Genomic DNA, 55402 nt, shown 5'->3' with positions numbered 1-55402 from the left:
ACCGTGAACAAACGCTCCGGCCTCCCCTCTTTCAACAGGCGGGGGTACCCCATAGATTGACGTCGGCTTAAGCCGTGACGGAACATTGTGCGGTGGAAATCATCAAAACTTCATGGCCACTGCGCAGGATTGCCATGGAGATTCGCGTCAGTCTTGCCGCCGAAAGCGCCAAACCGTGCTTCAGGAGCCCGCAACCCTGCCTAAAATATTGAAGGCACGAGTTTTTGTTCGAATTGCCGAATTCCACTCCGCCCGGAAACGCGCTAGTGGAGGGATAGCGGGTATGCGCGATGCCGGGACCGGCAGCGAGGGTTCGTCGCGTGCCCGTGCGTCGTCCGCCTGTTCGCCGGCCACCCCGGCCGCTGAAGCGTTGTTCGAGGTCTAGATGCTGGAAGCCATACGCAGGGCGATGTCGTTTCTGCGCCAGAAGCAAATCCTGCATAAGCTTGGAGTTGTGATCAGCGTCGCGGTCATCGGTATCGCTTGCTATGTGCTCTACCACATGCTGCGCGGCATCGATGTCAACGAAGTCCTCGAGGCGATCAAGAGCACCGAGCCGAGCCAGATTGCACTGGCGGCTTTGTTCGTCGCCGCGGGCTATTTCACGCTGACCTTCTATGACCTGTTCGCCGTGCGCGCGATCGGCCACGCCCACGTGCCTTATCGGATCAACGCGCTCGCCGCTTTCACCAGCTATTCGATCGGCCACAATGTCGGCGCCAGCGTCTTCACCGGCGGCGCGGTGCGCTACCGCATCTATTCCGCCCACGGCCTGAACGCGATCGACGTCGCAAAGATCTGCTTCCTCGCCGGCCTGACCTTCTGGCTCGGCAATGCCGCGGTGCTGGGCCTCGGCATCTCCTATCATCCGGAGGCCGCGGCCTCGATCGACCAGCTTCCGCCCTGGCTGAACCGGACTCTGGCGATGATGATCATCGTCGGGCTGGTCGCTTACGTGGTCTGGGTCTGGACCCAGCCGCGGATGGTCGGCCGCGGGCCCTGGACCGTGATGCTGCCGGGCGGTCCGCTGACGCTGCTCCAGATCGCGATTGGCATCATCGATCTCGGCTTCTGCGCGCTGGCGATGTACGTGCTGGTCCCCGACGAGCCCAATCTCGGCTTCGTGGTGGTCGCGGTGATCTTCGTCTCGGCCACGCTGCTCGGCTTTGCCAGCCATTCGCCCGGAGGCCTTGGCGTTTTCGACGCGGCCATGCTGGTCGGGCTCTGGCAGATGGACCGGGAGGAGCTGCTGGGCGGGATGCTGCTGTTCCGCGTCCTCTATTATCTGTCCCCTTTCGTCATTTCTGTAATCTTGCTGACGTTTCGCGAAGTTATCATCGGCGCACGATCGAAACGCCTGCAGCAGGCGGCGCTCAAGCTCGACCCCGGCCCCGCACCTGAAGCCGCTTACGTGAGAAAGCGCAGCGACAGCGGCGCCTGACCGGCGCAAGGTCCTTTGGAGAAGCCCGCCCCGATGGCGATCGACGCCCCATCTTCTCCCTCCTCCCAGCCCTGGTCCGACCGGCTGCGGCACTCGACCGTCATCCTGATCGCCGCGGCGCTGGCGCTGTCGGTGGTGGTCTCGCTGGGCGAATTGTCGGCACTGCATGCGATTGCGGTGTTCCTCTGCATCGCCGCCGCAGCGCTGATCCCGTGGCGCCTGCACGATACCGCCGCCTCGCGCGAGGAGACCCGCCGCGTCAATCCGGTCGAGAGCGCGGCGGTGGCCGCGGTGGTCGCCGGCATGCCCGATCCCGCGGTGCTGCTCGACCGCGCCGGCCGCGTCATCCATCTCAACGCCGCGGCCGCCCAGCTCGCGCCGGCGCTGCGCCGGAATGAGCTCGCCCAGTTCGCGCTGCGCTCGCCCGAGATCATCACGGCGCTGCGCGAGTCGATCGCGACCACCGAGCCGCGGCGCGCGACCTATCTCGACCATGTCCCGGTCGATCGCTGGATGGAGTTGACCATCACGCCGGTGCCGGTGCCGACGAGCTTCGGTGGCGCCGACAAATGCATGCTGATGACCTTCCACGACCAGACGCCGCTGCGCCGGGTCGAGGAGATGCGGGCCGATTTCGTCGCCAACGCCAGCCACGAGCTGCGCACGCCGCTGGCCGCGCTGTCGGGCTTCATCGACACGCTCCAGGGCCAGGCCAAGGACGATCCCAAGGCGCGCGAGCGCTTCCTCGGCATCATGCACAATCAGGCCACCCGGATGGCGCGCCTGATCGACGATCTCTTGTCGCTATCGCGGGTGGAGCTGTCGGCCCATGTGCGGCCCGACACCCTGGTCGACCTGCTGCCGATCATCTTGCAGGTCGCCGATGGGCTTGAGCCGCTGGCGCGGGAACGCCAGGTCGAGGTCGAGACCGAGCTGCCTGAGACCCCGGTGCTGATCGCGGGGGACCGCGAGGAGCTGCTCCGCCTGTTCGAGAATTTGATCGAGAACGCGCTCAAATACGGCGCCTCCGGCGGTCGCATCATCGTGTCGCTGATATCAGGCGCCGCCCCTGATGGAACTCAGGAAATCCGGGTCCTGGTCCGGGATTTCGGCCCCGGCATCGCGCCGGAACATTTGCCGCGGTTGACCGAACGCTTCTACCGGGTCGATGTCGGCGACAGCCGCTCGCAGGGCGGCACGGGCCTCGGATTATCGCTGGTGAAACATATTCTTAACCGTCATCGCGGGCGGCTTTTGATTGAAAGCGTGCCCAGACAGGGCGCCACTTTCACCGCCTGTTTTCCCCAGGGCAAGCCTGCGGCTCTGAGCTAAATTCCAGCAATTTCAGCCACTTAACACTGTCATCCGACTGTCACCAAACCTTCGTAAAAGCTCAGCTGTCCGCTCCTAAAGGGACGGCACGGGGAGCGCGATCGGGCGCTGATGGCGCTTCGCTCCCCTGTATGGAGACCAGCATGAATTTCCTCAAAACGATCGTTGCTGCTGGCTTGGTTGCCGCATCGACGACGGCGGCCTTTGCTGCCGACATCACGGGTGCCGGTGCGACGTTCCCGTTCCCGATCTATTCCAAATGGGCTGACGCCTACAAGAAGGAGACCGGCAACGGTCTGAACTATCAGTCGATCGGCTCCGGCGGCGGCATCAAGCAGATCCAGGCCAAGACCGTGACCTTCGGCGCCAGCGACGCGCCGCTCAAGGCAGAGCAGCTCGAGAAGGACGGCCTCGTCCAGTGGCCGATGGTGATGGGCGCCATTGTTCCCGTCGTCAACATCGAGGGCGTGAAGCCCGGTGAGATGGTGTTCGACGGCGAGACGCTGGCCAGCATCTATCTCGGCAAGATCACCAAATGGGACGACGCCGCGATCAAGAAGCTGAACCCGAACGTGAAGCTGCCCTCGGAGGCCATCACCGTGGTCCGCCGTTCGGACGGTTCGGGCACCACCTTCAACTTCACCAACTACCTCGCCAAGGCCAGCGCGGACTGGAAGAGCAAGGTCGGTGAGGGTACCGCGGTCGAGTGGCCGGTCGGCGTCGGCGCCAAGGGCAACGAAGGCGTGTCCGGCAACATCAGCCAGACCAAGAACTCGATCGGCTACGTCGAGTACGCCTATGCCAAGCAGAACAAGCTGACCTACACCGGTCTCGTCAACAAGGCCGGCAAGCCGGTGCAGCCCACCGTCGAAGCCTTCCAGGCGGCCGCCTCCAACGCCGACTGGGCCAAGGCTCCCGGCTACTACGTCATCCTGACCGACCAGCCCGGCGAGAAGTCCTGGCCGATCACGGCGGCGACCTTCATCCTCATGCACAAGGACGCCACCGACAAGGCGGCCTCGCAGGAAGCCATCAAGTTCTTCCGCTGGGCCTTCAAGAACGGCGACAAGGCGGCTGAAGAGCTCGACTACATCCCGATGCCGGACCCGGTCGTTCAGCTGATCGAGAAGACCTGGGCTGCCGAAATCAAGAGCTAGGTTCGCGACGCTCGTGCCCCGGATGCGCTGCGCCGCATCCGGGGCACGGACCAACAAAAAACGTATAATATTTTAGTACAGGGGACCGGCGTGGCAGAGATGGCCGTTCAGAGCGATGTAATCGACGACGCCGGACCGTACGATCGCGCCAAGGCATTGAGCGCGTTCAAGCTCGGCGACGTCACCTTCTACTGGATCACGCGGCTCTCCGCGATCTCGGTGCTTCTGATCCTCGGCGGCATCATCATTTCGCTGATCGTCGGCGCCTTCCCGGCGATGAAGGAATTCGGGGTCTCGTTCCTGTGGACGCAGCGCTGGGCGCCCTCCGCCGATCCGCCGGTGCTCGGCGCGCTCGGCCCGATGTACGGCACGCTCGTCACGTCCTTCATCGCGATGCTGATCGCCATTCCCGTGGGTCTCGGCATTGCGATCTTCCTCACCGAGCTCTGCCCGCAATGGCTGCGCCGCCCGATCGGCATGGCGATCGAGCTGCTCGCCGGCATCCCTTCGATCATCTACGGCATGTGGGGCTTCTTCGTGTTGGGTCCGTTCCTCGCCAACACGTTCCAGCCCTTCATGATCAAGATCTTCGACGGCGTGCCCGTGCTGGGCGCGATCTTCGCGGGTCCCCCGTCCTATCTCAGCCTGTTCAATGCCGCGCTGATCCTCGCCATCATGGTGCTGCCCTTCATCACCTCGATCTCGGTCGACGTGTTCAAGACGGTGCCGCCGGTGCTGAAGGAAGCCGCCTATGGCGTCGGCTGCACCACCTGGGAAGTGGTCCGCAGCGTGGTGATCCCCTACACCCGCGTCGGCGTCATCGGCGGCGTCATGCTGGCGCTGGGCCGTGCGCTCGGCGAGACCATGGCAGTGACCTTCATCATCGGTAACTCGTTCCGGATCTCCTCGTCGATCTTCGCCCCCGGCACCACGATCTCGGCGGCGATCGCATCCGAGTTCGCCGAGAGCGACGGCCTGCACCAGTCCGGCCTGATCCTGCTCGGCCTGCTGCTGTTCGTGCTGACGTTCTTCGTGCTCGCGGCGGCGCGGCTGATGCTGATGCGGCTGGAAAAGAAGGCGGGGAACTAGCGCCATGAACCCGATTTATTCACGCCGCCGCCGCAAGGACATCGTGGTTCGCGGACTCTGCATCGCCGCAACTGCCTTCGGCGTCACCTGGCTCGCGCTGATCCTGATCACGCTGCTCTACAACGGATTGGCGGGACTCAATGTCCAGCTGTTCACCGAGAACACGCCGCCACCGGGATCGAACGAGGGCGGCCTGCTCAACGCCATCGTCGGCTCGCTGATCATGACCGTGATCGGCGTCGGCATCGGCGCGCCGCTCGGCATGTTTGCCGGCACCTACCTCGCCGAATACGGCCGCAACGACAAGCTGACCTCGGTGATCCGCTTCATCAACGACATCCTGCTCTCGGCGCCCTCGATCATCATCGGCCTGTTCATCTACGGCGCGGTGGTGGTGCCGATGCGCGGCTTCTCCGCGATCGCGGGCTCACTCGCGCTCGCGGTCATCGTGATCCCGGTGGTGCTGCGCACGACCGAGGACATGCTGCTGCTGGTGCCGAACGCATTGCGCGAGGCGGCCTCGGCGCTCGGCCTGCCGCGTTCGCTGGTGATCAAGCGGATCGCTTATCGCGCCGCGCGCTCCGGCCTCATCACCGGCGTGCTGCTCGCGACCGCCCGCGTCGCCGGTGAAACCGCGCCGTTGCTGTTCACCGCGCTGTCGAACCAGTTCTTCAGCCTCGGCCTGAACAAGACGATGGCGAACCTGCCTGTCACCATCAACAACTTCGTGCAGAGCCCCTATGCCTACTGGAAGCAGCTGGCCTGGAGCGGTGCGCTGCTCATCACCCTGACCGTTCTTGCCCTGAATATTGGCGCGCGCATCCTTGGCGCCGAGAGGACCGCAAAATGAGTGATCTTTCATTATCGTCGATGAGCGCGGCCGGGGGTCTGCCGCAGACGGCGGCGCTGCCGGAGGCGCCTCCGAAGGTGACGGTGCGCAACCTGAACTTCTATTACGGCGAGCACCACGCGCTGAAGAACATCAACCTGACGCTCGGCGCCAATCGCGTCACGGCGTTCATCGGTCCGTCGGGCTGCGGCAAGTCGACCCTGCTGCGCATCTTCAACCGGATGTACGACCTTTATCCAGGCCAGCGCGCCACCGGTCAGCTCATGCTCGACCAGACCAATATCCTCGACGGCAAGCTGGACCTCAATCTGCTGCGCGCCCGCGTCGGCATGGTGTTCCAGAAGCCGACGCCGTTCCCGATGACGATCTACGAGAACATCGCGTTCGGCATCCGTCTCTATGAGAAGATATCGAAGTCCGAGATGGACGGCCGCGTCGAGAAGGCGCTGCGCGGCGGCGCACTGTGGAACGAGGTCAAGGACAAGCTCAACGCCTCCGGTCTGTCGCTCTCCGGCGGCCAGCAGCAGCGCCTCTGCATCGCCCGCACCGTCGCGGTGCGGCCCGAGGTGATCCTGTTCGACGAACCCTGTTCGGCGCTCGACCCGATCTCGACCGCCAAGGTCGAGGAGCTGATCCAGGAGCTGTCCGAGGACTACACGATCGCGATCGTCACCCATAACATGCAGCAGGCGGCGCGCGTCTCCGACAAGACCGCCTTCATGTATCTCGGCGAGCTGATCGAGTTCGACGATACCAGCAAGATCTTCACGTCGCCGACCGACCGGCGCACGCAGGATTACATCACCGGCCGGTTCGGCTAGGAGACGCGACATGGCTTCCGAACATACCGCAAAGGCTTTCGACACCGACCTCCAGGAACTCACCCGCCTGGTTGCGGAGATGGGCGGGATCGCCGAACGCATGATCGTCGAGTCCGTCGACGCACTGATCCGCCGCGACGTCCCGCTCGGGCAGCGCGTCGTCGCCACCGACACCGAGCTCGACGCGCTGCAGAAGCGCATCGAGGAGCGCGCGGTGCTCACCATCGCCCGCCGCCAGCCGATGGCGGTCGATCTGCGCGAGATCGTCGGCGCCATGCGCGTCGCGACCGATCTCGAGCGCATCGGCGACCTCGCCAAGAACATGGGCAAGCGCGTCGCGGCGCTGGAGACGGACTTCCATCCGCTCAAGCTGTTCCGCGGCCTCGAGCACATGACCGACCTCGTGCAGCAGCAGGTCAAGTCGGTGCTGGACGCCTATGCCGCGCATGATCTGCCGGCGGCGATGGCGGTGTGGAAGGGCGACGAGGAAGTCGACGCCATCTGCACCTCGCTGTTCCGCGAGCTCCTCACCTACATGATGGAGGATCCGCGCAACATCTCGTTCTGTATTCACCTGATGTTCTGCGCCAAGAACATCGAGCGGATCGGCGACCACGCCACCAACATCGCCGAGACCGTGTTCTACATGATCGAGGGCCAGGCGATCACCGACAAGCGGCCGAAGGGCGACATGACGACCTTCGCCAACACGGTACCGAACACTTAAGGAGCGACGACCCGATGGGCGCACGCATTATGGTGGTTGAGGACGAGGAAGCCCTGACCGAGCTTCTCCGCTACAACCTCGAAGGCGACGGCTATGACGTCGAGACGGTGATGCGCGGCGACGACGCCGACACCCGTCTCAAGGAGCACATTCCCGATCTGATCGTGCTCGACTGGATGCTGCCGGGCCTGTCAGGCATCGAATTGTGCCGGCGGCTTCGCACCCGTCCCGAGACCAAGCAGCTCCCGATCATCATGCTCACCGCGCGCGGCGAGGAGAGCGAGCGGGTGCGGGGTCTTGCGACCGGCGCCGACGATTACATCGTCAAGCCGTTCTCGGTGCCGGAGCTGCTGGCGCGCGTGAAGGGCCTGCTGCGGCGCGCAAGCCCCGAGCGGCTCGCCACCGTCCTTGCTTTTGGCGACATCGAGCTCGACCGCGACAAGCGCCGCGTGGCGCGCTCGGGCCGGCCGATCGATCTCGGTCCGACCGAATATCGCCTGCTGGAGTTCTTCCTGGAGCACCCGGGGCGGGTGTTCTCGCGCGAGCAGCTGCTCGACAGCGTCTGGGGCCGCGACATCTATATCGACGAGCGGACCGTCGACGTGCATATCGGCCGCCTGCGCAAGCTGCTCAATCTCGGCCGCGAGCAGGACCCGATCCGCACCGTCCGCGGCGCCGGCTACGCGCTGGATGATCGCTTCGCGAAGGCGGAGCAGGTGTAGGGTTGCAGGCTTGAGGTTCTCAGCCGTCATCCCGGACAAGCGAGCGAAGCGAGCGCTGATCCGGGACCCATAACCACAGGGAGTGGTTTGGCGAAGACTCGGAGTGACCCCTTTCGCGCAACAACTGCGTGCTCGGAGTATGGTCCTGGCTTTCGCCAGGACGACACTCCAATTGAACTGTCTTCGCGCGACGACTTGCCGTGATTAGCGCGGACCCGGCTTCACCGGTGCGCGGCGCCGATCCGACGCCGGCTGGTACGCGACGCGCGAGTGCTGGGCGCAATAGGGCAGGCCGGACAGCGCCCTTCCACCGCAGAAGAAGAAGTCCGGGCTGGAGGGATCGCCGACCGGCCAGTGGCAGGTCGCCTCGTTCAATTCCAGCAGCGACAGCCGCTGGCTCATTGGCACCACGTTGTCGTAGGTGACCGGATCCGGCTCCGCCTCGACCTCAAACGCCTGCGCCAGCGCGGTGTTGCCGCGCGAGATCGGGCGGCTCACCCGCATCATGTGCTGCGCGGGGCGCGCCTTGCGCGGCCGCGGCGCTGCCGATGATGGGCTCTTGGCGCGGCCCGAAAGGCCGAGCCTGTGCACTTTGCCGATCACGGCATTGCGGGTCACATTGCCGAGCTCCGCCGCGATCTGGCTGGCCGAAAGTCCGGCCTCCCAGAGCTTTTTCAGCTGCTCGACGCGATCATCGGACCAGGTCAAAACCGTCATTGCACCCTTTCCCTCGCTGCGCGCCAGCCATCCTGGGGCCTCGCAGCGAATGCCTAAGCCTTCAAAAACCCGTGCCGCCAGAATCCCTTAAGGCTCGCCGGGCGCGTCTTGAACGCCCGAACGTTTACGCCGGTACATAAGGACTTAAAGATCAGAACCACTGCACGAGATGTCGTATCTGACAATCCAAACGCTACAATATGGCGTGACTCCCGCGCAAGAGTCCGCCGACTCGCTTCCACATGTTCCGTGGCTAAATCCCGCAAAATCGGCACCGCAAGACTACGGATTCAGCGTTTCGCGAGGCTTTCCGGGCGGCATTGACACCCGTTTCACCAGGCCTAAGATAGTCGTGCGTGCCGCCCTCAAGAGGCGGCACGTTTCGTTTTCCGGGCCGGTCGATGGTGCGTTGCGCAATGCACGCTCACGCCGTCCGCAACATTCAAGTGACCGTCATGACTAACAGCGCAGCGCCGCATTTGCTCCCCGTTTTCGCCAGGTCCGACCTCGGTTTCGAGCGTGGCGAAGGCTGCTGGCTGATCGCGACCAACGGCGAGCGCTATCTCGATTTCACCTCCGGGGTGGCGGTGAATGCGCTTGGCCATGCCCATCCGGCGCTGGTCGCGGCGTTGCAGGAGCAGGCCACGAAGCTCTGGCACATGTCGAACCTGTTCCAGAGCCCGGACGGCGAAAAGCTCGCCGCGCGCCTGTGCAATGAAAGTTTCGCGGACTTCGTGTTCTTCTGCAATTCCGGCGCCGAAGCGCTGGAATGCGTGATCAAGGTCGTGCGCCGCTATCACGCGGCAAAGGGCCATCCAGACCGCTATCGCATGATCACCTTCGAAGGCGCCTTCCACGGCCGCACGCTGGCGACGCTGGCCGCGACGGGTTCGGCAAAATATCTCGAAGGTTTCGGCCCTCCGATGGAGGGCTTCGACCAGGTTGCGCATGGCGATCTCGACGCGGTGAAAAAGGCGATCGGTCCGCAGACCGCCGGCATCCTGATCGAGCCGATCCAGGGCGAAGGCGGTGTGCGTTCGGCAACGCCCGCCTTCTTGAGGGCGTTGCGCCAGCTCTGCGACGAGAAGGGTTTGTTGCTCGCCTTCGACGAGGTGCAGACCGGCATGGGCCGCACCGGCGATCTGTTCGCGTACCGCCGCCTTGGCGTCGAACCCGACGTGATGTCGCTGGCCAAGGCGCTCGGTGGCGGCTTTCCGATCGGCGCCTGCCTTGCGACCGCGGAAGCGGCGTCCGGCATGACGCCGGGCTCGCACGGCTCGACCTTCGGCGGCAATCCGCTCGCGATCGCCGCTGCGAACGCCGTGCTCGACGTCATGCTCAAGCCCGGATTCTTCGACCACGTGCAGAGGATGTCGCTGCTGCTGAAGCAGAAGCTCGCCTCCGTGATCGACCGTCATAGCGATGTCGTCAGCGAAGTGCGCGGCGAGGGCCTCCTGATCGGCATCAAGGCCGTGGTGCCTTCCGGCGATCTCGTTGCCGCCTTGCGCGACCAAAAGCTGCTCACCGTCGGTGCCGGCGACAATGTCGTGCGTTTCCTGCCGCCTTTGATCGTCACCGAAGCCGAGATCGAGGACAGCGTCGGGCGGCTCGAGCGCGCCTGCACCGCGTTGTCCGGCAACAAGCGGGCGGCAAGCTGATGAGCAAGTCGCCCGATAAAGCACCCAAGAAAACACCGAAGCACTTTCTCGATATCAACGAGCTGCCGCTGTCGGAGCTCAAGCGCATGCTGGCCGCGTCCTCCGCGATGAAGGCGAAGCAGAAGGCGCATCAGCCGGTCAGGCCGCTCGAAGGCAAGACCCTGGCGATGATCTTCGAGCGCCCCTCGACGCGGACGCGGGTGTCTTTCGATGTCGCCATGCGCCAGCTCGGCGGCGAGCCCATCATGCTCACCGGCGCCGAGATGCAGCTCGGTCGCGGCGAGACCATCGCCGACACCGCGCGCGTGCTGTCGCGCTACGTCGATGCCATCATGATCCGCATCCTCAATCACGATGCGCTGCTGGAGCTCGCTGCGAACGCTACCGTCCCCGTCATCAACGGCCTGACGCGGCGCTCGCATCCCTGCCAGGTGATGGCGGACCTCATGACCTACGAGGAACATCGCGGCCCGATCGAGGGCAAGACCGTGGCCTGGACCGGCGACGACAATAACGTGCTCGCCTCCTGGGCGCACGCCGCCGAGCGCTTCAAGTTCCAGCTCAATGTCGCGACGCCTCCGGAGCTCGCGCCGAAAAAAGCGATGCGCGACTTCATCAAGGCGACCGGCGCGCCGATCATGCTCGGCACGGATGCCGAAGCCGCCGTGCGCGGCGCCGATTGTGTCGTGACCGACACCTGGGTGTCGATGGGCGACAAGGAAGGCGAGCACCGCCATAACGTGCTCAAGCCCTATCAGGTCAATGCCCAGCTGATGTCGCTGGCCAAGCCCGATGCGCTGTTCATGCACTGCCTGCCCGCCCATCGCGGCGAGGAGGTCACCGACGAGGTGATCGACGGTCCGCAATCCGTCGTGTTCGACGAGGCCGAAAACCGCCTGCACGCGCAGAAGGGCATTCTGGCCTGGTGCTTCGACGAGGTGAAGTGATCTCGCTGGAATCCCGGCGGCCACCTCACATATGATCGTCGTCCCGGACAAGCGCAGCTTCTGGCAACGCGTAGCGTTGTCCAGAACGGAGCGCCGATCCGGGACCCATAACCACAGGAAGTCGTTTGGCGAGGATTCGGAGTTGTCATCTCGCGCAGTAGCGTAATCCTGTGGTTATGGGTCCCGGATCTGCGGCTAGCGCTTGTCCGGGACGACACCGAGGTTGAGGTTGCTTCGTACAGTTCCCCAACCCCCCTTCCAATTCCGCCTTCCGACCCCAGATAAGCGCCATGGTTTCCCAATCCCCTGACATGAAAACCGGGCCCGAAGGCCCGGTTCGCGCGCCATCCGCGGTTCCGATCGATGACGCCGTGCTGCCCTACGAGGTCGACGCGCTCGACGTGCGCGGTCGGCTGGTGCGGCTTGGTTCGGCGCTCGACGAGATCCTGACCAAGCACGATTATCCCGCGCCGGTCGGCAAGCTGCTCGGCGAGGCCATCGTGCTGACTACGCTGCTCGGCTCCTCGCTGAAATTCGAGGGCCGCTTCATCCTCCAGGCGCAGACCGACGGTCCGGTGTCGTTCCTGGTCGTGGACTACCAGGCGCCGGATCGCCTGCGCGCCTATGCGCGCTACGACGCCGCGCGCCTCGGCGAAGTCCAGGATTCCGGCAAGACTTCCGGCGCGCTGCTGGGCCACGGTCATCTCGCCATGACCATCGACCAGGGCCCCGACATGAGCCGCTACCAGGGCCTGGTCGCGCTCGACGGCGGCAGCCTCGAAGACGCCGCTCACGAATATTTCCTGCGCTCCGAGCAGATCCCGACCCGCGTGCGCCTCGCCGTCGGCGAGGAATGGCGTTCGAATGACGGCGGCAAGCATCGCTGGCGTGCCGGCGGCATGCTGATGCAGTTCCTGCCGAAGGCGCCCGAGCGCGCGCGGCAGGCCGATCTGCATCCCGGCGATGCGCCCGAGGGCGTCGAAGTGCATGCCGTCGCTGAAGACGATGCCTGGGTCGAGGCGCGCTCGCTGATCGAGACCGTCGAAGACGTCGAGCTGATCGATCCGGAGCTGTCCGGCGAGCGGCTGCTCTACCGCCTGTTCCACGAGCGCGGCGTGCGCGTGTTCAATCCGCTGCCCTTGAAGGCGCAATGCTCCTGCTCGCGCGACGCGGTGGCATCGATGCTGAAGAGCTTTTCGTCCGACGACCGGGCCGCCATGGTCAAGGACGACAAGGTCGTCGTGACCTGCGAGTTCTGCAGCTCGGTGTACGAGTTCACACCGGATGAGGCGGGCGTCGAGGACGCGTGAGACGTTAGCCCGTAGCCCGGATGGAGCGCAGCGCAATCCGGGGCCGCTCGCCCGGCATTCGGCACCTTCCCGGACTACGCTTGCGCTCCATCCGGGCTACGGGACCTCCTCTGTGTCGCCCCTCTGTCAATCCATACGCACAAAAATATTCCACTTTACCGAAATTCGGAAATCGCGTATATGTCGCTCATCCCGGCTCATCCTTGAGGGGCGATCTTGTGGTCGTCATGTTCGCGAGCCGGGCTTGCGGTGGACGCGGCAGCGTTCGGGTGCGAAAGGCGTGGGCAGGGCGGATTGCTCTCCGTGAGCCCAAGGCTTCGTTCCGACGAGCGGCGCTGTCAGGCTTAGTCTCGTCTGTAAGTTTCCGGCTCCGTCGACAGGGCTGGGAAAACTGCGGCGAAATGGCGGGCCGTGCGTACGGCAAAACCGTGTGGTCCTGGCCGTCGTTGCTACGGTCAAGCCCCGGCGAATGCGGCACTTGCGCCAACCGGCGCGATGCCGGTGAATTTCGCGAGGGCGAGGGAGGCCAAAAGGAACTCGGCTCCCGGGAGAGCACGGCATAAGCCGTCCAACCACTGCGCAGGGAAGGCCGAGTGATTGGCTACACCTGTATGCTGCTGTGCGGTCTTCTTGCGCTACACCTTTCGCGCAGCAGACCGTGGGTGCCAGCCGGCACCCGGCCTTCCCTGCGCCCTCTTGGATTTGAGGGTGGTGCGACGAAGCAAGGCTCGGGCGAAATCGGCCGCGAGAACGAAAAGGCGTGTCTGCAAGTCGAAGATGAACGCGAAGACGATCCGCTCTCGTGCCCCGGACGCGGCGCAGCGTCCCTTCGACGGTGCGCTGCAGAGCCGGGGCCCATCTATCCGCATTGGGCCGTGTCGCCCCTGGGTCCCGGCTCCGCGCAGCAACGCTTGCGCGTTGCAGCTTGTCCGGGACACGAGAGTCGGGACGCTATCGGGGAAGCCCTGCCCCAAAAGGTCGCGTCGCCGCCACCCTCAATTCAACACCCGCTTGTTGTCCGGGCTGTCCAGCGAGAACGTCGGCACGTCGATCTCGAAGCGTTCGCCGGTTGCGCTGACCATCTGGTAGCGGCCGGTCATGAAGCCCGAGGCGGTCGTGAGCGGCACGCCGGAGGTGTATTCGAAGCGTTCGCCGGGGGCGAGCGTCGGCTGCTCGCCGACGACGCCCTCGCCCTTCACCTCCTGCTGCCGGCCGGTGGCATCGGTGATGATCCAGTGCCGCGTCTTGAGCTGCACGGTCTCGTCGCCGGAATTGGTGATGACGACGGTGTAGGCCCAGAAATAACGGGAGCGGTCGGCCGACGACTGCTCCGGAACAAAGTTCGGCTCGACGGTCACTTCGATCTGGCGGGTCACGGCGCGGTACATGATTGCCATCATACCGAAAACCGCTCTGGAACCAAACGCTGGAGGCGGTCCTGGCGACATCGTCCCGCCCGAATTCGCAGGGAAGTACACGTCCAAGGGTACGTCAAAGTGTACTTGCATGTGATCCGGTCGCTTTGCGAGATGACGGCCGGACCGGTACACTCCTTGCCACGTCGCGATTTGCGGAAGGGTTTTTAGGCCCCCGATGACCATTGCCGACCAAGTGACGGGATCGACGATCGCCGGAACCGCTAAACCTGTGGAGGTCAAGTCCGCGGGGGCGAAGCGGCGCGCGGCCGCGCCGGCGATTTCGCTGCCCGCCATCGGCGAGCGCGAGCTCCGGCTGGACCTGTTCCGCGGCCTGGCGCTGTGGCTGATCTTCATCGACCATTTGCCGCCGAGCCTTCTGACCTGGTTCACGATCCGCAATTACGGCTTCAGCGACGCCACCGAGATCTTCATCTTCATCTCCGGCTATACCGCCGCCTTCGTCTACGGTCGGGCGATGCTGGAGTCCGGCATCGTCGTCGCCACCGCGCGCATCCTGCGGCGCGTCTGGCAGATCTACGTCGCCCACGTCTTCCTGTTCACGATCTTCCTTGCCGAAATCTCCTACGTCGCGACCAGGTTCGAGAACCCGCTCTACACCGAAGAGATGGGCATCATGGATTTCCTCAAGCAGCCCGACGTCACGATCGTGCAGGCGCTGCTGCTGCGCTTCCGTCCCGTCAACATGGACGTGCTGCCGCTCTACATCGTGCTGATGCTGGCGCTGCCCTTGATCCTGTGGCTGATGAAATGGCGCCCCGACGTGACGCTCGGCCTCTCGGTCGCGCTCTACGCGGTGACCTGGGAATACGATCTCTACCTGTCGGCCTATCCGAACGGCTTCTGGGCCTTCAATCCCTTCGCCTGGCAATTGCTGTTCGTGTTCGGGGCATGGTGCGCGCTCGGAGGTGCGCGACGGATGTCGCGCATCCTGGCTTCGCGGGTGACGATGTGGATCGCGATCGCCTATCTGGTCGCGGCATTCTACGTGACGCTGACCTGGTATGTGCCGCAGCTCTCCCACTTCATGCCGAAGCGGCTCGAGCAGTGGATGTATCCGATCGACAAGGCCGACCTGGACGTGCTGCGCTTCACGCATTTCCTGGCGCTGGCCGCGCTCACCGTGCGCGTCCTGCCGCGGGACTGGCCCGGCCTGAAATCGCCCTGGCTGCGGCCGCTGATCCTGTGCGGATCGCATTCCCTGGAGATATTCTGTCTCGGCGTCTTCCTCGCCTTTGCCGGACATTTCATCCTGGCCGAAGTCTCGGGCGGCCCGGTCATGCATGCGCTAATTAGCCTCTCCGGAATCCTGATCATGTGGGCCATGGCCTGGCTGATTTCGTGGTACAAGCGGGTGGCTGACAAGAGCGGTTCGAAAACCAAAAGCGCCGTCGGCAGCGCCGATATGGCGGGAGGGGGCTGATGAAGGCGAAGGTTTTCCTGAGCCTGATCCTGCTGTGCGGTGGTCTCGCCGCGCCTCCGGCGCGCGCGGATGATGCTGCGCCGGCTGCTTCAGCCGTGCCCGCAGCCTGTGAAGTGCCCTCCTATCTGCTCACCAGCGAAAGCCAGCTTCCCAAGGTCGCCGATGCCATCAAGGCCGGCAAGCCGCTCGAAATCCTGGTCATCGGCAGTCGCTCGACCACGATCCCGGCTTCCGAGGACGCCTCTTATCCGGCGCGGATGCAGACCATCCTGAAGGACAAGCTGCCGCCGTCCGAGACGGTGCACGTCTCCGTAGAAATACAGAGCAAGAAGACGGCCGAGGAGGCGGCCGCCAGCTTCGTTAAGCTGATGGAAGCAAAAACGCCTACTTTGGTCATCTGGCAGACCGGGACCGTCGATGCTATCCGAGCCATCGATCCCGATGATTTTCGTGGCGCGGTGACCGAAGGGGTTGTTGCGTTGCAAAAGGCAGGGGCTGACGTCGTCTTGATGAACTTGCAGTACAGTCCGCGTACCGAAACCATGATCTCGGTGCCGCCATACCTCGACAATATGCGGGTGGTGGCGCAGGAGCACGATATTCCGCTGTTCGATCGGTTCGCGATCATGCGGCAGTGGAATGATCAGGGGCAGTTCGACCTGTTCAGCCCGTCGCGCGGGCCTGAGCTGGCGAAACAGGTCCATGATTGCCTCGGCCGGGCGTTGGCACAGTTCGTGATCGACGCTGCGCATCTGGAGCCGGCCCAGCAGCAAAATTGAGGTCTAGCGTTAATGAGTTCTCTCCGCCCTTTTTGCCTGACGGCATGGCTGGCTGTGCCCGCAGCAGCGCTGCTGCTGGTGCTGAGTCCGGCCTCGCAGTCGCACGCGCAGACGCAGGCCGCACAGGCAACGCCGGCCCCGGAGCAGTCGGCTGATCCGGCTCCCGCTTCACCGTCCCAGACCACAGTCGCAGCGACGTCCCCCGACCAGCGCGGCATCACGGCGCGCGCCATCGACAAGGTGAAGCAGGTCGCGAAATCCGCCGGCGACGTCTTCAGCCGCGTGCCCTGCCTGTCGCCGAAGGGCGGCGCGAAGGCGATGGGCTCGCTGCCGCACGTCGCGGGCAAGCTCGTCGCCGGCCAGCCCGTCGTCATCGTCGCGTTCGGCTCGTCCTCGACCGCGGGATTCGGCGCGAGCTCGCCGGAGTTCAACTATCCCAATCGCCTTGCCGCGCAGCTGCGCCGGCACTATCCGACCGCCGACATCACCGTCGTCAATGCCGGCGTCGGCGGCGAGGACGCGCCCGAGATGATGAAGCGTCTCCAGAAAGAGGTGATCGACGTGCATCCGGATCTGGTGATCTGGCAGGTCGGCACCAATGCGGTGCTGCGCAATCTCGATCCCGGCGATACCGCCAAACTGGTCGAGGACGGCATCAGCCGCATCCAGGCCGCCGGCGATGCCGACGTCGTGCTGGTCGATCCGCAATATTCGCCCGCCGTCAACCAGCGCGCGGACAGCGCCGGCAAGATGGTGAAGCTGCTCGGCAAGGTCGCCGAGCTCCGTCACGTCGGCATCTTTCCGCGCTTCGAGGTGATGCGCGACTGGCACGAAAAGCAATCGCTTCCGGTCGAGAGTTTCGTGATCGCCGACGGCCTGCACATGAACGATTGGGGCTACGCCTGCTTCGCCCAGCTCCTCGGCGACGACATCATCCGCTCCGTCGGCCAGATCAAGCTCGGCGTCAACGTGCCCGCGGACGTGCGGACCTACCGGCCGATGTGACTTGTCGTCCCGGCGAAGGCCGGGACCCATACCGCGTGATCCATCAATGGTGCGCGGTGTTCGTACCGCTCCCCCCCCTTAACTCTGGGTCTTCGCCAAACTGCTTCCTGTGGTTATGGGTCCCGGCCTTCGCCGGGACGACAATAATTCACGCCTTCTCCAGCGCCGCGGTCAGATCCTCGATCAGATCGTCCGCGTGCTCGAGCCCCGCCGAGAAGCGGATAAAGCCTTCGCTGATGCCGAGCGCGGCGCGGTCTTCCGGCTTGAGGCGCTGATGCGTCGTCGTTGCCGGATGCGTGACGAGGCTCTTGGCGTCGCCGAGATTGTTCGAGATCTTGGCAAGCTTGAGCTCGTTGAGCACGCGGAACGCCGCCTGCTTGCCGCCCTTGACCTCGAGGCCGACCAGCGTCGAGCCACCGCGCATCTGTTTCTTCACCAATGCAGCTTGCGGATGATCGGCGCGGCCGGGAAACACCAGCCGTGAGATCTTCGGATGGCTCGCCAGCACGTCCGCGATGCGCGCCGCCGTCTCGGTCTGCGCGCGCACGCGCACGGCGAGCGTCTCCAGGCCCTTGAGCAGGACCCAGGCGTTGAACGGCGAGATCGACGGGCCGGTCTGGCGCATGAAATTGTGGATGTGCTCGGCGATGAACGCTTCCGAGGACAGGATGATGCCGCCGAGACAGCGGCCCTGGCCGTCGATGTGCTTGGTCGCGGAATAGACCACGACGTCGGCGCCGAGCGCGAGCGGGCTCTGCCAGATCGGAGTGGCGAACACGTTGTCGACGACGAGCCGCGCGCCGCCGCTGTGCGCGATCTCGGCAATGCCGGGAATGTCGAGCACGTCGAGCGTCGGATTGGTCGGGCTCTCCAGGAAAAACGTCTTGGTGTTCGGCTTCATGGCGCGCTGCCATTGGTCGAGATCGAGGCCGTCGACCAGCGTGGTCTCGATGCCGTAGCGCGGCAGCAAATCCTGCACGACGTAGAGACACGAGCCGAACAGCGCGCGCGAAGCCACGACGTGATCGCCGGCCTTGAGCGGCGCCAGGATCGCGGTCGTCACCGCGGCCATGCCGGTCGCCGCCGAACGGGCCGCTTCGGCGCCTTCGAGCTCGATCATGCGCCGCTCGAACATCGAGATGGTCGGATTGGAGTAGCGTGAATAGATGAAGCCGGGGTCCTCGCCCTTGAACCGCGCCTCGCACTCCTCGGCGCTGTTGTAGACGTAGCCCTGGGTCAGGAACAGCGACTCCGAGGTCTCGCCATATTGCGAGCGCAAAGTGCCGGAATGGACCAGGCGGGTTTCGGGACGGTAGTGGGCGGTTGGCGCCGGGGACTTCGACATAGGACCTCCTGAAGTGACCACCGAAAATGGTCACAAAAAAACCGGCCTGGAACATCTCCACGGGCCGGGATCACAGAGGTCCCCGGCCTGTTTAGCGACTTATTTAACGTGGCTGCAAGCCGGCCGGCTCAAATCACCACGGGATAAGTCATGCTCATATTCCGCAATGCCCTTTCCGTCAAGACGTCCATCGGATAGCCGTAAAACGCTCATATTTCCCGCATGTCGGGATGTGTTTGATCCCTGCTGAGGACCCCCGGTTGACGTTCACGGTTGCCGCCGACGCCAATGGTATCCTGCCCGACCGCATGATCGCGGCGATGGCGGAGGGCGGTCTCATCCTGCCCGCTTACGACTTCGTCGAAAGCCAGATCCAGCCGGCGAGCCTCGATTTGCGTCTCGGCGACATCGCCTATCGCGTGCGCGCCAGCTTCCTGCCCGGTCCCGGCGCCACCGTGGCCGAGCGCATCGACGAGTTGAAGCTGCACGAGTTCAGCCTCGCCGACGGCGCGGTGCTGGAGACCAACTGCGTCTACATCGTGCCGTTGCTCGAAAGCCTCGCGCTGCCGCCGGAGATCGTCGCGGCCGCCAACCCGAAGAGCTCGACCGGCCGGCTTGACGTCTTCACCCGCGTGATCGCCGACGGCACCCGCCGCTTCGACATGATCGGTGCCGGCTATCACGGCCCGCTCTATGCCGAGATCAGCCCGAAGACGTTCCCGGTGCTGGTCAGCGAGGGCTCGCGCTTGAGCCAGGTGCGCTTCCGCACCGGCGATGCCATCCTCAACATCGACGACCTCGAGGCGCTGCATGCGACCGAGCGTCTCGTCGATATCGACGATGCCGATCTCACCGGCGGCGTCGCCGTCTCTGTTGATCTTTCCGGCGAGAAGAGCGGGGGCTTCGTCGGCTACCGCGCCAAGCGCCACACCGGCGTCATCGACGTCGATCGCCGCGCAGGCTATTCCGTCGAGGAGTTCTGGGAGCCGATCTCGGCCCGCCCCGACGGCAGCCTGATCCTCGATCCAGGCGAGTTCTATATCCTCGCGTCGAAAGAGGCGGTGCAGGTGCCGCCCGATTACGCCGCGGAGATGGTGCCGTTCGATCCGCTGGTCGGCGAGTTCCGCGTGCATTATGCCGGATTCTTCGATCCCGGCTTCGGCTATGCCGGCGCCGGCGGGCTGGGCTCGCGCGCCGTGCTCGAAGTGCGCTCGCGCGAGGTGCCGTTCATCCTCGAGCACGGCCAGATCGTCGGCCGCCTCGTCTATGAAAAGATGCTGGCGCGCCCCGACGCCATGTACGGTCAGCGCATCGGCTCGAACTATCAGGCGCAGGGGCTGAAGCTGAGCAAGCATTTCCGGGTGTAGCGATCACCCCTCGCCCGGATGGAGCGCAAGCGTCCTCCGGGAAAGTCTCACTTGTGGCACGATCCCGGATTATGCTGCGCTCCATCCGGGCTACAAGGTGCTGACATGATCAATTCATCCGAACTCGACGCAAAAATCCTCGATGACGTCGCAGACGCGCTGATCTATTCGGATCGCTCCGGCACCATCATGCGCTGGAATCGCGCATCGTCCGCACTGTTCGGCTTCTCCGCGGACGAAGCGCTGGGCCAGAATCTCGACCTGATCATTCCCGAACATCTGCGCGCCGCGCACTGGAAGGGTTTCGAGGCCGCGCTTGCCAGCGGCGCGATGAAGCTTGCGGGCAAGCCGACACTGACCCGCGCGCTGCACAAGGACGGACGCAAGCTCTACATCGAGATGACCTTTGCGCTGGTGCGGGACGCCGCTGGGGTGGTGCAGGGATCGGTGGCGATGGCGCGCGACGTCACCGAGCGCGTCGAGCGCGAGCGTGCCGCCAAGGCTGCGCAAATTTAGGGCTGCGCAAACTTCGTGATGCGGAATTGGCGCGCCGGCGTGCAGGGCGCCCCGCGTGCGGCTCGGCTTGTCCGTCGCCGGATGCAGTGACACACTCGATCAAAACAACGATCGGGAGCGAACATGACCGCCGCATCAGACGTCGCGCAGGAAGCTCAGTGGAAGCGCTGGCGCGCCGTTGCCGATCTCTATCACGCCTATTTCACCGGCCTGATCCTCACCGTGGTCACGCGTCGCGGCACGGCGGATGCTGCGGAGTTCGTCTTTCGCGTGTTCCGCCGCCAGCAGCAGGAGCGCTTTCTGCCGGGGCTGAAGAAGCTCGGGCTGAGCCATCTGCCGCCGGCAGTCGCCGCCGCGCAATATCACTACCTCTCGAACTGGATCGGCGGCGTGCACGTCGAATACATGTATGAGAGCGACCGCAAAGCCTGGATCCGCTATCCGCCGCCGCGCTGGATCTGGAAAGGCACTGCCATCTGCGGCGTGCCGGGCGAAGTCTCGCGCGCGATGCTGCGCGGCTGGCACGCCAACAACGGTGTGGCGCTCGGCGATACCAGATTGGGGTTCGTCTGCACCAAGCAGAGCGTCGACGGCCAGGACGGGCTCGAAGGCTACTATCACCAATATGACCAACCGCTCGAGCTCGACCAGCGCCTCGTGTTCGCGCGGCATCTCGAAGCGCCGCTGTTCGATGCCGCCGCGGCTCCGGCCTTGCCGGTGTCAAGCTGGCCGAGACCGCGACTGGAAAAGGCCTATCGCAACTACGCGATGGAATATGTGCGCACCGCCGCGCCCGTGATGGTGCAGCTGTTCGGTCCGGAGGATGCGGGCTATCTCCTGCACCTCACGGGCAAGCTGATCGGGATGCAATATTTCGATGAGGTCGCCGCGGCGCTATCGATGGGCCGCGGCGGTGCGGGCGAGTTCGCGACGTTCCTCGACGCGCTGTTTGTCGCGCAGGACGATGTGGCCGAGACGACGCAATCCGAAGGCACGTTCGAAATCCGTCAGCAGAGCTGGAAGTTGATGGACGGCGTCGCCGATAACCACCCTGCTTGCGCCAAAGTACTGGCGGGGTTGTTCGAAGGGCTTGCGGCCGGATGCGGGCGGCACATCGGCGTGCACCTGTCCCCGACACCGCCCGGCCGTTCGCCATTGGTCTGGACGATTGGGTAATGCCGCGCGGGCGTCTCGAAGGATGGCCCACGGAGACTGAGAGTCGCAATTCCACGGGCTGAAATGCGCTGCCGCAGGGCACGCCTGCACCTGGCGCAGGAGGAATCGCTGCGTGTCGTGCTAACAAGCCTCTCGTTGCGCCCTGCGCGCGAACCAATTCATTGGCACACCTACGCATTGCCGCGCCGCAAATGGCGCTTTCTCCCGGAGAGGACATGTCAGACATCGCCGAGATTCCGGTCGATGAACAGGAGCGCCCGCTGCCGCCGCCTCCGCGCCCCGTGAGGAGCGCGCTGATGGACGGGCCGATCCTGCGCACGCTGCTCGGGTTGGCTTGGCCCAACGTGGTCGCGCTCTCCGCCGGCACTTGCACGGTGATTGCGGAGACCTCCTATATCGGGCGGCTCGGCGTGGAAGCGCTGGCCGCGATGGCGCTGGTGTTTCCGACAGTGATCCTGACCATGACCATGTCGGGCGGTGCGATGGGCGGCGCGGTGGCCTCCGCCATCGCGCGCGCGCTCGGCGCCGGCGATCGCGAGCGTGCCGGGACGCTCGCCGCGCACGCGCTGCTGATCGGCATCGGCTTCGGCGTCGTCTTCATGCTGGGCATGCTGATCTTCGGGCCGCGCGTTCTGGAAATGCTCGGCGGCCGCGGCGATGTGCTGACGCATGCTATCGCCTACACCCAGGTGTTTTTCGGCGGCGCGGTGCTGCCCTGGCTGCTCAACACGATGGCGGGCGTCCTGCGCGGCACCGGCAACATGAAGCTGCCGTCGCTGTTGATCCTCAATTCTGCGGCCTGGCAGATCGTGCTCGGCGGCACGCTCGGCCTCGGGCTCGGTCCGGTGCCGCAATTCGGCATGCGCGGCGTCGCCGCCGGCGCGCTGATTGCCTATTGCATGAATATCGGCGTGATGGGCTGGTACCTGTTCTCCGGCCGCGCCCGCGTGACGCCGAAGCTGCGCGACCTGCGCATCCAATGGGTGATGTTTTTCGACATCCTCAAAGTGGGGGCCATCGCCTGCTTCTCGCCGCTGCAATCGGTGCTGACGATCTCGATCTTCACCCACATGCTTGCGAAATTCGGCACCGCGATCCTGGCCGGCTACGGCATCGGTGCGCGGCTGGAATTCCTGCTGACCTCGATCGCGTTCTCGTTCGGCATCGCCTCGGTGCCGATGATCGGCATGGCGGTCGGCGCCGGCCGCATCGCCCGCGCCAGGCGCATTGCCTGGATCGCGGCGGCGAGCGCCTTCGTCGCCGTCGGTGCACCGGCGTGTCTGGTTGCGATCTTCCCCGATCTCTGGGTCAACATTTTCACGGACAGTGCGACCGTGCGCGCCACCAGCCATCAATATTTGTCGACGGTGGCGCCGTTCTACGCCTTCATCGGCCTCGCCTCGACGATGTATTTCTCGTCGCAGGGTGCTGCGAAGGTGCTCGGCCCGGTGCTGGCGCAGACCGCGCGGCTGATCTACATCTCGGCGGTCGGCTGGTGGCTGTCGACGCATGATGCCACCGCCCAAAACTTCTTCTGGCTGGCAGGGAGCTCGATGGTCGTGCTCGGCCTGCTCTCGTGCTCCAGCGTGGTGCTGACACGCTGGGGACCGCGCCAAACCAAATCTGCGATCAGGCCGGCGCTGTCGGCCGCTGCGGACTAGCGATGCCTGTGGCGGCGATGACCGCCACCGCCACCGACATTGGCGAGCCGCATCAGTTGCGGAATCATCGCCATCATGTCGCCGCCACCGGCGCCGCCGATCATGCCCATGATATCGCCGCCGCCTATGCCGCCCATTCCGGTCGGCATGTATCCGCCTGCGCCCATCGGTGCGTAGCCGCCGTAATTGGGCGCGCCGAAACCGCCGCCGAGATTGCCACCGCCGAGGCCGCCAATTCCGCCGCCGCCCATCATGCCACCAAGACCACCACCGCCATTCTCCATCATGCGGCTCATCATCGGGCCCATGGTCTGCATCATCATGCCGAAGCGGCGCTTGCCCATCTTGGCCTTCATCATCTCCAGCATCGGCGCCATTTGGGTCATCATGTCCTCGCCGCCGGCACCGCCGCCGCCGAGGAACTGCGCCTTTGCCGGCGCGCTCGAAATCGAAAACATCAGCAGCACGGCGGCCGCCTGGCAGATCACCTTGTCCGCACCTCTCATGGCCTGCTCCTCGCGTGCGTGGCGCCGCCGGGAGAGCGGAGCCAACCGGACGCACGCCGCCATGGTTATTGCGGACGAGGGCTGGGCTCTGTGAGAAAGATCACGCAGCCGCGGCTGGGAACGCTCGGTGTATGGCGGCGACGGCGTCCTTGGTCTGTCCCTGCACATAGGGCGCGAGCTCGTTCGGCAGTATGTCGATGATCCAGACCAGGCGGCATCTCGCCTCGCCCTCGGCGATCACCTGCACCGAGGCGCTGTAATGCTTCAGCCGCTCGTTGTTGATCGCGTAGACCAGCCGCTGCCGCGCATCGTCGCAATCGACCAGCACCTCGCGCGCCACCGAGCCATTGGCGAAGGTGACGACGCGCGCGTCGCCGTCGAGCGTGCAGGCCGTGACGAAGCCCGGCGCCAGCCGCCGATGCAGCGCGCCGAAATCGCGTACCGCATCCCAGACGTCTTGCGCGGAAGCGGAGAGGGGGATGTCGTTGTGGATGGAGGCCATGAAGGTGTCCTTGATTGGGAAGTTCGTAGGGTGGGCAAAGGCGCGCTCTTCGCGCGCCGTGCCCACCATTCATAGGCACTGTCGCACGCGATGGTGGGCACGCTGCGCTTTGCCCACCCTACGAGTGCTCGCTAGTTGTGAAATCACACACAAACCGCCTCGACATTGTTGCCATCGGGATCGATCAAGAATGCCGCGTAGTAAGTCGGGCTGTAGTCCTTGCGCGGGCCGGCGCCGCCATTGTCGCGACCGCCGCTCTTCAAGCCCTCGCTGTGGAATGCCTTGACTGAATCATGATCGCCTGCCCGAAACGCGATATGCGCGCCATCGGCCTTGCGCCCCTTGTTCTGGTGCAGCCACAGCGCCGGCTCGCCCTTCGGCCCGAAGCCGGCATAACCATCGCCCCTCGAGCACAGGACGCAACCGAGCGGCGCCAGCACCGCAGTGTAGAAGCGCGTGGCGGCGTCGAGGTCGGCAACACGCAGTCCGATATGGTCGTACATGGTCGTCTCCATTTCCAAAGCGCCGCAATCGGCGCGCGCCGGAGACGAACCTAGTCAGTTGAGGGCGAGTTGCTCTTGGAGAATCTTGCGCCCTCCCTTCGAGGCCTGACGGAACTTGGTCGGCGATACGCCGGCGGCGCGGTGGAAGGTGCGGACGAAGTTGGAGAGATCGCCGAAGCCAACGTCATAGGCGATGTCGGTGACTGCGATGTCGTCGTCGGTAAGCAACCGCGCCGCATGTCGGAGCCGCGAGCGCACCAGATATTGATGCGGGGTGACGCCGAGCACGGCCGAGAACAACCGCAGGAAATGGAACGGGCTGAGGCCTGCATGACGCGCTGCCTGTTCGAGGTCGACCTCGGCATGCGAATTGGCGTCGATCCACAGCGCGGCTTCCACGGCACGGCGGCGGTCGCGCGCGGTCGGCGTTGTCGGCTTGCGCGCCTTGCCCGAGACGACATCGACGAAACGGCCGGCGAGGATCTGCCCGACCTCGTCGAGACCGAGGTCGCTGTTGCCATCTGCCGCCGTCTGGGCCAGTTCGCCCAACACCATCAGCTCGGGCAGTGGCGGCGTCGCGCCAACCTGCCAGACGTCGCGTCGGCCGCCGAGCGCCTCGACCAGCTCCTCATTGAGGAAAAAGGACAGGCAGACGTCGCCGGCGACATGCTCATGCGTGCAGGTGTATTCCTCGCCCGGCGCGCCGACCAGCATCGAGCCCGCCACCAGATCGAAGAAGCCGGCGCGGCAATGACAGCCAAAGCTGCCCGCGCGGACATAGGCGATGGAATGGCCGGTGCGACACTCCGCAAATGGGCTGTCGTCCGGTCCCGCGTCGCAGCGAAACTCGGAGACCGTCATCGAGGGCGTCGTCAGCAGCGTGGTTGCGTCCATGCCACCTATCTAGGTGGAGGGCCTCGGCGGGGCAACGGGCAGCAGGACGTCGAACAGCGTCTTGCTGGCGATCGGATGGGCGCCCTCCAGCGACAGCAGCCGCCGCTTGGAGATCACGCCGCCATAGGGGGAGAGCCGGTCGGTGTAATTGCCGGCCTCCAGCACCCGGTGGCAGGGCACGATCAGCATGTAGGGATTTTTCGCGATCGCCTGGGCTACCGAATGCGCGGCGCCGGAGGCGCCCAGCACCTTGGCGATCTCGTGATAGGTGCGCGTCTCCCCGCGCGGGATGGCGCAGGCGGCTTCATAGACCCGCCGATTGAAGCCGGGCACCCCGCTCGCATCCAGGCTGACTTCGGAGAAATCAGCATCGCTGCCTTGCAGCAAGCCCACGATGCCCTCGATCGCGAACTCGGCGTTCGCGGAAGGCCGCTGCTCGCGCGCCTCGGGATGGACCTGGAAAATCCGGCGGCGGGTGTCGATCTCCCGCGCCTCCGGCAATTGCACGGCGACGATACCGGTGCTGCTCCAGATGATGCCGCAGCGCCCTATGGTCGTGTCGAAGATCGCGTAGCCACGCCCCACCATGCACACGCCCCACTCAGTGCACGTCTCCCCAGACAGGCGATCATAACACCGCCACAATCCGGCGCACCCAAAATCTTACTGGAAACTTAAGAAGGGCCAGGCGGGCTGCGCCAAAGCGCTTGGCGAGATGCGCCGTCTCGGCTAATCAGAGCGGGCGCAGGCTGCGCATCCGCGGGCGTAGTTCAATGGTAGAACGGCAGCTTCCCAAGCTGCATACGAGGGTTCGATTCCCTTCGCCCGCTCCAGCTTATTTATTCAATCATCTCAGTAATTTGCACGAAGCGGATGCTCGCGATCCGACTTTCGGCGCCCGTAATTCTACAACACTTCTACAACGTCTCCCAAAAATTCCTATCTTGCTTAGGGTCTACAACGTCGCTCGATGCGCAACGGCGTCGGCGTCCCATTGTTGTACGGACGACGTAATTGAACGGATTGCCTCGGCATACTTTGGCGAACGTCACAAGCGATGGTGCGAGGTCTGCCGGGTCATCTGCGACGACACCTGTTTGTATCTTGTCGGCATTCGATGAAGGCCTAAGTCTCGGCCGATTGCTTTGACCAAGGAAGTTGTGTCTAGGCACTATGAACTAGCTCGGATCAACGTGCTCGTTGCGGTCAGGCAACGTCGTGCGCCCATGATGCGTCGCCCCGTGAACTGATCGTCCCACGAGGCAACCGCAACGGATCGCTGGCACGGTCGAGCCGTCGTCCCCAGCGTGCATCGATGCTAGGATCGGAGGGAGACCTTCCACCGGTCGCCCTCTGTCCGAGAAATCCGATGGTCCTTGAAGACATCGTGGCTCCCGACTCCCGCCTATACGCGAAGAGCGAGTGGGCGCCAGCCAGCGCCTTGTGGCCGGCGCTCTCCTTCTCGCAACGCGGAGTCGCCAACAAGTTCGGCGGCTTCTATTCGCAGGGTCGGGACTTCGTCATCACGGTCGGAACCGGCAATCGCAAGGACACCCTCGATCCGGCGCATCGGCAGCGGCTGATGTCGATCGTGGACGTCGCGCCGAACATCATCGTCGCAACGGGAGATCTCGTCGAGCCGGAGACGTGGAGGCGTGCGCAGATGACGCACCCGGATCGGTGGAAACTTTCGATGCCGATCGTGCGCTGCTGGACGTTCGCGAACTTCCCGGAGGCGAAGGCCCGCATGTCGGCGACCTACCGGAGGTTCTCGAATCCCACGAACCGCGGAAAGCCTATCTCCGCAGATGGAGTCGATCTGGTCAGTCTGCTGGGTCTCGAAGTGACCGCCGTTGAGATTCCTCCATACGTCGAGCGTCGCCTGCATTCGATTCCGACCGACAGGCTCTTGAACCAGGACATCTCGCGGCTCGCGAACAACATCGCGAACGCGGTGGAGCGAGCGGGCACGGAGCGCGAGGGCACCTATCCGGAACGGACGTCGCTGAACTTCTCCGATCTGTTCAAGCTTCTCAACGAACTGTGGCGGACCCAAAAGGGATCGTGCGGTCTGTGCGGCGGCCCGATCGTGCCGGGCGAGGAAAACGCGCTTCTGCGGATGTCCGCCGATCGCATCGACAGCGCCGACAAGCGCTACGGTACCGGCAACGTTCACCTGACCCACGTCGGCTGCAACCTGGCAAAGAGCTCCGCTTCTCTGGAGGTGTGGCAGGATTTTCTCGACGTGGTGCGAAGCGTCAGGACCGACGAGGCACCCACGTCCTGACCGAAAAGCGCGTGGACGAGATCTGAGCGCGAGACCTGATCCGAAGATCATTACCGACGGATCGCGAGCGCGGTGGATGGCCGCGTTATTCGAGCAGAACAACGTGTTCGGTATCGAAACGCCGGTGCAACTCTACGCGAAGCTCGTCCAGGAGTTCGACGACGCGTGCGAGGACCCCGGCTCGGGTCGGCACGCGATGAACTTCGCGATCACGGCGTATCACCTGACCGAGTGGGTTTGGAAGGACCTCCTGAAGGAGGACGAGGCGAAGCGCCGGGAGCTCGGTATCGGAAAGAGCATCGAGAGCTTCAAGGGATGGATCGCGGAGAAGAGCATCTGGACCGCGCAGATGCAGGACCTAGCCAACGGATCGAAGCATTTCCAGGCAAAGGGACTTCCGATCCTCCGCCACAAGGTCGGACCGCTCAACACGGCCGCCTTCAACACGCTCGCGTTCAACGAGGCGGCGATGATCCTCATGGTCGAAATGGGAGAACTCGACGGGATACCTCATTTCGTTCCGGCGACGCATCTCTTCGAGGTGGTGCTGCGGTTCTGGCGCGACTTCCTGCGGCACCATTGTCCTTACGGCGGCATCGTTCCGGCCGGGCGGACGAGGCCGTCCGACGAGTGACGGGACGCGGCGGCGAACGGTTGCGCCGGGGATGTGAGCGGTCTGCAGCGCCGCGGCGAGGGCATTCCTTCGTGAGTAGAGGAATAGTGCAAATGAGACACAGGTAGCGAATAATCTCAACCACTACTTGCCAGCGAGCAAACGTTCGAGAATTATTGCGACATTGCGTCAGAGCAGGGGATAGCCGTGCTCAATCTCATTAAGCGAGTTTGGTTCAAGAGCCTCTATAGGATGTTCGGTTATATCAGACCGGCGCCGGCTAACCGTGTGTTGCCGCCGGATGCCGACGTCACCGCGGAAGTGCAACGTCTCAAGACCGTCGACGACGCGGTCATCGAGTGGACAGATCCGAAAAAGAAACCCGCGCCTAAGGCGCCTGCTGGCAGTTGCGTCTTTTTCTTCGCGGAAGGCGGCAGCGCTTGCGCGCCGGGCGTCACCGGCGGCAATTGCGACAAATGGGGCGACTGGTGGATTAATCAGGGCAAGAACGGCTGGGCGCAAACCGAGCCGACGTGCCCACCCGGTTCGAAAGTCTACAAGGTATGAGGTGGAAACTGGCCTCCGCCCTCGCGCTCGGCGCGGGACTGTTGGGCGGTTGCTCCAATATCGATCGTTTCGACATACCGACCGATCCCAACACCGGAAGCCCTACGCCAGCGTCGATCATAACCAGATTCAAATGCGAACTCGCGGCCATCGCCGCGGATGACTACAGATTCAAGGCATTCATGGACGCTAACGACTTCGTGGTCGGCGTCCAGCTCGACTTGTCGGTTACCGACGACGGCAGCCTCGCGCCGTCCTTCACCTACACGAACGGCCTCTTCTCCTTCAACGCCGGAGCGAAGCTCGAGCTTTCGAGGGCGCAGACCTTCACGGAGCGGGTATTCCTGTCGGTCGCGGACATACGCATCCAATCCGACGGCAAGCTCCCCAACGATCCGAAACACCCTCGGCCGACGCTAGATTGCCCGAAGTTCAACACGCTGCTCGCCGGGGACCTCGGCGTGAGACAAACCGTGGAGATGGCGATGGTGACGCCGGACCTCGCGCTGACGAGCAGCAAACTGACCGGCAGCACCGGCGCCTTCGGCGGATCCGTGAATTTCATCGTCACGAAGAACCTGAACGGCGTAGGACCGACGTGGACGTTGACGCATTTCAAGGGACCGGGAAGCCTCGCCGGCGTGTCCGAGGTGAATAACGACAAGATCACTTTCGCATTCGCCGCGCGCAAAGCTACGGACGGCATACCTCCCGCGGCCAAGGTCGACAGATTTCTCGACAGCCTGATCAACAGCTCGATCTCCACCAACATCTCGAATTTGAAGCCGACCCAGTGAAGGGGTGAGGAACACCGGCATTGCCGCTCGATCGCGGCCGAAGCTAACAAACGCGGCAAGCCGAATGGCCGGGTTCGATGAAGACCGGCAGGTTAGGCCTACGAAACGGCGTCGTCAGGCGACCGACGCCCGAGGTTGTGCGATCGTGCCGATCTCCCTGGCGGCTGCATCCCCGACGCAGCGGATCAACATCTCGGTGCCGAGAGACAAGACCGAATCGACCGACCGCGCGCCGGTGGCCGCCAGCGCGAGGTACTGGCCGCGCGACAAGGCTAACGGCAGGCCCATTAGTCCAAGAGCTTCCGTCGGGAGACCAAACTCGAGGCGCCGCAGCAGCCCGTCGAGCGCGAGCAGAAAGTCGGGATGCGAAGGGAAAAGCGCCGACAGAATCTGGTGGGCCGATCGAAGATGGAAGCGGGCACCGTCCGCTATGCGGGCGATGTCGCCGTAGCTGACGGCGCCTTGGAACGGGGTCGTCGTGTAGCGCCGCTCGATCTCTTCGACGGGGACGCCTTCGATCCAGTCGTACAGGATGACGGCACGCTTGCACCTCGCCAAGAATTCGAACTCGCCGTCGCAATAGCGCTGCAGGAAGTGCGCCATGTCGGCCCCGAAGCGCTGTCCGACCTGGCTGGCGCGGATGCCCTCGGCGCGCCCGCGTTTCATCACGGGCGTGTAGATCGCGTCCATCTCGTCAAGCACCTGGACGATCCCGAGCACTCTGACCGGGTCCGTGCGCGCGATGTCCAACTGACGCATCAACTCGATTAGGCGCAGGCTGGACTCGAAGGCGAGCGAGGAGGATCCGCAGGCGCGACCGAGCAGCGTCAGACGGATCAGGTCGCCGTCGCGCTCGGCAAGGCCGGCCTGCAGCAATCGGTCGACGAGCGATGCGACGTCGCTCTCGACCTGCCGGATCCAGTGCGGATTCGCCAGAGACGCGGAGTAGCCGCCGAACGTGTTGGCGAGCACTCCAGGGACTTCTTCGGCGCGCACGCCGCGGACCTGGCTGAGCAGCCGGAGGATCCATGTCGGAAGGTCGCGCTGCTGGAACGAAGAAGTGACATCTTCCGGCCTGCCGAGCACGTACTTCTGGAATAGCTGCGCCCGCTCGACCGGCGTATCCGCAAGGATGATCGCCTTGCCGATCTCGTTGTAGCCGAGCCGTCCCGCGCGGCCGGCCATGTTCTTGTACTCGGCGATCGTGAAGGGGCGCCCGTCCTCGCCGACGAACTCGTTCTCCGCGAGAATGACCGTCGAGGCCGGGCTGTTGATGCCGGCGGCGAGCGTGGTGGTGGCGGCGAGCACGTGGATCTGCCCGTTCAAGGCGCGGTATCCACGCTCCACGGCTTCGCGTTCGGCCCGCAGCAGATTCGTGTTGTGGAAGGCGGTGCCTCCTGCGAGGCAGTTGCGCAAATCCTGCGACGCGGCCGTCAGATCCTGCGTCGGCAACGCGGAGAGGACGTCGGTCGCGGCCTGGAGCCCAAGCTCCTTCGACAGATAGCGCGCGCATCCTTGTGCCGGACCACGCGTGTTGCGGAAGACGATGATTTTCTCGCCCTTGGCGACCAACTGCTTGGCGAGAGGCACGATTACGTCCTGCGAGCTCGGCTTGTCGCGGCGTTGGACGATGTGGACGGGCGGGACCAGCGTCTCGGTCTTCGCCGTGCCGTCGGCGTCGACGAATTGGAAGGTACCGCGCCGATCGAGCACGCCTTCGATCAGCGGAACCGGGCGGTCGCGCGAGGTCAGCAACGGCAGATCGAGCCAGCGGTCGAAACTTTTGAGGTTACCGATGACGGCGGACAGAACCACCAATTGGGGATCGATGCCTCGCTGCCGCGCGCGGAGCAGCAGCGCGAAGATCAGTTCGACAGTGATGCCGCGCGTGGGATCCGTAATGAACTGCCCCTCGTCCAGAACGACCAGACCGAGCTGGTTGAGCAGTCGCGGCGAGGAAAGCGCAAGGTTCAGGAACATCTCATAGGTGAAGAAGCCGAGGTCGTACCGACCGCTCAGTACCGGCGCGACGCCGTCGGAGGCGTCGCCACTGCAGCGGACGACCCGAAGGCCGGCCGGCGCGAAGCGTGCGCTGAAGTCTTCAAACTTTTCGTTCACCAGCGCGCGGTACGGCAGCAGAAAGACGGCTTTCTTGCCGGCGGCGACCGCGCGGATGGCGGCAAGTTCGCCGACGAGGGTCTTGCCGCTGCTGGTCGGAGCGACGACGAGCAGCGATTTGCCGTCCAGCACGCCGAATTCGTTGACCGCCTTGATCTGCAGCGCGTTCAAGCCGCCCGGGAACGTCGTGGTCCACTGGTCGACGATCTCCTGCGGCAGGCCGCCGCCGGCGAGCTCCGCGAACGAGCCGGTGATCCGGTGCACCGGCACGGCCGGAAACGCAGCAGCGTAGTTCGCTCCGCGCACCAGCGCCGGGAAGACAAGTCCCCCGTGGACGGTACCCAGAAACGCCGGCGTTTGCGTCACGCCGATCCGCGTCGCCTCGACGCGTGCGAGGCGTATGATCTCGTCGGCCACCGCTGGAAAGCTGACGGGCGCGCCGGCGCTTCCGGTCATCGCTTGGATGGTGGCGTAGGTGAGAAGTCCGTGGCCGGTGCCCGGCTGCTCCCACGCGGCCTCGGACGGCGCGCAGGCTGCGAGCAGGATCCGGCCCTCGCCGAAGATGCCGGTGAGGGCGAAGGCGCTGCGTGGCCTGGCCGCGGTCTCGAGCACGCGGGCCGGAGCGTGGCCGCTGAAGCAGCAATCCAGAACGAAAAGGACGACCTTGGCCTTGGTGGTCCGGAACGCCTCGGCCAGCACGGTCATCGACAGCGCGGTACCGGGGAGATCGGACGGTTCGGTGTCGTATAGGACCAGACTGCCGTCCGGAGACCCATGTCCGGCGAAGCTCACGATCACGGTGTCGTCGGCGTCGGCGGCGTTCAGAGTGCCGACGATCGCGTCCCCGACCTCCGGAAGGGTTGCCTGCTCGTCGACGAGAAGGCGGGAAGCGAGCCCGGGTATGGAATCCGTGAACAGTGCCCACAGCGCGGTCGCGTCGCGCTTCGCGCCGCCGAGTTCGGGTACGTCGGGACTGCGGTGCCGATCGATGCCGACGAAGACCGCCTTCAACGCCATTCACGCCCTCCTGAGTTCTCTCGCCGAAATGGTCCGCCCGGGCGGACCCGGATCACATTAGGCCGATCGGCGGTGAGTCGCGCGCGACCTTTTCTCGCTCGGGCCGGCATAGCGCTTCAGAGGCGCATCCTCCAGCATCGCCGCCCGACCCGGAGCGGACCCATCACGTCGGAACGGGCCCTTCATAGAGCAAGGATTCGATATCCGACCGCCGTTGCACCGGCAGCGACGGAGGCGATGGCGGCGACCGCGGACGCGGTCGATTGTGCGCTGCCGGATCGGCCGCATACCGATCCTTGGCGTTGTGCTTCGGCGGGTGCGACGACGGCAGGAAAGAGGTGCCTGGCGGCGCCGTCCGAGGCGGAATCGGCAAAACCGAAAGTAGAATAATATTCTCTTTGGGCGCCTAGCAGCGCCCGGATGGACTTTGCCCCCGACGAGGGCGGGGGGCTCCGGGGAAGCCGGGGCAAGCGGCGAGGAGGTCGCCGAGGTGGGGCCCTGGGGGCCACTGTGGGGAATTTAGAGGCGGATTAAATCCCCATCGGTCCCGCACCGTCCCCTTCGTTCCCTAATTAGTCCTGTGGTCGAGTTCCGGGCTGGTTCGGCAAGGTGCTGGCGAGAAGCGCTATTTTTTGGGGGTAGAAAACCAGGTAGTGCCTCGCGCGCGCGGGGTTACCGCTTCGACCCCGAGCAGGATTACGTCGTGGTCGACATCGAGACCACCGGCTCATGGTCGAACGGCGACCGCATCACCGAGATCGGCGCTGTGAAGATCCGCAACCACCGGGTCGTGGACGAGTGGCACTCTCTCCTCAACCCGCAGCGTTCCATTCCGGCAAAGATCGTCCAGCTGACCGGCATCACGAACGAAATGGTTCGGGACGCGCCTTTGTTCGCCGAAGTCGCGGATTCCTTCATGCAGTTCATGGCCGACGGCATCTTCGTCGCCCATAACGTCAGCTTCGACTACGGTTTCATCACCTACGAATTCGAGCGGATTGGGCGGCGCTTCAGATTTCCGAAGCTCTGCACGTGTGCCGGGATGCGGCGGCGCTATCCGGGACACAAGTCCTACGGACTGGGGAAGCTCTGCGAGATCTACGGCATATCGCTCGCCACCCACCACCGCGCCCTATGCGACGCGCGGGCCTCGGCGCAGCTGTTGAATCTCATCAATCAGAAGCGGAGTGAGGAGAGATATATCGGCGAAGCCGCCTAGCGGTTCGAGCCGATCGGGTGGCTTGGAAACGGCGCCAGAGAATTCCGATAAGACGAAATTTGTCTTGCTCCGTCGGGCAAAACAGTGGTTCATAAGGCGCTGGTCCTAGCGAGACGAAGGAGCCAGCCCGATGGCGAATGACGTGGACACCTCCTCGGAATTGTCCAAGATCGCGAAGCTGAACGGTGACTTCCGAAGGAATTACGGCACTCTCATCGGTGCGATTTTGTACCTCCGCACCGTAAGCGCCGCCCGCCGAAGCCCTTGGCTTTGGGCTGGCCTGATCTCGATCGCTTTTTCGGCGGTGCTGAGCTGGTTGGGGCGGCACGGGTGGTTTTTGCCAGCGTTGCTTTGATGGCCGCGAACAGCGCCCCCCTTTCCCGGTAAAGCGCCCCGCGATGGCGACGAAGGGAGCCTGATGCGAGCCAGACGTAGCGTCCCGACCTCAACGAGGCAGGCAGTAGAACGTAATCCTCGATCTCGCGATTTGCCGCATCCAACCGCATCACGGCAAGCAGGCCCGATGAAATCTGTCTTCGATAGGCCTTCCATTGCGCAGCGTGATCCTCTCCCCGTCGCGCCAGCCGTCGCGCGACGAGAAACGAAACTACCCGCCTGCCTTCGACATCGACGCCGATCCCGTCCGGAGCGAGCTCCGGCCGAAGACCAACGTCGTTTCGCAACACCTCCGCGAGCTCGGTTACGTGCCTCGCCTGTTCGGCAGTCCAAAACTCCCGGGTGTCGATCCAGTCGCAGTCGCGCGGCGACTCGTATCCGATCAGCGCATACGCCTTCCGCAGCGATCCGAAATGCTTCACGTACGCCGAGACGTGATTGAGACCGAGCGTCGTATTGATGATGCGCGAGTTGAGCTTTCCGCGCCGGCGCAGCGTAAGGCGCAGGCGCAACAACATCTCATTTTCGGGGATCTCCACGCGCCGTTCGGCCAGCAGTTTCTGGGCGCGTGCGAAGATGCCGGGGTCCACGATAGGCTCGATCTGCGCAGCGCCTCGGACCCAGGTGTGATCCGGATTCTTGACCAGCTTCTGCCCCAACCGTCGCGAGGTGCGATTGTAGACGGTCTTACCGATGTAGTTCTCGTTCGCCAGGATGGTGGGGATCATACCGTCGGTCCAAGGGCGGCCATTGTGATTGGCGATGCCTGCGTCGTTCAGGTGTCGCCTGATGTCGCTGTACGATCTTCGGCCGTTCACGAACTGATCGAAAATGGACCGGATCACGGCCGCCTCCTCAGCGGAGCCGTGCTGCAGGCGAACGCGATCCGATTGCAGGGCCTTGAACTGGCCCTTTGCGAGAAAGCCCTTGGGATGCTCGCTTTCGTCGACCATCAAGCGTCGAAGGCCGTAACCCACAGGAGCGCCGACCCGGTAACCGAGGCTCGCGACCCGGCAGTGTCCCGCGTGCACCTTGACCGAGAGTTCCCGGCTCCACTCTGCGGCCATGCCGCGCTTCAGGCTTTTCGCGATCCCTGAAACGAAGGTGCCGTCGTTCTTGAAGAGCTCCGCGCAGTATTCGACCTGCACGCCGCTCCGCTTGCACAGGAATTCGTAGTAGGCGCTCTCGTCGACATCCTGGAATCGCCCCCAACGACTGACGTCGTAGACGAGGATGTGGTCGAAGTCGGCTTGCCCCGACTGCACGTCCTCAATCAGCTCAATGAGACCCGGCCGTCCCTTGATCCGGAGGCCGCTGCGGCCCTCGTCCGCATAGGTGCGGACGATTGTAAGAGCGTTCGCCTCGGCATAGGTGGCGATGGCTGCCATCTGGTTCTTGATCGAGTAGCGTTGGAGCTCCCTCGACATCCGGACGTATTGCGCGGCGCGACGCGCTCGGGTCCGCCTCGCCAGGCCTGTCCCCTCGGGAACGACGAGCCAGTTACCCACGCACCCCTCCTGCTACTTCAGAGGTACCCGCGAGTGCAATTACACCTTCCGCGGTCGGGATAGCAACGCTGAACACCCCGCAGAGCTTGGGGCGCGCCTCATGCTGGCACCGGAAGGTGGCGTTGTGCACAGCGCCGCGGAACACGGGAACAAACCTCAGCCCTGCCGATTGCGAATCCCTGCTGCGTGCTAACCGCCCGGAACGAGAAGACGGGCGAAGGGATTCGTCCCGGCAGGAGCAAGCTCGATGCTGATGACGAAGGAAAGACGCCCGGCGATCAGAACACTGCGCGGATGGGCGCTCGGCGTGCTGCAGGAGGCGGGCGTCGTTCACGAATGCGAGGAGCATGGCTGGGCGAAGGACCGCGCCGACCCTCACGCCCGGGAGCGCGCGTTGGACATCGCGAGGCAGGAACCCCCAGACGGTTTGTCTCCGGACCAGGCCGTCGCCGAGGTCCGCCAAGTGCTGGATTCGGTCGGCGATACCTGCCCGGAGTGCCAGCCCGAGGAGTAGCCGTTCGACCGAGAACGTCAGCAGCGGAACCTCGCCGTACCTCAGACGTTCGAAACTGATTGCGAATCAAAGTCTTGAGGGTCGTCCGGTGCGTATACTTGTAGTCGAGGACGATCCGCTCGTTCGGGAGTTCGTAGTCGAGGCGCTGCGCGACGAAGGTTGGAACGTGATCGAGGCCGGAGAAGGCGAGGAGGCACTATGATTGTGCCGAACGAAACATCCGGACATTCTCGTCACCGACATCAAGCTGCCCGGACGTATCGACGGTTGGCAGATCGCGGAGCGGTGCCGAGAGCGCGATCCGGGGCTCCCCGTTATCTACGTGACCGGCTTTTCCCCGGTCGAGGCCAGGCCGGTCCCGGACAGTTTCACCCTCCACAAACCGTACCATCCGGACCGTATCGTTGAGGCCATCAGGACGATGGGCAAGGAAAGGCCGAGCCTCGGTTGAAATCCAAGACATCCCCCTCGACCCCGGTACTCCGGCCGGTCCAGGAAGAGATCTGTTGGCGAGCCACTCGGCCGCGACTAGGATGACAAAAACCTCCCGAAATAAGAAGAGGCTACCGATGCCGGGCGTGATCGAACGAAACAATGTCCACGTCCGGGGAGCCGGCAGCAGGGGGATGATGTTCGCTCACGGCTTCGGCTGCGACCAGAACATGTGGCGGTTTGTGGCGCCCGCTTTCGAGAAGGACTTCAAGACGGTCGTGTTCGACCACGTGGGCGCCGGCGGCTCCGATCTGTCGGCGTACGACCGGAGCAAGTATTCCAGCCTGGGCGGGTATGCGGACGACGTGGTGGAAATCGGCCGCGAGCTAGATCTCCAGGACTCCGTCTTCGTCGGTCATTCGGTCAGCAGCATGATCGGGGTGCTCGCCGCTCAGAAGGCGCCCGGCATGTTCGGCAAGCTGGTGCTTATCGGCCCCTCCGCCCGCTACATCGACGACGAAGGCTATGTGGGCGGGTTCAGCGCAAAGCAGATCGAGGAGCTCCTTCAGTTTCTGGAGTCCAACCACATGGGCTGGTCCGCGCAGATGGCGCCGGCGATCATGGGCAATCCGGATCGCCCAGAGCTTGGAGCCGAGCTCACCAACAGCTTCTGCCGAACGGATCCCGAGATCGCAAAGGCATTCGCCCGCGTGACCTTCACCTCCGACAACCGGAAGGATCTGCCGGGCGTCAGCGTTCCGACCCTGGTCCTGCAGTGTAGCGAGGACATCATCGCATCCCAGGAGGTCGGCGATTACGTGAACCGCAGCATTCCAAACAGCCGGATGATCGTTCTGAAGGCGACAGGCCATTGTCCGAACCTCAGCGCGCCGGATGAAGTGGTCGAGGCGATGCGGACATTCGTCTAGTGGACATCTCTGGCCCAGATTTCCAGGACCTGGTCGAGAACGCACCGTGTGGGTACATCACCCTGCAGGCGAACGGTCGCGTCGATCAGGTGAACCGGACGTTCCTGGACTGGAGCGGACGTTCGGCCGAGCAGATGATCGGGAAACGCTTCAGCGATTTCCTGACCATGCCGGGCCGCATCTACTACGAAACCCACATCGCGCCCCTTCTGCGTATGCAGGGCTCCTTCCAGGAGTTCGCTATCGACATGCTGGCTGCCGACGATACCCCGCTGCAGATGATCGCGAACGCGAACGAGCGCCGGGATGCCGACGGCAAGCTGCTGCTGATACGGCTCGCACTGATTAAGGCGACCGATCGGCGGCGGTACGAACAAGAACTGCTTTCGGCACGCGAGTTGGCGAAGGCAGCCGAGAAGGCGATTGAGGAACGGCTACAGCGCGAGAACGAGGCCTCCGAGTTGCGCGAGCAGTTCATTGCGGTCCTGGGCCATGACCTCCGCAATCCGCTCGCCTCGATCAGCGCCGGCGCCCGTATTCTGGATCGCACCGTCCAGAGCGAGAAGGAGCGCCAGATCATCGCGATGATGCAGACGACGGTCATGAGGATGTCCGCGCTGATCGACGACGTGCTCGATTTTGCGCGCGGCCGGCTCGGCGGCGGAATATCTCTTGACCGCAACACGACCGAACCGCTGGAACGCACTCTCGCTCAAGTCGTCGACGAGCTCAGATTGGCAACGCCCGGCCGGGTGATCGACGCCGAATTCGAGATCGATCGCGCCGTGAATTGCGATCGCACCAGGATAGGTCAGCTCCTATCCAACCTGGTGGGCAATGCGCTGACGCACGGGTCCTCGAACAAGCCAGTCGTGGTGGGCGCCGAGACGACCGCAACCGCATTCGAACTTTGGGTCTCCAACGCGGGGGATCCCATCCCTCCCGAAGCAATGGACAAGCTGTTCGAGCCATTCTTTCGCGGAAAGGCTCGTGCCAGCCGTCAGGGTCTCGGGTTGGGCCTCTATATTGCGTCCCAGATCGCAGAAGCTCACAAGGGAAGGCTGACGGTCACATCAACTCCAGAGGAGACACGGTTCACGTTCTTGATGCCGCTAGATGCCGTCTGAACGTCTTGGAACTTGTGAAGCTACGGACTGACTGCGTGACCATGATTCTGAGATCTCTCAGAGATAGGCTTGACGGTGTGGCGCGGCCGTCTGCGGAGATGAACTGATCCCGGACCGGTTTCTACGCCATGGTGGACCGTTGAAGCGGCTTCACCAGAGCACGAACTGAACTATTTCAGATCCTGTGCAGCAGCTTCATCTCGGCGGCCAGCTGGAAACTTCGTTTTCCGGCCAGCGCCGTCGCCTCCCAAACGGCGCCATCGGCCTCGCAGCTGCCCGAGAAGCCAATGCCCACTTCGTAACCGCCGAAGATCGCGTCGCGAGCCGCCGTGTGTTCCTGGTTGACGATTTCACCGCGCCAGCGGTTATCCGCAGAGGAGTAAGAGCCGAGATAGTAGAAGAAGGCGTCTCCGCCCAGCATGCGGCCGTCCTCCAGCAGCATCACACCGGTCAGTCCGCCGTCAATCCCATCGAGCGCGCGCATGCGCAGCCCGTAAAGGCCATTTGGGATGCCGCCGTTGCCGACCTTTCCTGGCGGCGGCAATGCCTCCTCGTCCAAGCTGGTCATCACGGCATGCATCACTTGATTAGGGAGCCGGACCGGAGAGGCGTCGAAATGATAGGAATCGCCAACCGCGCGGCCGCGCAGGATCAGCTCGTCATCGTCCGCACCATAGAGCTGCCGCACCTCGGGATTCATGGCATGGCGCTGTCCGGCTACGCGACCGACGATCACGCCATCGATCTCTTCGTAGCTTCCGACGTGGGCGAAAGCCGAGTTTCCCCCCAGCATGCGGCCACCGCGCACATGCATGACGCTACGGTTCAGCACGGGGCCAGCGCGATACTCGCATTTGTACAACCCGTCGAACAACACCCTGTCCCCGCTATGCCTAGCGTATTGTAGCCGGTCCGAGGGTACGCGAAAAGGCGGCTGGTACAGCAAGAGCAAACCGCCGCCTCACGGCTCGCGTTAATCCGCCATCCCGGCGACGGTACTGGCGACCCAGCGGCCGCAGGCCAGGAGAGTGTTTGGAATGTCCTTGCCGCAATGGATTTGAGAGCATCGAACGACCACGTTTGGACCGTGGTCAATGAGCTGGAAAGCGCGATTTCAGGGCCGTTCGTTCGCAACTGACCGAACTGTCAGCGGCGCTGCGACCGGCACCAACCATTTCATCACGCATCGCGACAGGAAATCTCAATATTGGCTTGGGCTCGAGCCGGCCGCCGGATTCAATAGGCAAGCGCTCCCGAGCCGCCGCTTCGGCCACGTGACGGGTCGGCCATTGCCGCCGGCGGCCGGCTCGCCCCCCTCTCATCGGCAGAAACATCGGTCCGGGAGGCGGGGGCGGGAATCCGGATCAACAACGTTGGATCAGGCCGGAATTGGGCCGCGTGCCGTGCCGCAGCTCGTCGGACAGCAGCTTCCGCGGCGCGGCCCGGTCGGGACGCCGCCGACGATAGCGACGACGTCCATCCGTAAATCGGCTCCTGCGCATTTGACGTACCAGTTCCGCGCCTCCCCAACCGCCGCGTTTGTGTTTTGAGCGACGGGAAATTTCCCAGGTTTCTGCAACTGTTCTCCGTAGAATCCGCGAGCGCTGCCGTGTCGAGGCGCTACGCAGCACGGCGCAGGGTGACGTTAGGAAGCGTTGGCCCGCGCTCGTTCGCGCGCCTCGCGCCGACGCTCGCGGCGTTCGCGCCGCCGGTTCGCCCGCTCGGCCGGTTGCGGGAGGGCGGGCAGCGGCGCTGCTACGGTCTCGGCCGAAGGCGCCTCGATCGTCCGATCGGTCTCCGGGCGAGCTTCCATGAACTCCAGCACCGCCCGACCCTTGTCGGTGATCTTCCACCCGCCGCTTTCGCGCTCGACCAGGCCTTGCGAGAAGATGTCGAGGTCGGGTATGCGGGCGCCTAGCCGCTTCGTGCGCTCGGCCCAATCCCGACCGCTGGTGGCCAGGATCGCCATGTCGCGTCTGAGGTCGGCCATCACGGCGAAGCCGCATGGATAGCTCACCAGGATCTTCAGCACCGTGACCTGGAAGTTCACCGAAGTCCCTCGGTCAGCGCCACATCGTGGGCGCGCGGGAGAGCGCTTCGCGACCGACCTGTCGGAGACTTTCGGGCGAGGTTTCGCCCTTGGTGGCGGCCTCCAAGATCTTCGAGGCGACGTGTCCGTGCCCCGATCTCACGGTGCGAAACGCTCTGGCAGACTTCATCGAGGACCGCGCGCAAAAGCGCGGTGGTGGCGGTATCGAACATGAGTTGCCCCCAATAAGGGAAAGTAGGATCTTAGCCAAATTTTCCCGGTTTTGGATTCAGGCATGTTAATCGGTAAATGCGGATCGAGGCAGCAACAGATTTGAACATTCCGAGACGCAGGGCAGTCAGCTTCTGCTTCCTATTGCGGACGTCCCGCCGGCTGCATGTGAAGACCGCTAGTGACCCCGAGCGGACCCTGTTGCAATCGTAGAACAAGACCGCATTTGATCGATCTCGACCATCCTCACACGAATGTCGCCGGGCAACGAGCTTCCTAAATTGCCGGCATAGACTGCTGCAACGTGCTAACCTCGCCCCGCAACGGCGTGGCCCGTACGAGGGGGGACACATGCGACGGCGAGAATTTATTGGAAATCTCGGCGTTCTTGGCGCTGCAGCAGGATCGACATTGTTTAGTCGGGGCTCGAGCGCTCAGCCTGCGCGAAAACGGCCGGTCATTGCGTGGGCGGGAGCTCCGCCCGCAGGTGCGCCTGCAGGCGTAAACGTGCCGCAATTCATTTTAGACCTGGTGTACGGCAATTTTGTTAAGGGTCTTGCGGAGTTCGGATACGAGCATGGTCGGAATGTGGAGGTCATAAAGCGCTTTGACATGTTTTCTGATCGAGTAGCAACCATGGAAGAGATGGTGGCCCTAGCCAAACCCGATGTCATCGTCGCGCCCGCGACATTGCAAGCCGTCGAGGCCCGAAAGGCGACATCGACGATACCGATTGTTTGCGGCGCACTCGCAGACGCGGTTCATCTCGGATTGATTGCCAGCGAAGCTCGTAGTCCTTCAGACCAATCTGCTCCTTGTCCGATGCGAGCAGATCGGCGCCATTGCCCTTGAAAGGCGGCTGCCGACCGTGTTCGGATACCGCGAGCATGTTATTCACGGGGGCCTTGTGAGCTATGGCGTTGACTTGCGCTGGTGTTATCGCCGCACAGGCTATTTTGTGGATAAGATACTCAGGGGGGTACACCCAGGCGACCTCCCCATCGAATTTCCAAGCAAGCTGTGGCTGGCAGTCAACCTCAAGACGGCAAAGGCGCTCGACGTCGCTATACCAGCAGCACTCCTCGCCCGCGGCGACGAGGTGATTGAATAGTTCCGCTTCTGGCCCGGAGCCGTCTGTGAGGGCAGCGCAGAGTACGTCTGCTCTGCCCCCGAAGTCAGACGTCAACTTGTTCAGCTATCGCGAGGGCGTCGTCGACCTCGATGCATAGATATCGGACGGTGCTCTCGATCTTGGTATGCCCCAAAAGGAGCTGTACGGCTCGCAGGTTGCCGGTTCGGCGATAGATCAAAGTCGCCTTGGTCCGGCGGAGGGAATGCGTCCCGAACAGGTGCGGATCCAGTCCGATATCGGCGATCCAGTAAGATAGGAGTCGGGCGTACTGGCGGGTCGTCATATGCCCACTCCGCCGGCGGCCAGTGAATAAGTATTCTCCTGACTTCTTGCCAGTAAGCCGCAGGTAGTCGTCGATTGCCTGCCGGGTCGATTCCGTCAGTTCAAATTTAACTGGCCGGCCGGTCTTCTGTTGTCGGACGGTCGCGCGGTCGGCGGCATATCCGCCCGGCGCAAGGTCATCGACTTTCAAGGCTACGACGTCGCAGCCGCGCAGCTTGCTATCGATGGCGACGTTGATCAGCGCCAGATCGCGCATTCGGCCTTCGACCTGGAGCTTGGTTCGGATTGACCAGACGTGCTTCGGACGGAGCGGCGGCTTTGCGCCGACGATCTTGCCCTTGTTCCAAGGAACGTGTTTCGAGACAGCAGGGATGGTGCTTGGGATATCGGTCATGGTGACCTCCTCAGCTAGTGAGGGTGGTCATTTTCAGCCCGGAGCCCTTCCAATCCCGCGTCCGCTTCTAGACGATTGGAGACGTACTTGTGTCCATTTCGAGCGATGATCAGACCGTTTTTGACCCGAATCGGTCATCGCGGGGCCAAAACCAGCCGTGCTTATGAGAGCCGACGTCAAGGCAAACGAGTACGGGGTTGATCTCGGCTTTTCAGGCGGCAACAATGAGATAGGCCCGAGGTTCGCTCGATGACTAAATCAAAGCTGCCCGAGACGCGCTATGCCCAAAGTGGCGAAGTTAGCATCGCCTATCAGATGATGGGCGAGGGGCCGGTCGACCTCATTTTAGTCCCCGGCTTTATCTCACATATCGAATTCCAGCACGACTTACCAGGATACACCGCTTTTCTGCGGCGGCTCGCAAGCTTCGGCCGGGTAGTGACGTTCGACAAGCGCGGACAGGGGATGTCGGACCGGATGTCGGGTGCGCCGTCCCTTGAAGTGCGAATGGACGATGTCCGTGCCGTCATGGATACTATCGGCTCCAAGCGCGCGGCGCTGGTCGGTTTTTCCGAAGGTGGGTGCATGAGTGTCCTATTCGCTGCGACATACCCCGAGCGCGTCTCGCATCTCATTCTGATCGGCTGCTTCAGTCGATCCGCGGACCGTTGGTCAGATGAGGCGTGGGAGGCACGCTTGGATCAGATCCTAAGGCTCTGGGGTGCTGGCGAACTGACCAAAACCATAGCTCCGAGCGAGGCGGGCAAACCAGCTGTGGTCGCGCAATATGCAAAATGGGAGCGGTTGGCGAGCAGTCCCGGCGCGCTACGAACACTCCTGCAACTCAACCGCCAGATCGACGTCAGCGCGATCCTGCCGACGTTGCAGGTGCCGGCCCTAGTGCTGCACAGCAAGGCCGACCTCCAAGTGCCCGTCGATCTCGGCCGGAAGCTTGCCGCAGGGATCTCTGGCGTCAAATACATTGAAAACCCGGCGGGCGACCACGCCGTTTGGACCTCCAATAATGAAACCGTGCCGGGCCAAATCGAGGAGTTCGTTACCGGCCGTCGCGATCACGGTGCGGTCGAGGTCGAGCGTGTGCTGGCAACTGTGCTATTCACCGACATTGTTGACTCAACCCGCAGCGCGGCGGCAATGGGCGACGAGCGCTGGCTTCGGCTGCTCGGCGATCACGACCAGATTGCAAGGGATATGGTCGGTAAGCATCGTGGCAATCTGGTGAAGAGTACTGGCGATGGCGTTCTCGCGACCTTCGACGGTCCGGGACGAGCGGTGCGCTGCGCCATCGCATTGCCTCGGCAGTGAAAAAGATCGGGCTTCCCGTACGCGCCGGCCTGCACACGGGCGAGGTTGAGATGAGAGGCAACGATATTGGTGGCATCGCCGTGCACGCGGCTGCGCGCGTGATGTCACATTGCGGATCTGACGAAGTTCTGGTCTCGCGAGTCGTCACAGATCTCGTCGCCGGTGCGGGGCTGAAATTCGCCGAGCGCGGTTCTTACGAACTCAAAGGATTGCCCGGGAAGTGGGCTCTGTATGCCGCGAGCGGATAGCCCCTGAAGACGAAAAGATCGCGTTTTGTCCCATCAGCTGGCACAGCTACAGCGTGCCACAACTTCAGCTTCTGGACCGGGGCGGCCGTTCAAGTAGGAACCGTTCCCTTCACCGCCCAGGCGCTCGCGGCGAACGAGCGGGGACCATCAGCTTCACCATCTAAGTACGCGGCGCGAACCGCATCGCGAAGCCGTCTCCTCGCTTCAATCTGGAGGGACGCGACGTACTCAGCACCAGGTCCATCCTTACCCTCATAGGGTGCCCAGTAGTCCTCGAACGATGCGAATTCCATCCTGGTCGTCAACAGCGCGCCCTGCACATCGATCAGGCCGCCGCCGCGCCACGCCTGAGTCAGTTCTCCCGGTCGCGTCATTGGCCGCGTATTGTTACGGGCTCGCCGCTCATTCCCGCTCGGAAACAGCGCTGCAGCTGTATCGAAGAAGATCCGGGCAGCAACGAAGCCGCCGCGCGCATCCCAAACGGCCGCTCCGATTGTCGCGCCGGGTCGGGCAACACGGCGGAATTCGGCTACCGCCTTGCTTGTGTCCGGCACAAAGTGCAAGACCAGTAGCGACAGCACGTGGTCGAACGTTGCGTCGTCATAGGGCAGCGCGCAAACATCGCCGACGCTAAATTGTGCCTGTTTTCTTGGATTTGATCTGCTCGCATGTTCGACGTAGGCACTTGAAAAGTCGATACCCGAGATTTGCGCAGTGCTCGCGCGCTTCAGGATTGCCGACGTCAATGCTCCTGTACCGCACCCTGCGTCCAGAATGAATTCTCCATCGCAAGGTCCGCAAAAGTCCAGGAAAAGCTCCGCGAGACGACGGCTCCACCTTCCCATCTGCAGTTCATAACCATCCCCGCTAGAGGCAACGAACGTCGATGATAGAGCCATTGTGCACCCTACTATTTTGCGAATTTGCCTACCATGGCGCCTTGGCCGAGAAGATGAACCGTCGCTACATTGCCGATTGTCTTAGATTTTATCACTTGCCACGACCGCCACATAGCGGCACGAACAAAGGCGCGTCTTAGTGGTGACGCCTTCAGTTCGTCTCCCTCGAGCGACTGAATGACTGCTCATGGCCAGTCACGGCCTTTGGCCCGCTGCCGCTACATGTCGGTTAAGAGGGGTACAGCGGAAGTTCGCGGCCGAGCGCTAGACAGACGCTTGTGACCCGAAGCGGTCCTTGGACGGAGCATGCGCTGACTTCTATGGAAAGCGCACCTACGATCGATAAAATCCCCTCTCTAAGAGAGACGTGCCTTTGCGACCAAAAAAACTCCTACACACCGTCGCGGGCGTTTTGATGGCGCGGCAAAATGACGCCCGAGTACCGAACGAACGTAGGTTACGGTCGCCGCGCAGTGAGATCGCCCGCGGCTATGTCGAAGATGTTGGCAAACTGTGAGGTAGTTTATATCCCTGCATTCTTGGCCCACGCTAAGTGTGGCAGAGGCTTCTTACTTCAAAGGAGGCATCCAATGCTCGCCGCAATCAAATGGAACTCCCGATATAGCGCTCGCGAATGGGTGACGATGGCTGGGGTGCTCGTCGTCCAACTCCGCGCACTGAATGCAAACCGACAGAAGGGTGAAAGCAAGCCGAAGCGGCCACTCTGGAAACACTTCGACGACACTCATCATTGGGACTCAACCGCGGAGGAATGGGTCCCCGACAAGATCAGTGATAGTGCAACGTATAATGCGTCCCGCAGCCCGAGTTCCGAGACTCCCTCTCACTAGCGGGCCTATCGAGCGGTCCGGTCGCGCACAAGTAGCTGGATCAGGATGTGCGTGCCTCCGGCCGCTTGATAGCGATCCAGCAATTCCTTGGGCCGTTTGCCGGCCGCTTTGGTAAACAATCTGGATAACAAGGTCGGCCATCGCGCGCGTCGAGCAAGACACTTTCATCTGCCACATGCGTCAACTTGCCTGTCTTTCCCGACCGCATTCGCCGCCCGCCCCGTCGTAGGTTGGCGTGCGCCAAGCCGTGCAAAATGGCATATACTCACAAGGCGGTAGTATTACAGCCTAACGAAAGAATGCCCCTCGGAACAAATGCAACGCGACGTCCTACGTCAGGAGGACGTCGCGGTGCAATTGTGCATCACAACCAGAGGGGAAGTTGCTATGAAGCGACGTTCATTGCTCTTGGCATTGTGTTCTTCCGCCTTCATCTCTGCACCGGCACTGGCCGATGCGGTCAAGCAGGAGGCCGAAAAATTAGCCGTCGCCTACACCGACTGCGTCGCCAAGAAAGACGCGGCCTGTGTCGCTGCGCTCTATACAAAGGACGGGGTCCAGATCAACCCGGGCGGTGTGTTTTCCGATCTCAAGACCGTATACGAAAACAACTTCAAGAACGGCACCGATCATATAGAGATCAGAGTCGGCAACATGTCGGTCATCAACAACGATCTGGTCGTTGCCAACGGCGAGACCGACATCTTCGGTAAGGACTCTAAGAGCGGCGACGCCACCAAGGTCACAGTGTTCTGGGGCGCCATCGACATACGTGAAGGCGGCGCTTTAAAAATCCGCCAGTTGACCGTCGGCATGAAGCCGCCTCCAGCTAAGGAAGCCAGCGCCGACAAGAAGTAGGACGTCATCATGTCGTAAGTCACCACGCGCCCATCCTCTTTGAGGGTGGGCGTTTGATCTTGCTGCACGTCGGTCCGAAAGCGAAATACGGTTGCCTCGAAATGCACACCGCTCGCGCGATGTCTGCAAGTGGGGCCCTTAGCCGAAGGCCGGCTGAGCCCATGTCACTTCGGCTTTCGGAGGCAAACCCGACGGCAATCCAGCATCGTGTCTACCGCTGCTTTTGACTGGAAGCGCCCATCACCCTTCCGGCACGCCAGCGAGGCGAAAGCCTTCACACGTGCGCTTGAGCCCGGCAAGAAAAGCCGGGTTGTCACTTTGTTGAGCAGCGACAAAACGACGGATGGTGAAACCTGAGTTGAGCGCAAGTCCCGTTCTCGCAGCAGTTCGCGCCTCATCCAGCGCGCCGGTCAGGCCCAACGCTGCGGCGAGCGACAAATGAGCGATAGGGAAGTTGCGGTTCGCCTCAGTGCTTTGTCGTAGCCAATTGACGGCTTCGACGTCCAAACCAAGCTGTAGCTTCGCCACGCCCACAAAACACGTCCACTGGTAGGCTTCAACGTCGCGAGGGGAGAGACGTAAAGCCTCGCGTATATGGCCTTCGGTCTCGGCAGCGCGACCCAAATAGAACTTGGCAAAACCAAGGGCGGCATGAGAGTTGGCCCTATTCGAATCCAGCGCCAACGCATGCTCGAATTCACGGATGCCTTGGGCGGCCCGGTTCGTAAAGATCTGGACCCAACCCCGAGCCGAGTGGGCTGAAGTATAGTTCGGCCTGATCGACAATGCCTTATTCACCATCGCCTCAGCCGCTGCAAACCGCGCAGGCCCATCATCCGTGGTAAAGCTGGACCCAATTGCCGTATCGACAGTTGCCAGGCCAATCATTGCTTCGACGTTGCCGGGGTCGAACTCCAGAGCGCGTTCGAAGAAGCTCCGCGCCTGCGTTACGTCTTCAGCGCTAAACCCCTTCATCAACCAGGCCCGGCCCTGGAAGTACAAGTCCATCGCATCGGGATGCAGCGTACGCTCGGCTCGTCGCGCCTCAGCCACGATGAGTTGCGCACCTAATGTATTGGCGAGCCTCGATACGATTTCGTCCTGCATGTCGAACAAGTCGACGACAGGCTTCTCGAAGCGCTCGGCCCAAAGATGCTGGCCGCTCCTGGCATCGATCAACTGCACGTTCATCCGAAGCCGCTTGCCGCTGCGTTGCACTGAGCCTTCGAGCACGTAGCGAACGTTTAATTCGCGGCCGACTTGCCGTAAATCGACTGCTCTGCCCTTGTATAAGACGGCGCTGTTCCCTGCGATGACAAATGAACCAGCGATGCGCGACAAGTCCGTGGTCAAACTCTCGGTTACACCATCCACGAAATAGTCCTGCTCGCGATCCCCGCTCAGGTTCGCGAAGGGTAGCACGACGATGGATAGGCGCGGCGTTGAAAGCGGGGCCCGACTTGCGCGTTCAACCTGTGCCTCGGAGCTAGGCCCATCCCGGACCGCTGCATAGGTCCGGACGGGAAGGGCGATGTTCTTGAGGTTCTGCTCGCCCAGATCAGCGAACTCGATGCCCACTTTACCTCTGACGTGGTCATACGCGGAAGACGAGATGCAGATACCGCCTGGTTCTGCGATGCTTTCGAGCCGCGCCGCAATGTTTACGCCGTCCCCAAAAATGTCATGCGGTTCGACAATCACGTCGCCTATATTGATGCCCACCCGAAAGGCAATGTGATTGCCTTCCGGCTCATCGATCGTAAGTTCGTGAGTCCGGGTCTGGAACTGCATGGCGGCCCGAACCGCCTCTACCGCGCTGGCAAACTCCGCCAAAAACCCATCGCCTGTGTTTTTCACGACGCGGCCACCGTGCTCGGCGATCGCGGGGTAGACGGCCTCCATGAGGAGCGTCGTCAATTTGGCATGCGTAGCCTCCTCGTCATGGTGCATCAGCCGCGAATAGCCCGCCACGTCGGCTGCCAATATCGCCGACAATCTGCGTTCGATCCGGGACGGCCGCTCTTGCGCCATGACCTGGAGACCTTTTGGACTTGCCCATTCTACGATAAATCCGGCTGCCGTGCCACGACCACTCAAGCGGGACGGCAAAGTGGGCGTAATCGCCCGAAGATGACCATAGTGACGGCTGCATCAATCGGCATGACCTCCAATCGGTTCCCCGTTCAACCCCAAAAATCAGGCGCTCGCCTGCGAACGTTTCGTCCATTGCCAGAAGCTGCGAGCGTTGACGGGCGAAAAACTCAGGTTTACCGCCCACCCGAGGAGCGTTGCTCGGCCGTCGCAGATGAGATGATGTCGCCTTCTGGCCCAAGACGAAGAGCGGTTCAGTCGCCGTGACGTCGGCTGTCGCTGGTAAACCGGACGCCGAGCTGCACTTGCCGGCCAGCCGCTTTTGACCCAGAGCGGACGTCGGCCATATTCATCTCTCGGAAGCGGGATTCCTACTCAATCACTCGGTCCGCCATCAGAAGCACTTGCTCAGGGACAGTCAATCCCAATGCTTTGGCCGTCTGGAGATTGATCACAAACTCAAATTTGGTCGGCTGCTCAACCGGCAAGTCCGCTGGATTGGCGCCCTTTAGAATGCGGTCCACGTAGCCAGCCGCAAGTAGGAAGAGAGCCTTAAGGTCCGGCCCATAAGCCATCAATCCGCCCCGGTCTGGGTAAGTGTTGACTTGAAATATCGTGGGCAGCCGATACTCCAGAGCAATTGATGGCAAGGCATCGCGCGGTGGGTCCGCAAGTACATAAACCACATCGCAATCCGCCGCTTTCATATCCGCGAACGCTTTTTCAAGGTCTTCCGGGTTCGGCGCAATGAAGCGTTGCACCGAGATGCCGATGACCACTGCTGCCTTCGTCGCAGTTTGTGCCATCGCCGGGTGCACCGGGTTATTTGAGGTGAGTACGCCGATTTTCTGTACCTTGGGAAAGAGCAGGCGAATGATGTCCAGCGTCTTGGTCGTGAGATCAGCGAACATATTCGCTGTGCCGGTTATGTTGCCCCCGGGCCTGGTGAAACTCTTGACGAAGCCTGACCCGACAGGATCGGTGGCTGGCGACATAACAATCGGAATCGTCGAAGTGGCCCTTTGTGCCGCCGCAATCGCAGGTGTCGCTTCAGCGATGATAACGTCTGGCGTCAGTGCGATGAGCTCCGAGACTAGACCGGGCAGCAAAGAGTAGTGGCCTTTCGCCTCGCGCAGATCAATGATGAGGTCGCTCCCTTCCCGGTATCCCATCAACTTGAACGCTTCTCTGAACCATCCGATAATCCGCTCGCCTGAGCCAGAGGTAACCAACCCGACGCGCCGCGGTCGCAATGAATCGGCATCTGCAACAGCAGCGATAGCAATCGAACAGGCCGTCGTAAGCACCGCGCGACGCGTTACTATTCGACTCACGAGCCTCTCCTGATGTCCAATGATCCCGAAGGTAGCACGATCAGCGCGGGGATGGCTCACTTTGTTGCGGTGCACGAGTCCGCAATTGGCCCCAAGCCGGTTGTCACTGGCAAACCGGACGCCGATCCAACTTGGTGTGCACCGGTGCTTTTGCCCCATTGCAGACTTGAGCGGACACCCGTCTGACCTGGAGGCCGATTCCCAATCTGCTTATCCTTAAAGCTTTGAGCCACCGCCGTAACCTGAGCCAAACTATGCTCAGAAGCGATGGGTTTACTGATGATCTCTACCTTAGGTCGCGCAAGCATAGTCGGAGGTCTACGTGGGTTGGAAGCTTTTTGCATTCTTCGCTGTCTTGCTCGCGTGTTATGGTATCGCGGACGCTGGGACTTTTAATGCGGTGCAGATTGTCGACCTCGTAATTGAGGTGCTCGCGGCCAGCGGTCTCGTGCTGATGGCAATCGAGAATTTCCTTCCCGGTACGTTTTGGCGCGGATTCGCTGGCGCCTATTTTGCGTATTACTCTGTTTGGTTTGCAGAGAATGCTTTCATCACCGAGGGCGGGCCTGCGTCCGTCGTCATCGAAAGTGCACTCACATACGCTGTCTTTCATATCGCCATCAGCTATGGGCTTTGGCTGAATGGTTCGAGGCATGAGCAGCACGGCGCCGCGCGTCAAACCACTGGCTAAGACATATCCCAGAAGGTTAGCGCGCCGATGTACTTCCTCACTGCCTGTCTGATCGTGGTCGTCTTGAGTGCCGGGGCCGATCGAGGGCTCTATCACGGAACCCTCAGGGGCGGCTCGCGGCGTTTCTGCCCGCATTCTGCGCGGCAGTCTTTGCGTTGGTGCTACTACAGTTTGACCGTATTCAAAGTAAGCAGGAGGTCGGTCCCTTCGCAACGACCTATCTCCTCATGCTTGTTGTCTCCTTCTTTGGCGGTTCGTTCCTTGGCATTATTGTCGGATTGCCCGACGACAAGCAGCCATGACTGGCAACATCCTTTTGAAGGTTGGCCATCGTGTTAGTCGGTACTGCGGCAGTCTGGACCGAGGGGTAGAGCAGACGTCGTCCCACCGAGGGGCTAAGGGCTTGCCTTTGACCCGTAGCGGCCCTGGGTCGGAAGCATGTCGAATGTGACAATTGTCACATAAGCCCTACTTGCCTTTCGGCAGTCTGTGCATAGGCTGCGCACTTATTGCCGGGGATTGTAATGGGCGCTTTTCGCTGGTTTTCTTTGTTCGTTTCCATATGGCTGATGTGCAGTTCAGCCCACGCCGAGCGTCGTATCGCGCTGGTGATCGGCAACTCGGCTTACAAGAGCGTACCCAAGCTCTCCAACCCTGCGAACGATGCCGCCCTGGTCGGAGGCATGTTCAAAAAAGCCGGATTCGACTGGATCGACATCAGGACCGATCTCAATGCTTCCGAGATGCGCAAGGCGCTGCGTGACTTCGGCGGGCGGGCGCGAGATGCTGAGGTCGCTGTCGTCTACTACGCCGGTCACGGCATCGAACTTGACGGCACCAACTATCTCATCCCGACTGACGCGTCTCTGGAGACCGACAGCGACGTTCTTGACGAGACCGTGGCGCTCGATCGGGCGCTGTTCGCCGTCGAGCCTGCCAAACAGCTTCGCCTGATTATCCTGGATGCCTGCCGGGATAATCCGTTCGCCAAAACCATGAAGCGCACGGTTGCTGCCCGTGCCATTGGTCGCGGCCTTGCCAAGGTCGAGCCGACCAGCCCGAACACGATGATTGCGTTCGCGGCGAAGGCAGGCTCTACCGCTTCGGATGGCGACAGCAAGAACAGCCCATTTGCCGCAGCGCTAGTAGAGCGGCTACCGACGCCGGGTCTCGATCTGCGCAAGGCATTCGGCTTCGTCCGTGACGATGTCTTGAAGAACACCAGCTACAAGCAGGAACCGTATGTCTACGGCTCGCTAGGCGGTGATGATATAGCGATCGTGGCCGCGAAGCCGACAGCAACCGGCCCTCAGGCCAGCCCTGATGATGCCATTCGCCGCAACTATGAACTTGCCCTGCAGCTCGGCACTCGCGATGGCTGGAACGTTTTCCTCGCTCAGTACCCGGACGGCTTTTATGCGGGGCTGGCGAAGGGCCAACTCAACAAGATCGCCGCGGAGGAGACCCGCGCAGCAGCGGTCGAGAAGGCTCGGCAGGCCGAAGAAGACAAGGCACGGCTTGCCTCTGACCGTGCAAAGAAGACCGAACAGGACAAAGCCGCCGCCGCCGCCAAGGCTGCTGAGGATGCGCGGCTCGCCGCCGAGAAGGCCAAGCAGGTCGAGGAGGCGAAAGCCGCCGCCGCCGAGCAACGGCGCAAGGAAATAGAGGCCATTGCGAAAGCTCTGGCCGACAAGCAGGCCGCCGAGAAGCAAGCTGCCGAGAAACGGCAAGTTGAGGACAGCCCCCAGAAAGTTGCAGCCGTTGCCCTGACCTCGTCACAGCCAACCCTGTCCCCCTCAGAGACGGCGAAGCTCGTTCAGTCCGAACTGCGCCGCGTCGGCTGCCTGGCCGCCGCTGCCGATGGCGACTGGAATGCGTCATCACAACGCTCGCTGACGTTATTTAACAAATACGCCGGGACGAAGTTCGACGCCAAGCTGGCGACCTTCGACGCGCTCGACGCCATCAAGGCTAAGCCGGGTCGGATCTGCCCGCTGGTCTGCGATCGCGGCTTCAAGGCCGATGGCGACGCTTGTGTGAAGATCGCCTGCCGCGCCGGCCATCGCGTCAACGACGACAATGAGTGCGAGAAGGTGCAGGACAACAAGCCGTTTGGGACCCGCGAGGATGCCAAGAAGCGAGACGACGAGAGGAGGAAGGTTGAAGCTGCGCCCGCGAAGCCGCAGGCGACTGGACAGATCGTCTGTGGTCAGGGTGGCTGTAGGCCGGTGCGTCCGGGCTGTCGCCTACAACCGACTAATATGTATGCTGACGCGTGGCGGCGGGGCGGGACGGTAGAAGTTTGCAATTGAAGACGGCTCTCTTTCGGCCGAATTACGGCGATGAAGCAGCCGCCGCCGCGAGCACAGCGGCAGCATCGATTCGTGCTTTTCGTATCGCCGCTGCAAGCAACACAATGGCCGAACACCTGGAGCGGGACGCACTCGCTGTACCGGCTGCGGGAGATGTATCCCAAGCTGCTCGCTTCCAATTTGGAAGGACGAATTGGGCCCTTATCGAAAGACCGAGAACGTTTCGCGATGCGAAGAAGGATTACGCCAAGCCGGGCTGCCGGAGTAACGAGCACTCAGGCCTTATGACTGGCACTTCCGGTTTTGGCCCATCGAGGAAATGGCGGCAGCCCTCCGGGACGTCCGCTCACCGAGGCATGGCGGACCAGATTTGCTCAGGTTGAGTTCTTCGCATTTTGACCCGGAGCGGAAGCGGCAACGAGCATTTTCGACCGAATGCCCCAGCGCCAATCTTGACTAAGGTCAAGGAAAGAGCCCAGCCAAACGTACAATTTACCACGGCGTGAGTGGGTTGCGGGTTTGCTTGGGCGGGTTGGGTGGAGCTTGATGTCTTCAAATAAGGGCGTTGTTTTCGTCGTCGATGACGACCCCGGTATGCTGCGAAGTATAGGTCGAATACTGCGACAGTTCGGCTACGGCAGCCTGCTCTTTCCGACTGCGAGTGCTTTCGAAAATCACGCCGATTTCGACGACGTAATTTGCGTTCTGCTCGACATAAACTTGGGTGATGGGTCGGGGATCGAAGTGAGACGGCGTCTCAAACTGGCCGGGAATAATGTACCGGTCATCTACATGACTGGAAACGACAGCCCCCTCATTCGCGAGACTGCACTTCAATCTGGGTGCCTTGCCTACCTGGTAAAGCCGTTCTCGGCCAAGTTGCTGATAGAGCCGATTGAGCGAAGGTCGAGTACCCAAACCGGATATCCGCCCTAGCCCGACCGCCGATAGCGCTTTTTCTTGTCAATCATCTTATTGAGCCCTTATCGTTCCAACACTCGGGTTAAGTGCCCGGACTAGGATGGCAATGCGTTTCTGGCCGACTGCCTTATCATGGCGAAATTGTCGCGCGCGGAGCTTCACCGCTGTGCTGGCCATCGCTTTGTTGCAGGTGACGGTGCGCCAAAGTCAGGCGGCCGATCCAGCAGCCAAACGCGTTCTGATGTTGCATTCGTTCGGACCACAATTCAAGCCTTGGAGCGATTATGCTCGCACGATTCGAGCCGAAACCATTCGTCAGGTAAAATCGTCGATTGATTTCACAGACTTCTCGCTCACCAGCGCAAGATCGGACAACGCAGAGCCCGAAATCCCGT

52 protein-coding genes, 1 tRNA gene, 1 pseudogene and 1 riboswitch (1 of these 55 cut by a window edge) are annotated in these 55402 nt (G+C 62.8%); of the genes and pseudogenes, 37 read left to right on the top strand and 17 right to left on the bottom strand.

Annotated elements, in window-relative coordinates:
* Positions 1 to 385 precede the first annotated feature (385 nt).
* The 8 genes from BRA471DRAFT_RS34450 (at position 386) to phoB (ending at position 8139) form a co-directional block, all read left to right on the top strand.
* A complete protein-coding gene (locus BRA471DRAFT_RS34450; protein WP_007615704.1) occupies positions 386 to 1441 on the top strand; it encodes a lysylphosphatidylglycerol synthase domain-containing protein in 1056 nt (351 codons plus the stop codon).
* A 33-nt stretch (positions 1442 to 1474) separates the two neighbouring features.
* Entirely contained in the window at positions 1475 to 2773 is a 1299-nt protein-coding gene (locus BRA471DRAFT_RS34445) for an ATP-binding protein (RefSeq protein WP_007615700.1), read from the top strand.
* A gap of 143 nt (positions 2774 to 2916) precedes the next feature.
* Positions 2917 to 3930, top strand: a complete 1014-nt coding sequence (gene pstS / locus BRA471DRAFT_RS34440; RefSeq protein WP_007615694.1) for a phosphate ABC transporter substrate-binding protein PstS — start codon at positions 2917 to 2919, stop codon at positions 3928 to 3930.
* A gap of 99 nt (positions 3931 to 4029) precedes the next feature.
* Positions 4030 to 5019, top strand: a complete 990-nt coding sequence (pstC, locus tag BRA471DRAFT_RS34435; protein WP_007615692.1) for a phosphate ABC transporter permease subunit PstC — start codon at positions 4030 to 4032, stop codon at positions 5017 to 5019.
* Between the two features lie 4 nt (positions 5020 to 5023).
* Complete coding sequence (gene pstA, locus BRA471DRAFT_RS34430; protein WP_007615690.1) at positions 5024 to 5869, top strand: phosphate ABC transporter permease PstA; 846 nt, start codon at positions 5024 to 5026, stop codon at positions 5867 to 5869.
* Positions 5866 to 6690 carry a phosphate ABC transporter ATP-binding protein PstB gene (gene pstB / locus BRA471DRAFT_RS34425; RefSeq protein ID WP_007615689.1) on the top strand — a complete coding sequence of 275 codons (825 nt, stop codon included), beginning with the start codon at positions 5866 to 5868 and terminating at the stop codon, positions 6688 to 6690. The genes pstA and pstB overlap by 4 nt, the downstream gene beginning before the upstream one ends.
* Before the next feature lie 10 nt (positions 6691 to 6700).
* A complete protein-coding gene (gene phoU, locus BRA471DRAFT_RS34420) occupies positions 6701 to 7417 on the top strand; it encodes a phosphate signaling complex protein PhoU (RefSeq protein WP_007615688.1) in 717 nt (238 codons plus the stop codon).
* Positions 7418 to 7431: 14 nt separating this feature from the next.
* Positions 7432 to 8139, top strand: a complete 708-nt coding sequence (gene phoB, locus BRA471DRAFT_RS34415; protein ID WP_007597871.1) for a phosphate regulon transcriptional regulator PhoB — start codon at positions 7432 to 7434, stop codon at positions 8137 to 8139.
* Positions 8140 to 8343: 204 nt separating this feature from the next.
* On the opposite strand, the gene BRA471DRAFT_RS34410 is transcribed toward phoB, so the two are convergent.
* Positions 8344 to 8856 (bottom strand): GcrA family cell cycle regulator, encoded by a 513-nt coding sequence (locus BRA471DRAFT_RS34410; RefSeq protein WP_007597869.1) that lies wholly within the window; start codon positions 8854 to 8856, stop codon positions 8344 to 8346.
* Positions 8857 to 9311: 455 nt separating this feature from the next.
* Between BRA471DRAFT_RS34410 and BRA471DRAFT_RS34405 the strand changes: the two genes are divergently transcribed.
* From BRA471DRAFT_RS34405 to BRA471DRAFT_RS34395, 3 genes are all read left to right on the top strand, one after another.
* On the top strand, positions 9312 to 10514 hold the full coding sequence (locus tag BRA471DRAFT_RS34405; RefSeq protein ID WP_007615687.1) for an aspartate aminotransferase family protein: 1203 nt from the start codon (positions 9312 to 9314) through the stop codon (positions 10512 to 10514).
* The gene (argF, locus tag BRA471DRAFT_RS34400) at positions 10514 to 11461 is read left to right on the top strand and encodes an ornithine carbamoyltransferase (protein WP_007615686.1); all 948 of its coding nucleotides are present in this window, start codon (positions 10514 to 10516) and stop codon (positions 11459 to 11461) included. The genes BRA471DRAFT_RS34405 and argF overlap by 1 nt, the downstream gene beginning before the upstream one ends.
* Before the next feature lie 290 nt (positions 11462 to 11751).
* Positions 11752 to 12771, top strand: a complete 1020-nt coding sequence (locus tag BRA471DRAFT_RS34395; protein WP_035974513.1) for an Hsp33 family molecular chaperone — start codon at positions 11752 to 11754, stop codon at positions 12769 to 12771.
* Between the two features lie 995 nt (positions 12772 to 13766).
* On the opposite strand, the gene apaG is transcribed toward BRA471DRAFT_RS34395, so the two are convergent.
* On the bottom strand, positions 13767 to 14159 hold the full coding sequence (gene apaG / locus BRA471DRAFT_RS34390) for a Co2+/Mg2+ efflux protein ApaG (protein WP_026233080.1): 393 nt from the start codon (positions 14157 to 14159) through the stop codon (positions 13767 to 13769).
* Positions 14160 to 14364: 205 nt separating this feature from the next.
* Between apaG and BRA471DRAFT_RS34385 the strand changes: the two genes are divergently transcribed.
* From BRA471DRAFT_RS34385 to BRA471DRAFT_RS34375, 3 genes are read left to right on the top strand one after another with little or no spacing between them, the layout of a single operon-like run.
* A complete protein-coding gene (locus BRA471DRAFT_RS34385) occupies positions 14365 to 15630 on the top strand; it encodes an OpgC domain-containing protein (RefSeq protein ID WP_007597863.1) in 1266 nt (421 codons plus the stop codon).
* Positions 15630 to 16409 (top strand): hypothetical protein, encoded by a 780-nt coding sequence (locus tag BRA471DRAFT_RS34380; protein WP_007615682.1) that lies wholly within the window; start codon positions 15630 to 15632, stop codon positions 16407 to 16409. Before BRA471DRAFT_RS34385 ends, BRA471DRAFT_RS34380 begins: the two co-directional genes overlap by 1 nt.
* Before the next feature lie 12 nt (positions 16410 to 16421).
* A complete protein-coding gene (locus BRA471DRAFT_RS34375) occupies positions 16422 to 17414 on the top strand; it encodes an SGNH/GDSL hydrolase family protein (RefSeq protein ID WP_007615680.1) in 993 nt (330 codons plus the stop codon).
* Between the two features lie 148 nt (positions 17415 to 17562).
* On the opposite strand, the gene BRA471DRAFT_RS34370 is transcribed toward BRA471DRAFT_RS34375, so the two are convergent.
* Positions 17563 to 18759, bottom strand: coding sequence for an O-succinylhomoserine sulfhydrylase (locus BRA471DRAFT_RS34370; protein ID WP_007615678.1), 1197 nt, complete (start codon positions 18757 to 18759; stop codon positions 17563 to 17565).
* Between the two features lie 70 nt (positions 18760 to 18829).
* Positions 18830 to 18909, bottom strand: a riboswitch (SAM riboswitch).
* An 80-nt stretch (positions 18910 to 18989) separates the two neighbouring features.
* On the opposite strand from BRA471DRAFT_RS34370, the gene BRA471DRAFT_RS34365 reads away from it, so the two are divergent.
* The 4 genes from BRA471DRAFT_RS34365 to BRA471DRAFT_RS34350 all read left to right on the top strand — a co-directional run bounded on the left by BRA471DRAFT_RS34365 (position 18990) and on the right by BRA471DRAFT_RS34350 (position 23479).
* The gene (locus tag BRA471DRAFT_RS34365) at positions 18990 to 20126 is read left to right on the top strand and encodes a 2'-deoxycytidine 5'-triphosphate deaminase (protein WP_007615675.1); all 1137 of its coding nucleotides are present in this window, start codon (positions 18990 to 18992) and stop codon (positions 20124 to 20126) included.
* A gap of 105 nt (positions 20127 to 20231) precedes the next feature.
* Positions 20232 to 20642, top strand: a complete 411-nt coding sequence (locus tag BRA471DRAFT_RS34360; RefSeq protein WP_007615673.1) for a PAS domain S-box protein — start codon at positions 20232 to 20234, stop codon at positions 20640 to 20642.
* A 123-nt stretch (positions 20643 to 20765) separates the two neighbouring features.
* Positions 20766 to 21818 carry a hypothetical protein gene (locus BRA471DRAFT_RS34355; RefSeq protein ID WP_007615671.1) on the top strand — a complete coding sequence of 351 codons (1053 nt, stop codon included), beginning with the start codon at positions 20766 to 20768 and terminating at the stop codon, positions 21816 to 21818.
* A gap of 215 nt (positions 21819 to 22033) precedes the next feature.
* The gene (locus BRA471DRAFT_RS34350; protein ID WP_007615669.1) at positions 22034 to 23479 is read left to right on the top strand and encodes an MATE family efflux transporter; all 1446 of its coding nucleotides are present in this window, start codon (positions 22034 to 22036) and stop codon (positions 23477 to 23479) included.
* Here BRA471DRAFT_RS34350 and BRA471DRAFT_RS34345 read toward each other — a convergent pair.
* From BRA471DRAFT_RS34345 to BRA471DRAFT_RS34325, 5 genes are all read right to left on the bottom strand, one after another.
* Positions 23476 to 23985 carry a hypothetical protein gene (locus BRA471DRAFT_RS34345; protein WP_007615667.1) on the bottom strand — a complete coding sequence of 170 codons (510 nt, stop codon included), beginning with the start codon at positions 23983 to 23985 and terminating at the stop codon, positions 23476 to 23478. The two genes, BRA471DRAFT_RS34350 and BRA471DRAFT_RS34345, sit on opposite strands and share 4 nt — an antisense overlap.
* 100 nt (positions 23986 to 24085) lie before the next feature.
* Positions 24086 to 24487: an SRPBCC family protein gene (locus BRA471DRAFT_RS34340; protein ID WP_035975281.1), complete on the bottom strand. Its 402-nt coding sequence runs from the start codon at positions 24485 to 24487 to the stop codon at positions 24086 to 24088.
* 143 nt (positions 24488 to 24630) lie between these two features.
* A complete protein-coding gene (locus tag BRA471DRAFT_RS34335) occupies positions 24631 to 24990 on the bottom strand; it encodes a VOC family protein (protein ID WP_007615665.1) in 360 nt (119 codons plus the stop codon).
* A 54-nt stretch (positions 24991 to 25044) separates the two neighbouring features.
* Complete coding sequence (locus BRA471DRAFT_RS34330) at positions 25045 to 25884, bottom strand: helix-turn-helix transcriptional regulator (protein WP_007615664.1); 840 nt, start codon at positions 25882 to 25884, stop codon at positions 25045 to 25047.
* Between the two features lie 9 nt (positions 25885 to 25893).
* Entirely contained in the window at positions 25894 to 26472 is a 579-nt protein-coding gene (locus BRA471DRAFT_RS34325) for a methylated-DNA--[protein]-cysteine S-methyltransferase (RefSeq protein ID WP_007615663.1), read from the bottom strand.
* A gap of 171 nt (positions 26473 to 26643) precedes the next feature.
* On the opposite strand from BRA471DRAFT_RS34325, the gene BRA471DRAFT_RS34320 reads away from it, so the two are divergent.
* From BRA471DRAFT_RS34320 to BRA471DRAFT_RS34300, 5 genes are all read left to right on the top strand, one after another.
* Positions 26644 to 26717: transfer RNA gene (locus BRA471DRAFT_RS34320), tRNA-Gly, on the top strand.
* Positions 26718 to 27253: 536 nt separating this feature from the next.
* Entirely contained in the window at positions 27254 to 28171 is a 918-nt protein-coding gene (locus tag BRA471DRAFT_RS34315; protein ID WP_007615662.1) for a hypothetical protein, read from the top strand.
* Between the two features lie 76 nt (positions 28172 to 28247).
* The gene (locus BRA471DRAFT_RS34310) at positions 28248 to 28805 is read left to right on the top strand and encodes a hypothetical protein (protein WP_007615661.1); all 558 of its coding nucleotides are present in this window, start codon (positions 28248 to 28250) and stop codon (positions 28803 to 28805) included.
* A 186-nt stretch (positions 28806 to 28991) separates the two neighbouring features.
* Entirely contained in the window at positions 28992 to 29351 is a 360-nt protein-coding gene (locus BRA471DRAFT_RS34305) for a hypothetical protein (RefSeq protein WP_007615659.1), read from the top strand.
* The gene (locus tag BRA471DRAFT_RS34300; RefSeq protein ID WP_198287847.1) at positions 29318 to 30148 is read left to right on the top strand and encodes a hypothetical protein; all 831 of its coding nucleotides are present in this window, start codon (positions 29318 to 29320) and stop codon (positions 30146 to 30148) included. The genes BRA471DRAFT_RS34305 and BRA471DRAFT_RS34300 overlap by 34 nt, the downstream gene beginning before the upstream one ends.
* 114 nt (positions 30149 to 30262) lie before the next feature.
* On the opposite strand, the gene BRA471DRAFT_RS34295 is transcribed toward BRA471DRAFT_RS34300, so the two are convergent.
* Positions 30263 to 33283 carry a DEAD/DEAH box helicase gene (locus tag BRA471DRAFT_RS34295; protein ID WP_007615657.1) on the bottom strand — a complete coding sequence of 1007 codons (3021 nt, stop codon included), beginning with the start codon at positions 33281 to 33283 and terminating at the stop codon, positions 30263 to 30265.
* Positions 33284 to 33986: 703 nt separating this feature from the next.
* Here BRA471DRAFT_RS34295 and BRA471DRAFT_RS34290 point away from each other — a divergent pair.
* Positions 33987 to 34502: a PolC-type DNA polymerase III gene (locus BRA471DRAFT_RS34290; protein WP_035974511.1), complete on the top strand. Its 516-nt coding sequence runs from the start codon at positions 33987 to 33989 to the stop codon at positions 34500 to 34502.
* A 212-nt stretch (positions 34503 to 34714) separates the two neighbouring features.
* Here the strand turns inward: BRA471DRAFT_RS34290 and BRA471DRAFT_RS38590 are convergent, their stop codons facing one another.
* Positions 34715 to 36406 (bottom strand): recombinase family protein, encoded by a 1692-nt coding sequence (locus tag BRA471DRAFT_RS38590; protein ID WP_007615656.1) that lies wholly within the window; start codon positions 36404 to 36406, stop codon positions 34715 to 34717.
* Between the two features lie 247 nt (positions 36407 to 36653).
* Here BRA471DRAFT_RS38590 and BRA471DRAFT_RS34280 point away from each other — a divergent pair, with 247 nt between their 5' ends.
* The 4 genes from BRA471DRAFT_RS34280 (at position 36654) to BRA471DRAFT_RS34265 (ending at position 39408) form a co-directional block, all read left to right on the top strand.
* On the top strand, positions 36654 to 36920 hold the full coding sequence (locus BRA471DRAFT_RS34280) for a hypothetical protein (protein WP_007615655.1): 267 nt from the start codon (positions 36654 to 36656) through the stop codon (positions 36918 to 36920).
* Between the two features lie 202 nt (positions 36921 to 37122).
* Positions 37123 to 37371: a response regulator gene (locus tag BRA471DRAFT_RS34275; RefSeq protein ID WP_231171008.1), complete on the top strand. Its 249-nt coding sequence runs from the start codon at positions 37123 to 37125 to the stop codon at positions 37369 to 37371.
* Positions 37372 to 37489: 118 nt separating this feature from the next.
* Positions 37490 to 38281, top strand: coding sequence for an alpha/beta fold hydrolase (locus BRA471DRAFT_RS34270; protein WP_007615654.1), 792 nt, complete (start codon positions 37490 to 37492; stop codon positions 38279 to 38281).
* Positions 38281 to 39408 carry a PAS domain-containing sensor histidine kinase gene (locus tag BRA471DRAFT_RS34265; protein WP_007615653.1) on the top strand — a complete coding sequence of 376 codons (1128 nt, stop codon included), beginning with the start codon at positions 38281 to 38283 and terminating at the stop codon, positions 39406 to 39408. The genes BRA471DRAFT_RS34270 and BRA471DRAFT_RS34265 overlap by 1 nt, the downstream gene beginning before the upstream one ends.
* 175 nt (positions 39409 to 39583) lie before the next feature.
* Here the strand turns inward: BRA471DRAFT_RS34265 and BRA471DRAFT_RS34260 are convergent, their stop codons facing one another.
* The 3 genes and pseudogenes from BRA471DRAFT_RS34260 to BRA471DRAFT_RS39895 all read right to left on the bottom strand — a co-directional run bounded on the left by BRA471DRAFT_RS34260 (position 39584) and on the right by BRA471DRAFT_RS39895 (position 41670).
* The gene (locus tag BRA471DRAFT_RS34260) at positions 39584 to 40285 is read right to left on the bottom strand and encodes a GrlR family regulatory protein (protein WP_371258296.1); all 702 of its coding nucleotides are present in this window, start codon (positions 40283 to 40285) and stop codon (positions 39584 to 39586) included.
* Positions 40286 to 41053: 768 nt separating this feature from the next.
* Positions 41054 to 41458, bottom strand: coding sequence for a hypothetical protein (locus BRA471DRAFT_RS34255; protein WP_007615650.1), 405 nt, complete (start codon positions 41456 to 41458; stop codon positions 41054 to 41056).
* A gap of 13 nt (positions 41459 to 41471) precedes the next feature.
* Positions 41472 to 41670: pseudogene (locus BRA471DRAFT_RS39895) on the bottom strand (hypothetical protein).
* Between the two features lie 349 nt (positions 41671 to 42019).
* Between BRA471DRAFT_RS39895 and BRA471DRAFT_RS35850 the strand changes: the two are divergent.
* Positions 42020 to 42520, top strand: coding sequence for an ABC transporter substrate binding protein (locus BRA471DRAFT_RS35850; RefSeq protein ID WP_245266042.1), 501 nt, complete (start codon positions 42020 to 42022; stop codon positions 42518 to 42520).
* Positions 42444 to 42779: an ABC transporter substrate binding protein gene (locus BRA471DRAFT_RS39890; protein ID WP_231171007.1), complete on the top strand. Its 336-nt coding sequence runs from the start codon at positions 42444 to 42446 to the stop codon at positions 42777 to 42779. Before BRA471DRAFT_RS35850 ends, BRA471DRAFT_RS39890 begins: the two co-directional genes overlap by 77 nt.
* Positions 42780 to 42843: 64 nt before the next feature.
* Here the strand turns inward: BRA471DRAFT_RS39890 and BRA471DRAFT_RS34245 are convergent, their stop codons facing one another.
* The gene (locus tag BRA471DRAFT_RS34245) at positions 42844 to 43476 is read right to left on the bottom strand and encodes a tyrosine-type recombinase/integrase (protein ID WP_007615648.1); all 633 of its coding nucleotides are present in this window, start codon (positions 43474 to 43476) and stop codon (positions 42844 to 42846) included.
* A gap of 249 nt (positions 43477 to 43725) precedes the next feature.
* Between BRA471DRAFT_RS34245 and BRA471DRAFT_RS34240 the strand changes: the two genes are divergently transcribed.
* Both BRA471DRAFT_RS34240 and BRA471DRAFT_RS39885 read left to right on the top strand, forming a co-directional pair.
* The gene (locus BRA471DRAFT_RS34240; protein WP_231171006.1) at positions 43726 to 44802 is read left to right on the top strand and encodes an adenylate/guanylate cyclase domain-containing protein; all 1077 of its coding nucleotides are present in this window, start codon (positions 43726 to 43728) and stop codon (positions 44800 to 44802) included.
* A gap of 50 nt (positions 44803 to 44852) precedes the next feature.
* The gene (locus BRA471DRAFT_RS39885; protein ID WP_231171005.1) at positions 44853 to 45050 is read left to right on the top strand and encodes a hypothetical protein; all 198 of its coding nucleotides are present in this window, start codon (positions 44853 to 44855) and stop codon (positions 45048 to 45050) included.
* 89 nt (positions 45051 to 45139) lie between these two features.
* Here the strand turns inward: BRA471DRAFT_RS39885 and BRA471DRAFT_RS34235 are convergent, their stop codons facing one another.
* Positions 45140 to 45895 (bottom strand): class I SAM-dependent methyltransferase, encoded by a 756-nt coding sequence (locus BRA471DRAFT_RS34235; protein ID WP_256379937.1) that lies wholly within the window; start codon positions 45893 to 45895, stop codon positions 45140 to 45142.
* Between the two features lie 1292 nt (positions 45896 to 47187).
* On the opposite strand from BRA471DRAFT_RS34235, the gene BRA471DRAFT_RS34230 reads away from it, so the two are divergent.
* Positions 47188 to 47658, top strand: a complete 471-nt coding sequence (locus BRA471DRAFT_RS34230; RefSeq protein ID WP_007615639.1) for a nuclear transport factor 2 family protein — start codon at positions 47188 to 47190, stop codon at positions 47656 to 47658.
* 240 nt (positions 47659 to 47898) lie between these two features.
* Here the strand turns inward: BRA471DRAFT_RS34230 and BRA471DRAFT_RS34225 are convergent, their stop codons facing one another.
* Both BRA471DRAFT_RS34225 and BRA471DRAFT_RS34220 read right to left on the bottom strand, forming a co-directional pair.
* Positions 47899 to 49689, bottom strand: a complete 1791-nt coding sequence (locus tag BRA471DRAFT_RS34225; protein ID WP_007615637.1) for an adenylate/guanylate cyclase domain-containing protein — start codon at positions 49687 to 49689, stop codon at positions 47899 to 47901.
* Positions 49690 to 50120: 431 nt separating this feature from the next.
* Positions 50121 to 51083 (bottom strand): ABC transporter substrate-binding protein, encoded by a 963-nt coding sequence (locus tag BRA471DRAFT_RS34220; RefSeq protein ID WP_157234111.1) that lies wholly within the window; start codon positions 51081 to 51083, stop codon positions 50121 to 50123.
* A gap of 322 nt (positions 51084 to 51405) precedes the next feature.
* Here BRA471DRAFT_RS34220 and BRA471DRAFT_RS34215 point away from each other — a divergent pair, with 322 nt between their 5' ends.
* The 4 genes from BRA471DRAFT_RS34215 to BRA471DRAFT_RS34200 all read left to right on the top strand — a co-directional run.
* Positions 51406 to 51774: a hypothetical protein gene (locus BRA471DRAFT_RS34215; protein WP_007615633.1), complete on the top strand. Its 369-nt coding sequence runs from the start codon at positions 51406 to 51408 to the stop codon at positions 51772 to 51774.
* A 524-nt stretch (positions 51775 to 52298) separates the two neighbouring features.
* A complete protein-coding gene (locus BRA471DRAFT_RS34210; RefSeq protein WP_007615630.1) occupies positions 52299 to 54086 on the top strand; it encodes a caspase domain-containing protein in 1788 nt (595 codons plus the stop codon).
* A gap of 546 nt (positions 54087 to 54632) precedes the next feature.
* The gene (locus BRA471DRAFT_RS34205; protein ID WP_007615628.1) at positions 54633 to 55022 is read left to right on the top strand and encodes a response regulator transcription factor; all 390 of its coding nucleotides are present in this window, start codon (positions 54633 to 54635) and stop codon (positions 55020 to 55022) included.
* A 91-nt stretch (positions 55023 to 55113) separates the two neighbouring features.
* Positions 55114 to 55402 carry the beginning of an ATP-binding protein gene (locus tag BRA471DRAFT_RS34200; RefSeq protein WP_007615620.1) on the top strand. Its footprint extends 1586 nt past the window's final position, so 289 of the gene's 1875 nt are visible here — the first part of the coding sequence; the start codon lies at positions 55114 to 55116; its stop codon lies off the right edge, out of view.

Origin of the sequence: Bradyrhizobium sp. WSM471 (assembly GCF_000244915.1) — a bacterium.
Lineage (GTDB): Bacteria > Pseudomonadota > Alphaproteobacteria > Rhizobiales > Xanthobacteraceae > Bradyrhizobium.
This window is presented reverse-complemented; position numbering and strand designations above follow the sequence as displayed.

What these genes read in the sequence shown, in the direction of transcription:
- phoU (WP_007615688.1), top strand. Translation starts at nt 6,701, where the DNA reads ATGGCTTCCGAACATACCGCAAAGGCTTTCGACACCGACCTCCAGGAA.
- BRA471DRAFT_RS34230 (WP_007615639.1), top strand. Translation starts at nt 47,188, where the DNA reads ATGAAGCGACGTTCATTGCTCTTGGCATTGTGTTCTTCCGCCTTCATC.
- BRA471DRAFT_RS34295 (WP_007615657.1), bottom strand. Translation starts at nt 33,283, where the DNA reads ATGGCGTTGAAGGCGGTCTTCGTCGGCATCGATCGGCACCGCAGTCCC.
- BRA471DRAFT_RS34360 (WP_007615673.1), top strand. Translation starts at nt 20,232, where the DNA reads ATGATCAATTCATCCGAACTCGACGCAAAAATCCTCGATGACGTCGCA.
- BRA471DRAFT_RS35850 (WP_245266042.1), top strand. Translation starts at nt 42,020, where the DNA reads ATGCGACGGCGAGAATTTATTGGAAATCTCGGCGTTCTTGGCGCTGCA.
- pstS (WP_007615694.1), top strand. Translation starts at nt 2,917, where the DNA reads ATGAATTTCCTCAAAACGATCGTTGCTGCTGGCTTGGTTGCCGCATCG.
- BRA471DRAFT_RS34350 (WP_007615669.1), top strand. Translation starts at nt 22,034, where the DNA reads ATGTCAGACATCGCCGAGATTCCGGTCGATGAACAGGAGCGCCCGCTG.
- BRA471DRAFT_RS34310 (WP_007615661.1), top strand. Translation starts at nt 28,248, where the DNA reads ATGGCCGCGTTATTCGAGCAGAACAACGTGTTCGGTATCGAAACGCCG.
- argF (WP_007615686.1), top strand. Translation starts at nt 10,514, where the DNA reads ATGAGCAAGTCGCCCGATAAAGCACCCAAGAAAACACCGAAGCACTTT.
- phoB (WP_007597871.1), top strand. Translation starts at nt 7,432, where the DNA reads ATGGGCGCACGCATTATGGTGGTTGAGGACGAGGAAGCCCTGACCGAG.
- BRA471DRAFT_RS34365 (WP_007615675.1), top strand. Translation starts at nt 18,990, where the DNA reads ATGTGTTTGATCCCTGCTGAGGACCCCCGGTTGACGTTCACGGTTGCC.
- pstC (WP_007615692.1), top strand. Translation starts at nt 4,030, where the DNA reads ATGGCCGTTCAGAGCGATGTAATCGACGACGCCGGACCGTACGATCGC.
- BRA471DRAFT_RS34330 (WP_007615664.1), bottom strand. Translation starts at nt 25,884, where the DNA reads ATGGACGCAACCACGCTGCTGACGACGCCCTCGATGACGGTCTCCGAG.
- BRA471DRAFT_RS34395 (WP_035974513.1), top strand. Translation starts at nt 11,752, where the DNA reads ATGGTTTCCCAATCCCCTGACATGAAAACCGGGCCCGAAGGCCCGGTT.
- BRA471DRAFT_RS34235 (WP_256379937.1), bottom strand. Translation starts at nt 45,895, where the DNA reads ATGGGAAGGTGGAGCCGTCGTCTCGCGGAGCTTTTCCTGGACTTTTGC.
- BRA471DRAFT_RS34380 (WP_007615682.1), top strand. Translation starts at nt 15,630, where the DNA reads ATGAAGGCGAAGGTTTTCCTGAGCCTGATCCTGCTGTGCGGTGGTCTC.
- apaG (WP_026233080.1), bottom strand. Translation starts at nt 14,159, where the DNA reads ATGTACCGCGCCGTGACCCGCCAGATCGAAGTGACCGTCGAGCCGAAC.
- BRA471DRAFT_RS34385 (WP_007597863.1), top strand. Translation starts at nt 14,365, where the DNA reads ATGACCATTGCCGACCAAGTGACGGGATCGACGATCGCCGGAACCGCT.
- pstB (WP_007615689.1), top strand. Translation starts at nt 5,866, where the DNA reads ATGAGTGATCTTTCATTATCGTCGATGAGCGCGGCCGGGGGTCTGCCG.
- BRA471DRAFT_RS34405 (WP_007615687.1), top strand. Translation starts at nt 9,312, where the DNA reads ATGACTAACAGCGCAGCGCCGCATTTGCTCCCCGTTTTCGCCAGGTCC.
- pstA (WP_007615690.1), top strand. Translation starts at nt 5,024, where the DNA reads ATGAACCCGATTTATTCACGCCGCCGCCGCAAGGACATCGTGGTTCGC.
- BRA471DRAFT_RS34370 (WP_007615678.1), bottom strand. Translation starts at nt 18,759, where the DNA reads ATGTCGAAGTCCCCGGCGCCAACCGCCCACTACCGTCCCGAAACCCGC.
- BRA471DRAFT_RS39885 (WP_231171005.1), top strand. Translation starts at nt 44,853, where the DNA reads ATGAGAGGCAACGATATTGGTGGCATCGCCGTGCACGCGGCTGCGCGC.
- BRA471DRAFT_RS34325 (WP_007615663.1), bottom strand. Translation starts at nt 26,472, where the DNA reads ATGGTGGGGCGTGGCTACGCGATCTTCGACACGACCATAGGGCGCTGC.
- BRA471DRAFT_RS34410 (WP_007597869.1), bottom strand. Translation starts at nt 8,856, where the DNA reads ATGACGGTTTTGACCTGGTCCGATGATCGCGTCGAGCAGCTGAAAAAG.
- BRA471DRAFT_RS34225 (WP_007615637.1), bottom strand. Translation starts at nt 49,689, where the DNA reads ATGGCGCAAGAGCGGCCGTCCCGGATCGAACGCAGATTGTCGGCGATA.
- BRA471DRAFT_RS34280 (WP_007615655.1), top strand. Translation starts at nt 36,654, where the DNA reads ATGCTGATGACGAAGGAAAGACGCCCGGCGATCAGAACACTGCGCGGA.
- BRA471DRAFT_RS34245 (WP_007615648.1), bottom strand. Translation starts at nt 43,476, where the DNA reads ATGACCGATATCCCAAGCACCATCCCTGCTGTCTCGAAACACGTTCCT.
- BRA471DRAFT_RS34240 (WP_231171006.1), top strand. Translation starts at nt 43,726, where the DNA reads ATGACTAAATCAAAGCTGCCCGAGACGCGCTATGCCCAAAGTGGCGAA.
- BRA471DRAFT_RS34315 (WP_007615662.1), top strand. Translation starts at nt 27,254, where the DNA reads ATGGTCCTTGAAGACATCGTGGCTCCCGACTCCCGCCTATACGCGAAG.
- BRA471DRAFT_RS34375 (WP_007615680.1), top strand. Translation starts at nt 16,422, where the DNA reads ATGAGTTCTCTCCGCCCTTTTTGCCTGACGGCATGGCTGGCTGTGCCC.
- BRA471DRAFT_RS34450 (WP_007615704.1), top strand. Translation starts at nt 386, where the DNA reads ATGCTGGAAGCCATACGCAGGGCGATGTCGTTTCTGCGCCAGAAGCAA.
- BRA471DRAFT_RS34340 (WP_035975281.1), bottom strand. Translation starts at nt 24,487, where the DNA reads ATGGCCTCCATCCACAACGACATCCCCCTCTCCGCTTCCGCGCAAGAC.
- BRA471DRAFT_RS34205 (WP_007615628.1), top strand. Translation starts at nt 54,633, where the DNA reads ATGTCTTCAAATAAGGGCGTTGTTTTCGTCGTCGATGACGACCCCGGT.
- BRA471DRAFT_RS34335 (WP_007615665.1), bottom strand. Translation starts at nt 24,990, where the DNA reads ATGTACGACCATATCGGACTGCGTGTTGCCGACCTCGACGCCGCCACG.
- BRA471DRAFT_RS34355 (WP_007615671.1), top strand. Translation starts at nt 20,766, where the DNA reads ATGACCGCCGCATCAGACGTCGCGCAGGAAGCTCAGTGGAAGCGCTGG.
- BRA471DRAFT_RS34210 (WP_007615630.1), top strand. Translation starts at nt 52,299, where the DNA reads ATGGGCGCTTTTCGCTGGTTTTCTTTGTTCGTTTCCATATGGCTGATG.
- BRA471DRAFT_RS34345 (WP_007615667.1), bottom strand. Translation starts at nt 23,985, where the DNA reads ATGAGAGGTGCGGACAAGGTGATCTGCCAGGCGGCCGCCGTGCTGCTG.
- BRA471DRAFT_RS34270 (WP_007615654.1), top strand. Translation starts at nt 37,490, where the DNA reads ATGCCGGGCGTGATCGAACGAAACAATGTCCACGTCCGGGGAGCCGGC.
- BRA471DRAFT_RS34445 (WP_007615700.1), top strand. Translation starts at nt 1,475, where the DNA reads ATGGCGATCGACGCCCCATCTTCTCCCTCCTCCCAGCCCTGGTCCGAC.